This window comes from Streptomyces sp. CB02959, from assembly GCF_002803155.1.
GTDB lineage: Bacteria > Actinomycetota > Actinomycetes > Streptomycetales > Streptomycetaceae > Streptomyces.
In genome coordinates this window covers 115343-173013 of the sequence record NZ_NNBP01000012.1, presented here as the reverse complement: position 1 = coordinate 173013, position 57671 = coordinate 115343, and the positions used below count along the sequence as shown (strand labels likewise).

Genomic DNA, 57671 nt, shown 5'->3' with positions numbered 1-57671 from the left:
CCTCGGCGTTGGCGATGTGCTGCTGCATCAAGGAGTGGTTGAAGTCCTCGTTGCCCTCGTGGTTGCTCGCCATGGTGGTGAGCGCACCGCCGATCTCCTGGAGTTTGGCGGCGAGGTGGCCCATCGACTCGTACATGCCGTCGCGCAGGCCCTCGTAGACGACCCCGAACTTCGAGCCGATGTCGTCGTCACCCCACGGCGGGGTGCTGGTCCCCTCCAGATTGGTGAGGCCGTTCTTCAGTTTCTCCACGGCGGACTGGTAGCGCTCGCCGATGTCGGTGAAGCTGCTGCCGCCCGATTTCAGTGACGGTACGTCCGCCTGCAATCCGTCGCCGGCCATGCCCCATCCCCCGTTCAGAGCTCGTCACATACTGTCCGGCCGTGGCGAATTCTAGTCGCGCCGGTCGACGCCCCATCAAGACGTCTGCTGTCACAGAGTTGTCATCGTCCGGCCGCCGCCCGTACGGCGCGGCGGTCGGCTTCCGGGTGCCTCAGGCCGTTCCCGGGCGGTACCACTGCCGGTAGACGGCAATGGCGGACTCCGGGGGGAAGTTGGGCACGGTGGTCACGTCGCCGTTGCTCTTGGTGATCACGATGTTGGTGCCGCCCGGACTGGTGGGCGGTGCGGTGGGGTCCTCGGGGGCGGGCCAGCCGGCGTAGACGAGGTAACCCTCGTCGAACGCGTGGACGAGGAGCGAGACCGGGCCGCCCGGGGAGCCGACCGGCGGGAAGTAGGCGCGGCCGATCTCCAGGGCGTGCTCGGCGGAGGTCGGGACGACCTTGGGCGGGGCGCCGGCGCCGGGCTGCAGGCCCGGGACGGTGCTCGGCGGGTACGGCGGCGGCGTCGGCGGTTCGCCGGCGGCACCGGTCGGGGCGCCCGTGCTCCCGCCCGTGGCGCCGCCGGGGGCGGCGCCCGCGTTCCCGGCCGGGTCGCCGGCTGCGGAGTCCGTCATGGAGGTCCCTTCCGTGTCGCATCGCTGGTCATGCCGGCCGTCATGGCACGCCGTCATACAGGAGTCATGATCAAGTCAAGGCCGTGATGTTCCGGCCAACCTAGCCGACGCCGGGGAAGAGGGGACAGGCCATGTGCGCGTCCCGCGACCGCCGGTATCCGTGTTAGCCGGTTGTTAGTGGAGTGGCAGCCTTTCGATAGGGGTCCCGAGCAGAGTGGGTGGCGTACCGGGGGGCAACGACACCGACTGTCCTGGGGGGACTTGACATGAGCTCCAACACCACCGTCCGCACCGCTCGTCGCCGCACCCTGCGCATTGCCGCCGCGGCCCTGACCGCAGCCGCCGCGCTGTCCTTGACCGCCTGTTCGGGTTCGGACGCCGGCGGCGCGAAGGCCGCGGGCCAGGCGAGCACGGGCACCAGCGTGGCCGCCGCCGAGTCCAACGGCGCCGGCTCCGGCGCGAAGGCGGACACCAAGGCGGACACCAAGACCGACTCCAACGCCGGTGCCAAGGCGGGTACCGCGGGTGCGCAGTCGGGCGGTTCGCACGCCGGTTCGGCGAAGTCGTCGTCGCCGGTGCGTATCGACACGCTGGTGGACGGCAGCAAGGCGGAGATCTACGAGCTCGGTGACCAGCGTTACCGCGCCAAGATCATCAGTCGCGGTTCGGTGGTGGCGACGATGGAGACGTCGGGGGAGGAGATCGACGCCGGGCTCGACGCCAACGACATGTTCGTGGTGCTCACCATGGGCGGCGAGATCCATTCCTGGATGGGCGGTGGGCACCAGGGGCCGGGCACCTTCCAGGTCGCGGGCGGCTGGAAGGTCAAGGTCACGAAGGTCGGCGAGCTGCGGTACCGGGCGCAGATCATCGGCCATGACGGGGTGGCCGCCACGTTGGAGACGAAGGGGCACGACGTGGGGGTCGACGCCAACGGCGTGTACATCGTGCTCACCGCCGGCGGGCTGCTCAGCGCCCACCAGTAGCCGCCCGCCCGAGTACGCGGTGGAGCCGTCTCCGGCGGGGCGGCTCCACCGCCGTTTCGGCGGAAGGCGCGCGGGTGGCCGGGCGGTTCGTTCCGATCATTCCGAAGGCGCATTCCGGCGGTTCATTCCTGCGTTTCCCCCGGCGCGTCCTCCAGGGTGCGGAGGGCGAACCACAGCTCCATGCGGACGTCGGGGTCGTCCAGGTCGGTGTCCAGGAGGTGGGCGATACGGGCGATGCGTTGGCGGACGGTGTTGCGGTGGAGGCCGACGGCGACCGCCGTGCGGTCCCAACTGCCGTGCAGTGAAAGCCAGTTGCGGAGTGTGGTGCGCAGGTGCGGGGAGTCGGCGAGCGGGGCGAGGCGGGCCCGGGCGTGCTCCCGGGCGTCCGCGGGGTCGACGAGGGCGCCGAGGCCGTGCGGTCCGGCGGCATGGTGCCGCACCAGCCCGGTGCGGCGGGCGAGGGCGCGGCACAGGGCGGCCGCGGCGTGCCGGTCGGCGGCGGGCAGGTCGGCCACCGGCACCGGAGCGCTGACGCCCAGCGTCCAGCCGGGGAGCGCGGTGACCTCGCGGTCGCCGGGGACCAGCGCCCGTAGCCCGTCCGAGGTGGCGGCCGGGGCGACCAGGGGGGTCGCCAGGGCGGTGGCCAGGGTGGCCGGTGCGGCGGGGGTGTCGCGGCGGGGCGCGGCGTGCACGACGGTCCACCGGGGGTGGCCGAGGAGCGCGGCGACCTCGGCCGGGCGGGCGCCGACGAGGAGGTGGACCAGGGCCGCGGAGTGCGCGGTGGCGGCCGGGCCGGCGGCGGCGGACGGGCCGGTGATCAGGGAGAGAAGGACGGCGGCGACGCCCGCGATGGTGTGCGCGGGCGGATCGCCGGGCTCCGTGGCGACCACCAGGGCGAGCCCGCCGCCGGTGTCCTCGGGGCGGGCGGCGGCCGCCCGTTCCCGGTCCGCGGGCCCGGCGCCCGCCGGTCCCGTCAGGGCGTAGCCGGTCAGGTGGGTGCCCGGGAGGGTGTCCGCGGCCGAGGCGGGGCCGCCCGCGGTGACCACCCCGGCCAGGCGGACGGCCGCGGCCCGGCAGGCGGCGGAGGGGCGTGGGCCCGCCGAGCCGTGGGGGGTGCCGTCGGGGGCGAGCAGCGCGGCCCAGCCGTGCACGTGGCGGGCCAGCGCGCGCAGGACGGCGGCGGCCGGCTCCGGGCGGGCGGCGGCCGCGGACAGGGCGCGCTGGGCCGCGCCGATCCGGGTCAGTTCGCGGTGCCGGGCCTCGGTCACGGCCTGCCAGACGGCGCTCTCCACGGCCGTGAACGGCGTCTCCTCCGGGACCTCGACGAGCGCCAGCCCGTACCGGTCGCAGGCGTCCACCAGGGCCCGCGGGACGGTCCGGTGCACCGGTGCGATGCCGAACCCGAGGGCGGCGGCGCCGGCCGCGACGGTACGGGCGGCATAGCCGTCCAGATAGCCGTCGAGCGCGTCACCGTCCTTGGAGGCCACCGCCTCCGCCAGGTGGACGCCCGCGGTCAACAGCAGTTCGCCGCCCAGCAGATACGGCACCGGATCGGCCATCTCCGAGGTGTGCACCCAGTGGATCGGCACGCCCTCGCGGGGCCCGGCGAGCTGACGCAGGCCCAGGTCCGTACGGGCGAGCAGGTCCGCCAGGGGGACCGGCGGGGTGGACGGCGGGGGCAGTGGGCGCGGCATGTGCGAACCCTCCACGTAAGGGGCGGCGGAGTGGAGGAAACGTACACTTCAGCGCCGTCCGCGCGCCTCCTAGGGTCGACCCCCGAGACGGATCGCCCCCACCGCCCCGCTCGCCCCTCCCCTCACTCCCACCCCACAGCACCCCACCTCGCTCCCCCCGCTCTCCCCCTCTCCCCTCGGCGCAGCTGGAAGGGATGGCCCATGGCTGTCGACTACGCGGTGATCGTTCTCTATCTGGCCGGCATGCTCGCCATGGGGTGGTGGGGCATGCGGCGCGCCACGTCGAAGAGCGACTTCCTGGTCGCCGGGCGGCGGCTCGGCCCCGTGATGTACTCCGGGGCCATGGCCGCGATCGTGCTCGGCGGTGCCTCCACCATCGGCGGGGTCGGCCTCGGCTACCAGTACGGACTGTCCGGGGCGTGGATGGTCTTCACCATCGGCCTCGGACTGCTGGCGCTGAGCGTCTTCTTCTCGGCCCGGATCGCCCGGCTGAAGGTCTACACCGTCTCCGAGATGCTGGACCTGCGCTACGGCGGCGCCGCCGGGCTCATCTCCGGCGTGGTCATGTGGGCGTACACCCTGATGCTCGCGGTGACCTCGACCATCGCCTACGCGACCATCTTCGACGTCCTCTTCGGACTGGACCGCACCCCCGCGATCATCCTCGGCGGGGCGATCGTGGTGGCGTACTCGGCGCTCGGCGGCATGTGGTCGATCACCCTGACCGACATGGTGCAGTTCGTCGTGAAGACGATCGGCGTCCTGCTGCTCCTGCTGCCGCTCGCGATCGTCAAGGCGGGCGGCTTCGCCCAGTTGGCGGCCCGGCTGCCGGACGACTACTTCGCCCCGCTGGGCATCGGCGGCCGGACCGTCTTCACCTACGTCCTGATCTACTCGTTCGGGATGCTGATCGGGCAGGACATCTGGCAGCGGGTGTTCACCGCGCGCAGCGACCGGGTGGCGCGCCTGGGCGGCTCCGTGGCCGGTACGTACTGCCTGGTGTACGCGGTGGCGGGCGCGGCCATCGGCACCGCGGCGAAGGTCCTCTACCCCCATCTGGGCAGCCCGGACGACGCGTTCGCGACGATCGTGAAGGACGCGCTGCCGGTGGGGGTGCGCGGGCTGGTGCTGGCGGCGGCGCTGTCCGCGGTGATGTCGACGTCGTCGGGGGCGCTGATCGCCTGTGCCACGGTGGCCAACAACGACATCTGGGCGCGGGTGCGGCGCGGGACCCGGCGCCGGGCGGGGCAGCCGGAGGCGCCCGGCGGCCCGTCGTCCGAGGCGGCCGGGCCGCCCGACGAGGTGCGGGGGAACCGGCTGTTCATCCTGGTCATAGACGTCGCGGTGATCGTCGTCGCGATCGCGCTGAACAACGTCGTCGAGGCGCTCACCCTCGCCTACAACGTGCTGGTCGGCGGGTTGCTGGTGCCCATCCTCGGCGGACTGCTGTGGAAGCGCGGCAACGCCGCCGGGGCGCTGGCCTCGGTCGTGGTCGGCGGGCTGACCGTGGTCGGTCTGATGATCGCCCTCGGGGTCCTCGCCGACGAGCCCATCTACTACGGGCTGCTGGCCTCCCTCGTGGCCTACGTGGCGGTCAGTCTGGCCACCCGGCCCACGGACGCCGCGGTCCTGGCGGCCTGGCGGGAACGGCTGAGCCCGCTCCCCGCGGCCGTGGCGGGCGCCCCGGGCCCGTCCGGCGACTGACCCCGAGAGCCCCCAAGAGTCCCGAGAGCCGCCGACCGGCCCCGACGAGACGGAGAGAGCACCGCCATGAGCACCACCCCGACCCCCGCGCCCACCACGGCGGCCCGGCCGCCCCGCACCGGCGGCGACCTGGTGATCGAATCGCTCACCGCACTCGGCGCCGACACCGTCTTCGGCCTCCCCGGCCAGCACGCGCTCGGCCTGTTCGACGCGCTCCGCCGCGCGCCGGACGTGCGGTACGTGGGGCTGCGGGTCGAGAACAACGCGGGCTTCGCCGCCGACGCCTACGCCCGGACCACGCGCCGGGTCGCCCCGCTGCTGGTCTCCACCGGGCCCGGCGCGCTGCTGACGCTGCCCGCGCTCCAGGAGGCGGCCGCCGGTTCGGCCGCCGTCCTGGCCATCGGCAGCCAGGTGCCGGTGGCCGGGCTGGGCGGCGGCCGCCACGGCTATCTGCACGAACTCCCCGACCAGGCGGCCGCGTTCCGGGGGGTGGTCAAGTCCGTGCACACGGTGCGGACCGCGTCGCAGATCCCGTCCGCGGTGGCCGCGGCGTGGGAGTCGGCGCTCGGCGCCCCGCACGGCCCGGTGTGGCTGGAGATCCCGCAGGACGTGCTGCTGGCGCCGGTCGACGTCCCGCCGGTCGCCGAACTCGCCGTCTTTCCGAGGGAGTTGCCGCCGCGGCGCGAGCTGATCGAGGAGGCGGCCCGGCGGCTGGGGGCGGCCCGGCGGCCGGTGATCCTGGCCGGCGGGGGCGTCGTACGGGCCGGCGCGGAGGCGGAACTGCTGGCGCTGGCGGAGCGGTTGCGGGCGCCGGTGGCGACCACCTTCGGGGGCAAGGGCGCCTTCCCCTGGGAGCATCCGCTCTCCCTCCAGTCCTGGCTGGAGGACCGCCACACCACCGACTTCCTGGAGGACGCGGACACGCTCCTGGTGGTCGGTTCGGGGCTCGGCGAACTCTCCTCGAACTACCACACCTTCCGGCCGCGCGGCCGGGTCGTCCAGATCGAGGCGGACCTCGGCAAACTGGAGTCCAACCACGCCGGGCTGGGCCTCCACGCGGACGCCCGGACGGCGCTCGCCGCACTGCTGGCCGAGCTCCCCGGCAAGCTCCCCGAACCGCGCCCGGAACGGCGTCCCGACCAGCCGTCCCCTGACCAGCCGTCCCCCGACCAGCCGTCCCCCGACGAGCCGACCCCCGAGGCCGCCGTCGCCGCGCTGCTGGCCCGGGTCCGGGACCGGCTCGACGGCCAGGGGCTGGAGGCGGAGCGGCGGATCCTCGCCGCGGTCCGCGCGGCGCTGCCCGACGACGCGGTCAGCTGCTGGGACATGACGATCCTGGCGTACTGGGCCTGGTCGGCCTTCGACCCGCGGCGCACCAACGCGCTGCACTCCGCGCAGGGCGCCGGCGGCCTGGGCTACGGGTTCCCGGCGGCGCTGGGCGCGGCCGTCGCCGCCCCGGGCCGGCCGGTGCTGGCGGTCTCCGGCGACGGCGGCGCGATGTACTCGCTCGCCGAACTCGCCACCGCCCGCCAGTACGACCTGCCGGTGACCTGGCTCATCGTCGACGACGGCGGCTACGGCATCCTGCGGGAGTACATGACCGACGCGTTCGGCGCGACCAGCGCCGAGGCCACCGAGCTGACCCGGCCGGACTTCGTGGCGCTGGCCGGGGCGTTCGGGGTGCCGGCGGTCCGGACGGACCCGGAGCGGCTGGCCGCGGACCTGGCCGCGGCGCTGGCCGCCCCCGGCCCGTCGGTCGTCGTCCTCCCCGCCCGGTTGCGGATGTTCGCCCCCACGCACCTGACGGCGTGAGCGCGCCCGTTCACGCCCCGACGCGCCCCTGCACCAGCTGGGCCAGTGCGGCGTGCACCTCGTCGACCGACCGGTCGGGCTGGAACGACTGCCAGTCCAGCGCGGCGACCAGCACCATCCCCAGCAGCGCGGAGGCGGTCAGCGGGACGTCGAGTTCGCCGCTGAGCTCCCCGGTGCGCACGGCGTCCCGCAGCACCGACTCGACGACCGCCAGGGCGCGGCCCCGTACGGAGGTGAGGGTGGCGCGCCAGGTGCGGTTGGTGCGCCAGAGTTCGGCGACGTAGAGCTGGGTGAGGGCGGGGGAGCCGGCGATGAAGTCCAGGCCGGCGCGGATCATCGCGTCGAGGGCGTCGACCCGGGTGCCGCCGCGGGCGACGGTGTCGTCGGCGGCGGTGCGCAGGGAGGCGGCGAGCAGGTCGACGCCGTCCCGCAGGAGTTCCTCGTAGAGGACGTTCTTGCTGCTGAAGTTGTAGTAGACGGTGCCCTTGGCGACCCCCGCGCGCTCGGCGATCTCCTCGACCGTGGTGGCCGAGAAGCCCTGTTCGGCGATGAGGGTGACGGCGGCGTCGAAGAGCCGCCGCCGGGTCGGTGTACGGCGGGGGGCGGTGCCGGCGACGGCACCGCCCCCCTTGCCGGAGCGGGTGCTCACAGGCTGAGCTCCGGGTGCAGGTCCTTCATCCGCACGACCTGGCGGCTGCGGGCCGCGAGGGCGGTGAGGGCCAGCGCGCCGAGCGTGAACGCGGCGAGCACGATGCTGCCCTGCCAGACCACGTCCAGGTCGCCACCGGTGATCAGGCGGCGCAGACCGTCGACGACGTAACTCATCGGCAGGTACGGGTGGATCGCCGAGAAGAACGCCGGGCTGGTCTGCACCGGGTAGGTGCCGCCCGCCGAGGTCAGCTGGAGCATCAGGATGACCAGCGTCAGCACCCGGCCCGCCGGGCCGAAGAAGGCGCTCAGCAGCTGGATGACGGCGGTGAAGCAGGCGGTCGCCAGCATCAGGAACCCGATGGTGGCACCCGCGCGGGCCATCTCCAGGCCCAGCGCCCAGTGCAGCACGGCCATCAGGGCCAGCACCTGGACGACGCCGATGGCGAAGGCCGGCAGCCAGGAGCCGAGCGCGATCCGCCAGCCGGGCGCGCCCGCGGCCAGCGCCCGCTTGCCGAGCGGCGCCAGCAGCATGTACGCGACCATCGCGCCGACCCAGAGGGAGAGCGGGATGAAGTACGGGGCGAGGCCGGTGCCGTAGTTGGGCGCCTTGTGCATCGACTTGGCGGCCAGCTTGACCGGGTCGGACATCACGTCGGTCCGGTCGTCGCGGTCCTTCTTGTCGTAGTCGGGGATCTTGGCGACCCCGCTGTGCAGCCCGGTGGCCAGCTGGTTGGCGCCGTCCTTGAGCTTGTAGAGGCCGCCGCTGAGCTTCTCGGCGCCGTCGTGGGCGGTGCCGAGGCCGTTGTGGAGCTGTCCGGCACCGTCGGCGAGCTGGCCGGCGCCGTTGTGGAGCTGGCCGGCGCCGTTGGCGATGTCGCCGGCACCGTTGGCGAGGGTGCCGAGGCCGGTGGCGAACTGGCCCGCGCCCTGGGCGACCTTGTGGGCGCCGGCGTTGAGCTGGTTGAGCTTGGCGAGCTGGCCGTCCGCGTTCTTCACGATGTCCGGCACCTGGTCGGCGACCATCTGGGCGCCCTGGTGCACCTCGCGCAGCTTGGCCCGCAGCTGGCCGAAGTCCTTGTGGGCGATGTCGTTGTCGAGCTTCTCGGCCAGGTCGGCGCCGATCCGCGCACCGACCGCGTTGCCCTTCATGGTCGCGCAGTCGGGGTCGGTGTTGCCGCCCGTGCAGCGCTTCTCGTAGAGGGCCTCGTTGTCGTCGGCGGTCTTGCGCGCCTGGGCGGCGGCCCGGGCGGAGTTCCCCGGCAGGTTGGCCAGGAAGTCGTCGATGTCCTGGGTGGCGTCGGCGACGAACTGCGCGCCCTTGGCGATCTCCGTGCCGTGCTGCTTGATGAAGGGCAGGTCCTTGCGGGCGATGCCGTCGGCCATGTCGACGAGCTGCTGGGTGCCGTCCGCGACCTGGCTCGCGCCCTGGCTGAGCTGCTGGGCCTTGGAGGCGGCCTGGGCCGCGCCGTTGCTGAGGTCGCCCGCGCCCTTGTCCAGCTTGCCGGCGCCCTGGCTCAGGTCGCCGGCGCCCTTGCTGAGGTCGCCGGCGCCCTTGTTCAACTTGCCGAGCCCGTCGGCCAGTTCGCCCGTCTTCTCACGGGCGGTGCCCAGGCCGTCGTCGACCTTTCCGGCGCCGTCGGCAGCCTTGGCGGTCTCGTCGTGCAGGTCCGAGAACGACACGAAGATCTTGTCGAAGAAGGCCCGGGTGGACTTCGACGACGTCTTGGCGCGGATCTCCGAGAACACCGTCTTGGAGATCGAGCCGACGATGTAGTTGTTGGCGTCGTTGGTGCGGACCTGGAGGGCACCGGTCTGCGGGTCGGCACCGCCGCTGGAGGCGATCTTCTGGCTGAAGTCCTTCGGGACGGTCAGCGAGAGGTAGTAGTCGCCCTTCTCCAGGCCCTTGGCGGCGTCGGAGGCGCTGACCTCCTCCCAGTCGAAGGTCTTGCTGTCCTTGACGTTCCTGGCCAGGTCGGCGCCGGCGGTCAGCTTCTTGCCGTCGGAGGTGGCGCCCTGGTCCTCGTTGACCAGCGCGACCGGGATCTTGTCCAGCCGGCTGTACGGGTCCCAGAAGGAGCAGAGGTAGAGCGCTCCGTACAGCAGCGGGATGAGCATCAGGGCGACGAGGCCAAGGCGGGGGAGTTTCCCCCGGCCGAAGCGCCGGAGCTCAAGCGCGGCCAGTCTCGGCGAACGCATGCGCCGCTTCCTCCTCGTGGGTGTCGTGGGTGTCGTGGGCGGTGGGGGTGGCGGCGGCCGCGCCGGTGGAGACGACCAGGGCGTCCGCCGGGGCGTCGGAGGCGACCGCGACGACGGTGGTGCCGGCCAGCGCCACGTCCCGCAGCATCTGCCAGGCCGCGGCGCGCTCCTCCGCCGACAGCTTGAGGTCGAGGTCGTCGACGGCCAGCAGGCGCGGCTGGTGCATGACGGCGAGCGCCACCGACAGCCGCAGCGCCTCCAGGCGCTCCAGGTCGCGGACGCAGGTCCGCAGGCCCTTGGGCAGGGTGGCCGGGTCGAGTCCGGCGGCCGCCAGCGCGGCGTCGACCAGGGCCCGGGTGGCTTCCCTGCGGCGGCGGCCCCAGAGGAGCGGGGCGCCCCGGTGGCCCAGGAGGGCCTGTTCCTGGAGGTGTTCGGCGACGGTGAGGGCCGGTTCGAGGTCGGCGATGCCGGGCACGTGCGCGAGCGCGGTACGGGCGCGGACCGTTCCCATCCGCTTGGGCAGCGGGAAGCCGGCGACCGTGGCGTGGCCCTCGGCGATCCGCATCCGTCCGGTGAGCGCGAGCAGCAGGCAGGTGCGGCCGGAGCCCGACGGGCCCTGCACCGCGATCAGCGCCCCCGGCTCCGCGGTGAGGTCGACGCCTCTGAAGGCCCAGCCGCGCGGGCCCTTCACTCCGATGCCCCGGGCGTTGATGGCCGCCCCCTGGCGGGTGGTCTCCACAACCCCTCCTTTTGATCTGACTGGTCAGTCTAAAAGTGTGCCGTACGAGGCCCGTATTGACCAATCGGGGGCCTGCGGAGGGCCGGAAACCGATGGTCGCGGCCGGAATTCGGTGGATCGTGCATTCAACGGTGACGCGGCGATCTTCGGCCCGTAGCGTGCGCAGACGTTGGACAGAGCCGAGGCTGGGTCCGTGCCTCGGAGCGCGGTACCGGCCGCGCGGGGACGGAGCAGCGATGGACCACACCGAGCGGACGCCACGACAGGGCGCCCGGAACGACGACGGGCGGCGCCCTGGGCCCACCGCCCACCCCGGCGGGCCCCGCCGCACACGCGGACCACTCGCCGCCCTGATCGCCGGCACCCTGCTCGCCGCCCTGGCCCCGGCCGCGGCCCCGGCCGCCGCCGCGGACCCCGCGCCCGCGCCGGACGCCGCCCAGCGCTCCTGCACCGCCGACGGCTGGGCCCCCACCGCCACCGCCATCGACCCCCAGGACAGCCACCACGCCTACGTCGGCAACGGCTACCTCGGCCAACGCGTCCCGCCCAACGGCATGGGCTACGCCGCCCCCGGCGGCACCACCGGCTGGCCCCTGAAGACCCCCGAGTACGACGGCTCCTTCGTCTCCGGCCTCTACGCCAAGGGCCCGGCGAACCTCCAGGGCCGCCAGGCGATAGCCGCCCTCCCCACCTGGACCACCCTCGACGTCACCACCGGCGGCCCGCACCCCGACACGTTCTCCTCCGCCACCGCCCCGGGCCGCATCAGCAACTACCGCCAGACCCTCTCCCTGCGCTGCGGCTTCGTCCGCACCTCGCTGACCTGGACCGCCGCCGACGGCCGGGCCACCGACCTGGTCTACGACGTGCTCGCCGACCGGGCCGACGCGCACACCGCCGCGGTCCGCCTGCGGATGACGCCCCACTGGAGCGGCGCGACGACCGTCACCGACACCCTCGACGGCCGCGGCGCCCGCCGCCTGAGCCCCGCCGCCCCGGCCCCGGGCGACCGCGCCGACCACTCCGGCACGGTCACCGTCGGCTTCCGCACCGACGGCACCGGCACCGAGGGCGCCGTCGCCTCCACCCTGCGCGCCGGCCCCGGCGTCCCGGGCGCCCGCGCGACGACGCCCCGCCCCGGCGCCACCACGGCCGAGGCCCTCAGCGCCCACCGGCGACTGACCTTCCCGGTCCGCCCCGGCCGCACCTACGAGCTGACCAAGTACGTCGGCGTGGACACCGCACTCACCTCCCGCACCCCGCGCGCCGCCGCCGAGACCGCCTCCCGGCGGGCCGCCGACTCCGGCTGGGCCGCCCTGTCCGCCCGGCACCGCGCCGCCTGGCAGCAGCTGTGGCGCAGCGACATCGAGGTGGCCGGGCGGCCCGAGCTCCAGTCGTGGGTCCGCTCCGCGCAGTACGGACTCCTGGCCGCGACCCGCCCCGGCAGCGCCAACAGCATCGGCCCCACCGGCCTGACCAGCGACAACTACGCCGGCGAGATCTTCTGGGACGCCGAGACCTGGATGTACCCGGGCCTGCTGGCCACCCACCCCGACCTCGCCCGGTCGATCGTCGACTACCGCTACCGCACCCGGGACGCCGCCCGCGCCAACGCCCGCCGCCTCGGCTACCAGGGGCTCTTCTACTCCTGGACCAGCGGCGGCACCGGCGACCTGTGGACCGAGTGCCACAGCTGGGACCCGCCGCACTGCAAGACCCAGAACCACCTCATGGGCGACATCTCGCTGGCCGCCTGGCAGTACTACCTCGCCACCAAGGACACCGCCTGGCTGAAGTCCCGCGGCTGGCCCGTCCTTGCGGGCATCGCCGACTTCTGGGCCTCCCGCGCCACCCGCAACCCCGACGGCAGCTACTCGATCAAGAACGTCGCCGGCCCGGACGAGTACAGCAACGGCGTGAACGACGCGGTCTTCACCAACGCCGGCGCCGCCACCGCCCTGCGCAACGCCACCCGCGCCGCCACTCTCCTGGGCGAACCGGCCCCCGCCGCCTGGAAGACCGTCGCCGACAAGCTGCGGATCCCCTACGACAGCACCAAGAAGGTCTTCGAGCAGTACGCCGGGTACAAGGGGACGACCATCAAGCAGGCCGACACGGTGCTCCTGATGTACCCCCTGCAATGGCCGATGACCCGGCAGCAGGCCGCCGCCACCCTCGACTACTACGCGGCCCGCACCGACCCCGACGGCCCGGCCATGACCGACTCGGTGCACGCCGTCGACGCCGCCGCCCTCGGCGAGCCGGGCTGCGTCACCTACACCTACCTCCAGCGCGCCATCAGGCCGTTCGTCCGCGGGCCGTTCGCGGAGTTCTCCGAGGCCCGCGGCGAGAAGGCCGGCGCCGGCGACCCGCACGCCGGCCGCCCCGCCCAGGACTTCCTCACCGGCAAGGGCGGCTTCCTCCAGGTCTTCACCCACGGCCTGACCGGCCTGCGGATGACCGAGGACCGGGTGCGCCTGGACCCGACGCTGCCGCCGCAGCTGTCCGCCGGCGTCACCCTGCGCGGCCTGCACTGGCAGGGCCGCACCTTCGACGTCGCGCTCGGCGCCCACCAGACCACCGTCCGGCTCACCGCCGGCCCCGCCCTGCCGCTCGCCACCCCCGAGGGCGACAAGCTGGTCAGCCGCGGCGTCCCGGCCGTCCTCAAGACCCGCCGCCCCGACCTCGCCGCGACCACCAACGTCGCCCGGTGCGCCACCGCCACCGCCACCTCCGAGGAACCCGGCCTCTACGCCGGCGCCGCGGTCGACGGCAACGCCACCACCGCCTGGGTCCCGGACGCCGCCGACGGCACCCTCACCGTCGACCTGGGCCGCACCGTCACCGTCGGCCCGATCACCCCGCACTGGACCGCCACCCGCCCGGCGTCGTACGTCGTGCAGGTCTCGCGGGACGGCCGGCACTGGACCGGCACCGGCTACGCGGGCCGCAGCCCGGCCCGTTACGTCCGCGTGACGGTGCACGGCGACACCCGGCCCGGTCCCGGCGGCAAGCCCGCCCCCCGTCCGGGCCTCGCCGAGCTGGAGGTGACCCCGGCGCGCTGACCCCGACCCGGACGCCGCGGCCGGTTTCCTCCCGACGTTTTGTTACGGCGGGATGAAATCGGCCGCGTCCGGTGTTGGCCCGGTGCGGTAGACGACGCATGGGAGGCATCGGGTGGCGGGGACGGACACGGCACGACAGGGCTGGGCACGGCGACTGATCGGCGACTGCTGGCAGTACCGCAGGGACGTGCTGCTGGCGCTCGGCGCCTCGCTCGCCGGGATGGCCGTCACGGCGCTTGTCCCGCTCATCCCCAAGCTGATCATCGACGACGTGATCGTCCGGCACGACCGGGCCCTCGCCCCCTGGGCGACCCTCCTGATCGTCGCCGCCGTCGTGGTCTACGCCTTCACCTACCTCCGCCGCTTCTACGGCGGCCGGCTCGCCCTGGACGTCCAGCACGACCTGCGCACCCGGATGTTCGACGCGATAGCCCGGCTCGACGGGCGACGGCAGGACGAGCTGAGCACCGGCCAGGTCGTCGGCCGCGCCACCAGCGACCTCCAGCTCATCCAGAGCCTGCTGTTCATGCTCCCGATGATGATCGGGAACGTCCTCCTCTTCGCCGTCTCGCTGGCCGTGATGGCGTTCCTCTCCCCGCTGCTGACAGTCGTCGCGCTGGCCGTCGCGCCGGCCCTGTGGTTCATCGCCCGCCGCAGCCGCACCCGCCTGTTCCCCGCCACCTGGTACGCGCAGGGCCAGGCCGCCGCGGTCGCCTCCGTCGTGGACGGCGCGGTCTCCGGCGTCCGGGTCGTCAAGGGCTTCGGACAGGAGGAGCAGGAGACCGGCAAGCTCCGCGAGGTCAGCCGCCGCCTGTTCGCCGGTCGGCTGCGCACGGTCCGCCTCAACGCCCGCTACACCCCCGCCCTGCAGGCCGTCCCGGCGCTCGGCCAGGTCGCGATGCTGGCGCTCGGCGGCTGGATGGCCACCCAGGGCCACATCACCCTCGGCACCTTCGTCGCCTTCTCCACCTACCTCGCGCAGCTGGTCGGCCCGGTCCGGATGCTGGCCATGATGCTCACCGTCGGCCAGCAGGCCCGCGCCGGCGTGGAGCGGGTCTACGAACTCATCGACACCGAGCCGACCATAGAGGAGCACCCGGACGCCCACGCGCTGCCCGCCGGCGCCCCGGCGACCGTCGTCTTCGACCGCGTCACCTTCGGCTACGGCCCCCACCACGCACCGGCCGGCGACGAGGACGGCCACGACGGCCACGACGGGCAGGACGGGCAGGACGGGCAGGACGGTGCCGGCACCGGCGGCGCGCCCGCCGTCCGCTCCGTCCGCCCCGCCCGCCCCGTCCGCCCCGTCCGCCGCGTCCTCGACGAGTTCTCCCTCCGCATCGAAGCCGGCGAGACGGTCGCCGTCATCGGCGCCTCCGGCAGCGGCAAGTCCACCGTCTCCCTGCTGCTGCCCCGCTTCTACGACGTCACCGGCGGCCGCGTCCTGGTCGGCGGCCACGACGTCCGCGACCTCACCCTGGAATCGCTGCGCGCCGCCATCGGCCTGGTCCCCGAGAGCAGCTTCCTGTTCTCCGACTCCCTACGCGACAACATCGCCTACGGACACCCCGAGGCCACCGACGAGCAGATCCGCGCCGCCGCCCGCGCCGCCCAGGCCGAAGGCTTCATCGAGGAGCTGCCCCACGGCTACGACACCAAGGTCGGCGAACAGGGCCTGACCCTCTCCGGCGGCCAACGGCAGCGCATAGCCCTGGCCCGCGCCATCCTCACCGACCCCCGGCTGCTCGTCCTCGACGACGCCACCTCCGCGGTCGACGCCCGGGTCGAGCACGAGATCCACGAGGCGCTGCGCGGCGTCATGGCCGGCCGCACCACCCTGCTGATCGCCCACCGTGCCTCCACCCTGGCGCTCGCCGACCGGGTCGCGGTCCTCGACGGCGGCCGGCTCGCCGACATCGGCACCCAGGAGGAGCTGGCCGAACGCTGCGCCCTGTACCGCCAGCTGCTGACCGACCCGGAAGAGCTGGGCGGCGTCCCGCACGACCCCGCCGGCGCGGCGGCGGGTTGGGACCTGTCCCGCTCGAACGGAGCCGAGAGCTCGGGGAGCTTCGACGGCGAGTACGCGGCGTCCGGGACGACCGGCCTGCTGGAGCCCGCCGCCGACCGCGACCGGACGCACCCCGACGGCACCCCCCGCCGCCCCGGCGCCCTGGTCGACGCCGACCCGGAGGAGCCCGCCGACCCCACCGCCGCCGCGGCCGCCACCGGCGGCATCACCCCCGAGCTGTGGGTCCGCCGCGAGGAGGAGGCCGAGGCGGGCGCCGCCGGCACCGCCCCCCGCGCGGCCACCGCCGCCGGCCCCGGCATCGCCGCCGCGGTGGCCGGCAGCCCGGCCACCCCCGAACTCCTCGCGCAGGTCGCCGCGCTGCCCCCGGCCGACGACACCCCCGGCATCGACGAGGCCGCCGCGGTCCGCCCCGAGCGCTCCTACGGCCTGCGCCGGCTGCTGCACGGCTTCGGCGGGCCGCTCGCCCTGGCCCTCCTCCTGGTCGCCGTGGACGCGGTCGCCTCGCTGCTGCTGCCGGTCCTCATCCGGCAGGGCATCGACGACGGCGTCCGACGCGGCATCCTGGCCGGCGTCTGGACCGCCGCCGGGCTCGCCCTGGCGGTGGTGGCCGCCCAGTGGGTCGCCCAGATCGGCGCCAACCGCATGACCGGCCGCACCGGCGAACGGGTCCTGTACTCCCTCCGCCTGAAGATCTTCGCCCAGCTCCAGCGCCTCGGCCTCGACTACTACGAGCGCGAGCTGACCGGCAAGATCATGACGCGGATGACGACCGACGTCGACGCCCTGTCCACGTTCCTCCAGACCGGCCTGGTCACCGCCGTCGTCTCGGTCCTCACCTTCTTCGGCATCCTGCTCGCCCTGCTCGCCCTCGACGTCCAGCTGGCCCTGGTCGTCTTCGCCACCCTCCCCCCGCTGGTCCTCGCCACCTACGTCTTCCGCAAGCGCAGCGTCAAGGCGTACGAACTCGCCCGCGAGCGGATCAGCACCGTCAACGGCGACCTCCAGGAGAACGTCGCCGGGCTGCGGATAGTCCAGGCGTTCCGCCGCGAGGGACACGGCGCCGAGCGGTACGCCGCGCACAGCGACGCCTACCGCCGGGCCCGGGTGCGCGGCCAGTTCCTGATATCCGTCTACTTCCCGTTCGTCCAGCTGCTGTCGTCCGTGGCGTCCGCCCTGGTCCTGATCGTCGGCGCCGACCGGGTCGGCGGCCACACCCTCACCGCCGGCGCCCTGGTCGCCTACCTCCTCTACATCGACCTGTTCTTCGCCCCCGTCCAGCAGCTCTCCCAGGTCTTCGACGGCTACCAGCAGGCGTCCGTCTCGCTCGGCCGGATCGGCGAACTCCTCGCCCAGCCCACCTCCACCCCGGCCGCCGAGCACCCCCGCGAGGTCCCCGCGCTGCGCGGCGACCTCACCTTCGACGGCGTCCACTTCCACTACGGCGACCACGACGAGCAGGCCCTGGCCGACATCGACCTCACCATCCCCGCCGGCCAGACCGTCGCCTTCGTCGGCGAGACCGGCGCCGGCAAGTCCACCCTCGTCAAGCTCGTCGCCCGCTTCTACGACCCGACCGCGGGCGCGGTCCGCATCGACGGCACCGACCTGCGCGAACTGGACCTGACCGGCTACCGCCGCCGGCTCGGCGTCGTCCCCCAGGAGTCCTACCTCTTCGCCGGCACGGTCCGCGACGCCATCGCCTACGGCCGCCCGGAGGCCACCGACGCCGAGGTGGAGGCCGCCGCCCGGGCGGTCGGCGCACACGGCATGATCGCCACCCTCGACGGCGGCTACCTCCACGAGATCGCCGAGCGCGGCCGCAACCTCTCCGCCGGCCAGCGCCAACTCCTCGCCCTGGCCCGCGCCGAACTCACCGACCCGGACGTGCTGCTGCTCGACGAGGCCACCGCCGCCCTGGACCTGGCCACCGAAGCCGTCGTCAACCAAGCCACCGACCGCCTCACCGGCCGCCGCACCACCCTCGTCGTGGCCCACCGGCTCACCACCGCCGCCCGCGCCGACCGGGTGGTGGTGCTCGACCACGGCCGGATCATCGAGGACGGCACCCACGCCCAACTGCTCGCCCGCGGCGGCCGCTACGCGGAACTCTGGCGGACCTTCACCGGCGAGGAGGAGACCCTCACGGTGTCCTAGGGTGTGTCCGCGATCGGTGCGGTCACCCCGCCGCGGTGACGGCGGTCTTCCTGCGGGCGCGGTACGCGGCGGCCTTGAGCTTGTTGCCGCAGGACTCCATGCCGCACCACTGGCGCCGGCTGCCGCGCGAGCGGTCGACGTAGACGCGGGTGCACTCGGGGTTGCCGCACTCCTTGAGCAGGGGGACGTCCGGGCCGCTCAGCAGTTCCACCGCGTGCCGGGCGACGGCGGACAGCGCTTCGCGCTGCGTCGCCGCCGTCCAGCGGCCGGAGTGGGTCAGCTGCGGTGCCGCGGGAGCCCTGCGGGCCGCGTCGTTGACCGCGGCCAGCGCCTCGTCGTCGAAGTCCGCGCCGCGGCGCCGGGCCGTGATCAGCCGGTAGACGGCCTCCCGTACCGCCGTCGCCCGCTCCACGTCGGCCTGCCGGGCGGGCGAGACGGCGTCGACGAGGCCGGACTCCACGTACCAGGCGTCGAGCCGGTCCGGTGTCGCGAACATCTCGAACCGCGCCGTGCGGCGGGCCCGGAGCGTGGCCGCGAAGTCCAGGGCCGGATTGCCGCACACAAAGACATGATCCAGGTTCACGTCACCATCTTGACGGGTGACTATGGCGCTCGCAAGGATCGCCGGCCAGGCCCGCCGGGCGCTCCTTCCGCGGCGTTCAGATGGATCTCCCGGCCCGGCCAGCGCCGCCGCAGCCAGCGGTCGTGGCTGGCCAGCACGATCGCGCCGGGACCCGTGCCCAGCGCGGACTCCAACTCGTCGCACAGGCGCGGGGAGAGATGGTTCGTCGGCTCGTCGAGCAGCAGCAGCGCCGGCGGGCGGGCCATCAGGAGCGCCAGGGCGAGCCGGCGGCGCTGCCCGACCGACAGGTGCCCCACCGGTTTGCCGAGGTCCGCCTCGTGCAGCAGCCCCAGCATGCCCAGCGGGACCGCGTCGGCCCGCTCGGCGCCGAGGACGCTCTCGTAGGTCTCCCGGGCGGTACGGTCCGGGAGGTCGAAGACGGTGTCCTGGGACAGCATCCCCACGGTGAGGCCCTGCCGTCGCCGTACCTCCCCGCCGGCTTCGAGGCGCCCGGCGAGTACCGCCAGCAGCGTCGACTTGCCCGCCCCGTTGCCGCCGGTGACCAGCAGCCGCTCGGCCGACGACACATCGAGGCGGTCGACGGCGAGCCGGCCCGGCACCCGCACCCGGCGCAGGGAGACGAGGGTGCCCTCCGCGGACGGCCGGGCCAGCGGGGTGTGCCGCAGCCGCAGCACCTGCGGCGGCGCCGCGACCTGGTCGCGTTCGAGCTCCTGGAGTCGGCGGGTGGCGCTGCGCACCCGCCGGGAGATCTGGTTCTGTACGCGCCCGGAGCGGTGGCCGTAGCCCATCTTCTCGTTGTCGCGCCGTTCCCGGCCCGGTGCGACCAGCTGCGCCGTGACCTCCGCCGAGCGGCGCAGCGCCGCCAACTCCTGCTGCTCCTCGGCGTGCCGCCGCAGCCAGCGCTCCCGCTCGACGCGCTTCTCCACCAGGTAGGCGCGGTAGTTGCCGCCGTAGCGGACCGGGCCGTCCACCGCCGGGTCGAGGTCGACGACGTCGGTGCAGACGGCGTCGAGGAAGGCCCGGTCGTGGCTGGCCGCCACGACGACCCCGGGCAGGCCGCGCAGCTGCTCCTCCAGGAAGGCGGCGGCGCCGTCGTCGAGGTGGTTGGTCGGCTCGTCCAGCAGCAGTGCGGACGGCCTGCGCACCAGCAGCGCGGCCAGCGCGAGGCGGCCGCGCTGGCCGCCGGAGAGGGAGCCGAGGGGCCGCTCGTGCGGCAGCGCGCCGAGGCCGATCCCGTCCAGCACGAGCGCGGCGCGCCGGTCGGCGTCCCACACCTCGCGCTGCTGGGCGGCTTCGAGGTGCCGCGCGTAGGCGTCGAGCAGGTCCGGGTGGCCGGGGGTGTCCTCGGGGGTGCGGGCCAGGTCCTGGGCGAGGCGGTCGATCTCCGCGAGGGTCTCGCGGGCCTCGCGCAGGGCGTCGTCCAGGACGTCGGCGATCGTCGCCCCGGCGTCGAACGGCATCTCCTGGTGCAGGTAGCCGAGGTCGGGCGGGCGCAGGACGCTGCCCGAGTCGGGCTCGTCGGCACCGGCGAGGATGCGCAGCAGCGTCGTCTTGCCGACGCCGTTCTCGCCGATCAGCCCGATCCGGTGGCCGGGCGAGGCGGTGAGGCCGACTCCGTCGAGGACCCGGCGGGTGCCGAGGGTGCGGACGATGTCGTGTGCGAGCAGGGCGGGGTGGGGCATGGTGATCCGTCCGACGTGGTCGTTTCTGGGCCCACCGGGTGCGGTACCTCGGGCGTGGGCACGGGCGGCACGTCGGCGGCTCAGGAGTGCGGCGCCCCCGTCTCCGTCAGCTCGCCGTCGGCGACCCGCAGCCACCGGTCGACGCCGATCCGCGCGAGGAACCGCTCGTCGTGGCTGACCACCACGAACGCGCCGCGGTAGCACGCCAGGGCGCTCTCCAGCTGGCCCGCGCCGACCAGGTCGAGGTTGTTCGTCGGCTCGTCCAGCAGCAGCAGCTGCGGGGCCGGTTCGGCGCACAGCACGCAGGCGAGGGTGGCGCGCAGCCGTTCGCCGCCGGAGAGGACGCGCACCGGCAGGTGCGCGCGGGGGCCGCGGAACAGGAACCGCGCGAGCAGGTTCATCCGCTCCGCCTCCGGCCGCCGCGGGGCGAACACCGCGAAGTTCTCGGCCACGGTGCGGTCGGGGTCGAGCAGGTCCAGGCGCTGCGACAGGACGGCGATCCGCCCGTCGGCCCGCTTGATGTCCCCGCTCTCCAGGGCGAGTTCGCCGGAGGTCATCCGCAGCAGGGTGGTCTTGCCCGCGCCGTTGGGGCCGGTGAGCGCGATGCGTTCGGGCCCGCGGATCGTGAGGTCGACGCCGTCCCCCGCGAACAGGTTCCGCTCGCCGCGTCGGATCTGCATCCGCTCGCCCAGAACGACGGTGCGTCCGGCGGGGACGTCGGTGTCGGGCAGTTCCAGGACGAGCCGCTGCTCGTCCCGCACGGCGCGCCCCGCCTCGTCGAGCCGGGCCTGTGCCTCGTTCACGCGGGTGGCGTGCATCTGGCCCGCCCGGCCGGCGGACTCCTGGGCGCCGCGCTTCATGTTCCCGGCGAAGATGCGCGGCAGTCCGGCGTTCTTGAGGTTGCGGGCGGCGTTGCTCGCGCGCCGCTCGGCCCGTTCGCGGGCCTGCTGCATCTCGCGCTTCTCCCGCTTCAGCTCCTGTTCGGCGTTGCGTACGTTCTTCTCCGCGACCTCCTGCTCGGCCCGTACGGCCTCCTGGTACTGGGTGAAGTTGCCGCCGTACAGCCGCAGTTCACCGCGGTCGAGTTCGGCGATGCGTTCCATGCGGTCCAGCAGGGCCCGGTCGTGGCTGACGAGCAGCAGGCTGCCGTTCCAGTCCGAGAGCACGTCGTAGAGCCGGTGGCGGGCTTCGAGGTCGAGGTTGTTTGTCGGTTCGTCCAGCAGCAGCACGTCGGGGCGCTTGAGCAGCTGCGCCGCCAGGCCGAGGCTGACGATCTGGCCGCCGCTGAGGGTGCCCAGGGTCCGGTCGAGGGCGAGGTGGCCGAGGCCGAGCCGGTCGAGCTGGGCGCGGGTGCGCTCCTCGATGTCCCAGTCGTCGCCGATGGTCGTGAAGTGCTCCTCGCCCACGTCACCGGACTCGACGGCGTCGATGGCGCGGATCACCGCGTCGACGCCGAGCACCTCGGCCACCGTCGGTTCACCGGTCAGGGGGAGGGTCTGCGGGAGGTAGCCGATCGTGCCGTTCACGGTCAACGCGCCTGCCGTGGGGCGGAGTTCACCGGCGATCAGCTTCAGCAGGGTGCTCTTGCCGGAGCCGTTGGGTGCCACCAGGCCGGTATGGCCGGCGCCGACGGTGAAGGACAGGCCCGCGAAGACCGGGGTGTCGTCGGGCCAGGAGAAGGTCAGCTGGGAGCAGATGAGGGAAGCGTCGGACATGGGATGACCTCGTGGGGAAATGAGGGCAGAGCGCTCCCCCGGGGAAGCCGCGATACGGAAACCGCCGTGCGAAGGGCACTGCACCTGAGACAGGAAAAAGGGGACGACGAGGTGACCACAGCGGCGGCACTGCGAAGGTGCGCCTGCCGGTGGTCGATCAGATCCGGGTCTCACCCGGAGATGTCGTCGTCACCCGCCATGTCTGGACTCCTCTACGAAGGATCACTGCCGCGGCCACCGTACCAGGCACCGCGCGGCCGTCCGAAAGGTTTTTTCCGCCGCCCCTCCGCCGCCCCTCCGCCGCCGCGCGGCGGCGGAGGGCGCGCTTCAGAGCACCAGGTCCCACGCCAGGCAGGCGAGGAGGTTCCCCGCCCCGGGGGTGCCGGTGTCGCGCTCCGGGTCCCTCGGCGAGGCCGCCTTCATCTCGACCATGTCCTCGTAGGCGATCCGCTCGGGCAGTGCGCCGAACCGCGCCCGGCGCACCACCGAGTCGCCGTCCTGTGTGCCGTGGTCCTGCATCGTCAGCCTCCTGTTCGCTCGCTTGCCCCGTACCCGGCCCGGCGCTCCCGCCGGGCCGGACGCTTCGGTGTGCACCCGTGTCCGCCGGGCGGTCGACGGCCCGTCAGAGGCGGCCGGCGTCGATGACGGCGCGGGCGAACGCCTCGGGTGCCTCCTGGGGCAGGTTGTGGCCGATGCCCTTCAGGGTCCGGTGGTCGTACGGGCCCGCGAACCTGTCCCGGTACGCCGATCCGTCGCCCGGAGCCGTGAACGGGTCGCGCTCGGCGTCGAGCGTCACCGTCGGCACGGTGACGACCGGCCGGGTGGCGAGCCGCTTCTCGTACGGCTCGTAGCGCCGTTCGCCCTCGGCGAGGCTCAGTCGCCAGCGGTAGTTGTGGATCACGACGGCGGCGTAGTCCGGGTTGTCGAAGGCGGCGGCCGTGCGCGCGAAGGTGGCGTCGTCGAAGTGCCACGTCGGGGAGACGGTGTCCCAGACCAGCCGGGTCAGGTCGTGCCGCTTGGCCTCGTCCTCCATGGCGATCCGGCCCCGCTCCGTGGCGAAGTAGTACTGGTACCACCAGGCGTGCTCGGTCGCCGGGGCCAGCGGCTGGAGGTTCGCTTCGAGGTTGACGACGAGGTAACCGCCCACCGACACCAGGGCCTTGCAGCGTTCGGGCCACAGCGCCGCGATGATGTCCGCGGTCCGGGCTCCCCAGTCGAATCCGGCGAGCACCGCCTTCTCCAGCCCCAGCGCGTCCATCAGGGCGATGATGTCGAGGGCGAGGGCCGACTGCTGCCCGTTCCTGAAGGTCCGGGGGGAGACGAAGCGCGTCGTGCCGTGGCCGCGCAGATAGGGAACGATCACCCGGTGCCCCTCGGCCGCCAGGAGCGGCGCGACCTCGGCGAAGCTGTGGATGTCGTACGGCCAGCCGTGCAGGCAGATGACCGGCGGCCCGTGCGCCGGCCCGACCTCGGCGTAGCCGACCTCCAGCAGACCGGCCCGCACGGTCTTGAGCGGGGGGAACCCGCCGCTCCCGCGGGGGCCGGCGGCGGTCGCGGCGGCCGCGCCGGCCGGCCGGCGCGGTGCGGCCGAGGCGTGCGCCGGCCCCGACGCCCCCACCAGTGTCGCGGCGACCGCGCCGCCGGCACCCAGGCCGAGCGCCCTGCCGAACGTACGCCTGTTGATCATGTGAAGCCCTCCGTGCGTCTCGAAGTGCCGGCCTGCGACCGATCCGTGCCTCGCGGGAGATCCCAAGTGCGCCCGGGGCCCGATGGCCGCCGGGGTGCGCCAGACGACTGTGGCACAGCATCCGTCACCGGTCAAACAGGTGACGCGCGCCAACTCTGCGCACATCAGGGGCGCTTGGCGGCCGGATCCGTCCGAAAAAGATGCGCCTCCCCCTTGCGCTCCCCCGTGGCGGGACGGCACTCTGTCGAGGCAGAAAGAACGGTCATTCTCTTTTGATGATCTCCCCGAACGGAGCCCGCTGATGATCGACCGCCGCACTCTGATCCGTAACGGAGGCGCAGCCGCCGCCGGTGCCCTCGGCGTGACCGCCCTCGTCCCGACGGCCGCGACCGCGGCACCCACCGGCGACGGGCCCCGGGACGCTCACCACCACTGCCCCGCGGACCACACCGGCCCCACGGGAGCCGTGGACCCCTCGGACCCGACCTCCGGAGTCACCCGGACCGTGCTCCAGCGCCACCCCTCTCCCGCCCAGGGCTGGGACACCGTCCAGACCCTGGTGCAGATCCCCAAGGGCAAGGAGTCCGGCAGGCACAGCCACCCCGGGGTGGAGGTCGGATACCTCGTCCGCGGCGACGTCCTGATGCTGTTCGACGACGGCCGAGTCCTCCGGCTGCGCACCGGCGACCCCTTCTTCATCCCGACCGGCGCCATCCACAACGCCCGCAACGTCGGCGAGGAGACCACGATGATGCTGTCCACCTACGTCGTCGACGAGACCAAGCCTCTGGTCACCACCTACGAGCACGGGCCCGCGGCGTCCCGCCCCTGACCTCCCGGGGCCGACCGCCCCTTCCCTACCCTGGTGCCCATGACCACGGGAGCCACCGAGAGAACCCATCCCAGAGAGCGCCTCCTGGACACCGCTGGGCGGCTGTTCTACGCGCAGGGCATCCAGGCCGTGGGCGTGGAGCAGCTGGTCACCGAGGCGGGGGTCACCAGGGCGACCTTCTACCGCCACTTCGCCAGCAAGGACGGACTGGTCGTCGCCTACCTGGAAGCCCGCGGAGCGGGGGTGGAGGACACCGTGGCGGCCATCCTCGCCGCCCATCGGGGCCGCGACGCCCTGCTCGCCCTCATGGACATGATCGGCGACACCCTCTGCCGGCCGGGGTTCCGCGGCTGCGGCTTCCTCAACGCCGCCGCCGAGTACCCCGACCCCGCGCACCCGGTACGCGTCCGCATCGCCGAGCACCGCCGCTGGTTCCACGGCGTACTGCGCACCGTGGTGGGCGACGCCGGGCACCCCGACCCCGAGCGCGCGGCCCGGACCCTGGTCCTGCTGCGGGACGGAGCGATGGTGGGCGGCTCCCTCGACGACCCCCGCGCCATCAGGGCGACCCTGCGCGAGGCCGCGGAGAACCTTCTGACGGCATGACCGCGACCCCGCCCGCCCGACGACGCGTCACCCCGCCGCGGGCGGCGCCCCAATGGGGGCTGGTGGCGCCCCCGCCGCGCGGATAGGTTCGGCCCGACCTTCGACAACCCAAGGGGAGGGCCCATGCGCAAGGGCAAGAGATGGCTGCTGGCGCTCGCCGTACTCATAAGTGCGGCGAGCGTCAGCGCACCGGCAGGGGCGGCCACCGCCGCCGGACCGGACGGCACGGACATCAAGGACCGGATCCTCGCGATCCCCGGAATGCGCCTGATCGAGGAGAAGCCGGTCGACGGCTACCGCTACTTCGTCCTCACCTACACCCAGCCGGTCGACCACCGGCACCCGGAGAAGGGCACCTTCCAGCAGCGGCTGACCCTGCTCCACAAGTCGGTGGACCGCCCGACGGTGTTCTTCACCTCCGGCTACAACGTCAGCACCACACCGTCCCGCAGCGAACCCACGAAGATCATCGACGGTAACCAGGTCTCCCTGGAATACCGCTACTTCACCCCGTCCCGCCCGGCACCCGCCGACTGGAAGAAGCTGGACATCCAGCAGGCCGCCACCGACCAGCACCGCATCTTCCAGGCCCTGCACGCCCTGTACCCCAAGAACTGGATCGCCACCGGCGGCAGCAAGGGCGGCATGACGGCCACCTACTACCGCCGCTTCTTCCCGCAGGACATGAACGGCACCGTCGCCTACGTCGCACCCAACAACACCGACCGCGACGACACCGCCGCCTACGACCGCTTCTTCGCCACCGTCGGCACCCCCGAGTGCCGCGCCGCCGTCGGCAAGGTCGAGCGCGAGGCGCTGCTCCGCCGCGACGAGATGGTGAACCGCTACGAGAAGTGGGCCGGCGAGCACCAGCGCACCTTCAACCTCATCGGCAACGCCGACCGGGCCTACGAAGTCCTCGTCACCGACCTGGTCTTCGGCTTCTGGCAGTACCAGCCCGCCACGACCGCCTGCGCCGAGTTGCCCGCGCCCACCGCCTCCACGGACGCCCTGTGGACCTGGATCGACAAGGTCGGCGGCTTCGACTCCTACACCGACCAGGGCATGGAGAAGTACCAGCCGTACTACTACCAGGCCGGCACCCAGCTCGGTGAGCCCAAGTACCACTACCCCAACCTGCGCGGCCTGCTGCGCTACCCGGGCATCAACAACTCCCGCAGCTTCGTGCCCCGCGAGATCCCCATGCGGTTCGACCGGCGCGCCATGCCGGACGTCGACCGCTGGGTGCGGCACCACGCCACCCGCATGATGTTCGTCAACGGGCAGTTCGACCCGTGGAGCGCCAAGCACTTCGAACTCGGCCGCGGCGCCCGGGACTCGTACCTCTTCACCGTCCCCGGCGGCAACCACGGCGCCAACATCGCCACGCTCAAGGACACCGACCGCACCAAGGCCACCGCCGAACTCCTCACCTGGGCCGGCCTCCCGGTGCCCGCCAACGGCCGGGCCACCGCCCAGGCACCGGCGAACAGCACCCTCGACCGGCCGGAACTCTCCCCGCACATGACCCTGCGGCCGTAGACCCGCACCGCACCGCGCCCCGGTGCGCCGGGTGCGTGCCCTCCGTCGGACGGAGGGCACGCACCCGCCCGCTCAGTACCGCAGCCCGTGCCCGATCTGGTACAGCGCGGTCCGCGGCGCGTCCGCGCGCATTATCGCCACCGGCAGCCGGCCCACCGGATCCCGCCGCCCGGCGATCACCCGGGCCGCCGCCCGCAACTCCACATCCGTCCACGAATAGCTCGCCAACGCCGCCGCCACCCCGTCCAACAGGGCGATGTCGTACGGATTGCGGACCGCCAGCTGCACCACCGGCTTCCCCGTGGCCAGCAGCTCCCGGACGAGCGCGCGCTGCGCCGACGACGCGGTGACGTCGTACGTCGCCACCACCACCGCGTCCCGCTCCGCCAGCGCCGCCCGGGCCCGCGCGATCAGCCCCGGGGACGGCGCCATCCCGGTGGACAGCGCGGTGGCCGTGAAGCCCGACCGGGTCAGCTCCTCGGCCAGGACCTCGGTCGGCGGGCCGCCGGTGCCGGACGGCGCGGCCGGATCCACCCCCACCACCAGCAGCCGGCCGGTCCGCCGCCGGGACAGCGGCAGCACCCCGCCCTCATTGCGCAGCAGCGTGGTGGTGCGGTCCGCGATCCGGTCCGCGGCGGCGCGGTGCGCCCGCACCCCCACCACCCGGTCCACCCGCTCCCGGGAGGTGTACGGATCGGCGAACAGCCCCCGGCGCTCCTTCAGCAGCAGGATCCGCAGCAGCTTGGCGTCGACCTCCCGCTCGCTCAGCTCCCCGTCCCGCAGCGCCCGGACCACCGCGGCGTGCGCGACGGACAGGTCCGGCGGGTTCAGCAACTGGTCCACCCCGGCCTTCAGCGCCAGCACCGGCACCCGGTCGTCCCCGTACTTCACCCGGACGCCCTCCATGCCCAGCGAATCGGTCACCACCACCCCGTCGTAGCCCAGCCGCTGCCGCAGGATGCCGGTGACGATCGGATGCGAGAGGGTCGCCGGATCGCCACTGGGGTCGAGGGCCGGTACCACGATGTGCGCCGTCATCACCGAGTCGATACCGGCGGCGATCGCGGCCTTGAAGGGCGGCGCGTCCAGCCGCTCCCACTCCTGGGCGGAGTGGTGGATGTACGGCAGCCCGACGTGGCTGTCGGTGTCGGTGTCGCCGTGCCCGGGGAAGTGCTTGGCGCAGGCCGCCACCCCCGCGCCCTGGTAGCCGCGCACCTGAGCCGCGACCATACGGGCCACGGCCTGCGGGTCGGCCCCGAAGGACCGCACCCCGATGACCGGGTTGGCGGGGTTGACGTTGACGTCCGCGTCCGGCGCGTAGTCCTGCCGGACGCCCATCGCGAACAGCTCCTGGCCGGAGATCCGCCCCGCCGTGCGGGCATCCTCGACGGAACCGCCGGCGCCCAGCGCCATCGCACCGGGCAGCAGCGTCGCCGGCGCCCCGATCCGGGCCACTATCCCGTGCTCCTGGTCCGTGGAGATCAGCACCGGGACGGGGACGCGGAGGGCGGCGGCGGCCTCCTGGATGCCGTTGGACAGGTCGGCGACCTGGTGCGGGTCGCGGGTGTTGTGCGCCCAGCCGAAGTAGATGATGCCGCCGACCTGGTACTCGGCGATCAGCTCGGCGGCGTTGGAGACGCCGATCTCCTTGCGGTTGGCCGCGGCGTCGGCCGGGTCCGGGTCGGTCGCGGAGTGCCCGTACACCCGCATCACGAAGAGCTGGCCGGCCTTCTCCTCCGGCGACATCCGGGCGATCAGCCGCCGCAGCCGGTCCAGGGTGGCGCGCGGGGGCGAGGGGACGGGGGACGGGGCGGGGGCGGCGTGCGCCTCGCCGAGGCCCAGGGCGGCGGCCGCGGCCGCCGCGGCGGCGGTGGTCAGGACGGTACGTCTGGAGTGCATCTGCGCTCCTTCCGGGGGGCTTCCTCGAACATGTGAAGGAAACTTCCAAGGAGACACGGATAGCCGGAAAATTCCTGCCGGTCAATGACGGGGAACCGCGGCGCCGCCCAGGGATTGCGGCCCGGGGCGGGGTGTGGTGGGGGAGTGCGCCAGGGGGGCGCGGCAGGGTCGCGGGGGCCCCGCCGCGGGTTGCTGCGGGGGCGCTGCGGGGACGCCGCTGGGGGTGTCGTGGGGGCGTCGTGTGGGCGTCGGAGGGACGTGGCGGGGACGCTGCGGGGACGTCCCTGGGACGTGGCGCGGGCGCCCCGGGACGAGCCGGACGTCCCCGGGACGAGCCGGACGTCCCCGGGACGTGGCGGGGACGTCGCCGGGCGCGTGGCGGGAACGTCCGCCGGGCGCGCGGTCGTGCTCAGGCGTCGTCCGGACTCCGGCCCGCACCCCCGTCGAGCAGCCGCGCCAGATGCGCCCGGCCCTCCGCCAGCAGCCCCGGCAGCCCCGCCGCCCCCGGATACCACCGCTTCTCGTACTCCCAGCACCACCACCCGCCGGCCCCCGGCCCGAGCGCCGCCACCACCTCCGGCAGCGGCAGCACCCCCGCCCCCAACGGAAGCGGCGTCAGATCCTGCGCCGACGCCACGTCCTTGACCTGCACATACCCCGGATGCCCGGCCAGCGCGGCCCGGGTCGCGGCGGGCGCCTCCCCGCCCAGCCAGCTGTGCAGCACATCCCACACCGCGCCCACCCACGGATCGTCGACGGCCGCCAGGATCCGGGCCACCGCCGCGCCGGTGCGGTGCGAGTCGTGGGTCTCCAACACCACCCGCACCCCGCGCTCCGCGGCCAGCGGCGCCACCGCCGCCAGCCGCCGGACCGCGTCCGCCTCCGCGCGCTCGACCGGACGGCCACCGCCCCCGGGGAAGACCCGGACGTACCCGGCCCCCAAGTCGCCCGCCAGCAACACCAGTTCGGCCAGCTCGTGGGCGAGCGCCGCCTCCGCCGCCGGGCCCGCGCACTCGGCCGCGACCCTCGCGTACCCGGCCACGGTCAGGATCTCCACGCCCGCGTCCGCGAACCGCCCGCGCACCGCCGCCCGCTCCCGCAGCCCCAGCAGCGGATGCACCGGCTCCTCGGGGTGCGCCCGCAGCTCCACCCCCTGATAGCCGCACGCCGCGGCCAGCCGCACCACCTCGGCCACCGGCATCCCCGGCACCCCGAGCGTCGAGAACGCCGGCCGCACCCCCACCGGGGCACCGTCCACACCCATCCCGCCTCCCGCCATTCCTGACGCCACCATCCCTGATGCTCCGTCAGCCGCCAGACCTGCCCGACCCGATCCCGCCCGAAACCGCACCCCCGCCACCCCCGGCGGCGGCCGCCTCGGACCGCACCGGACCGGTCGACTCGCGCACCAGCAGCTCCGCCGGCAGCGTCGCCACCCCACCCGGCGGCGCCACCGCCCGCCCCAGCGCCAGCCGCCCGGCCCGCGCCCCGGCCTCCCGCAGCGGCAGCCGCACCGTGGTCAGCGCGGGCGCCGCGTCCACACTGAACGGCAGATCGTCGAAACCGGCCACCGAGACGTCCTCGGGTATCCGCAGCCCCCGGTCGCGCAGCGCCGCGCACACCCCGAGCGCGGCGGTGTCGTTGGCCGCCACCACGGCCGTCAGCCGCGGCTCCCGACGCAGGAGCTCCAGGGCCGCGTCATAGCCCGAGGCGCGGTCGTAGGCCCCGGGGACGGTGCGCGCCGGCACGTCCGCGATGCCGTGCGCGGCGAGCGCGTCCCGGTGGCCGGCCAGCCGCTCGGCCGTGGTGGTGCGCCCGGCCGGGCCCGCCACACAGCCGATCCGCCGGTGCCCCAGCGCCAGCAGGTGCGCCGTCAACCGCCGGGCGCCGCCGCGGTTGTCGAACGCCAGGGTGACGGGCGGCGCGGCGGCCCGGCCCCGGCCCGCCGCCGCTGCCGCCTCCGGATCCTGCGGAGGCCGCCCGCACAGCACCACCCTGGTGCCCGCCTCCGTCAGTCGCGCCACTTTTGCGGCGAGGGCTCGGGCGTGCCCGGGGTCCTCCGGGGCGCCGCCGGTCAGCACCACCGCGGCGGCCCGCTGCCGCTGGAGATGGGTGAGGTGGTCCAGCTCGCGCTGCGGGGAGCCGCCCGTGCTGCACACCACGGCCAGCTTCTCGCCCCCGGGCCCGGCGCCGCCGCCCAGCTCCCCCTGGACGGCGGCCGCCAGCACCCCGAAGAACGGGTCCGCGAGGTCGTTCACCAGGATGCCGACCAGGTCCGAACCGGCGCCGGCCAGCGCGCTCGCCGGGCCGTCCACGACGTACTCCAACTCCGCGACCGCGCGCAGCACCCGGCCGCGGGTGCCCTCGGTCACCGGGTAGCTGCCGCTGAGCACGCGCGAGACGGTCGCCGGCGACACCCCCGCACGCGCCGCCACATCCGCCAGCGTCACCGCCATCACGCCCTCCCGCATGCCTCAACGACCACCGGCCGCACCCTTGTTGGCGACCTGCCGAGCAGGCTAGCGTCCCCTCTTGGAGAAAGCGCTTACTGTCCACAGGTACCCCATCCGCGCACCACTCCCTCCCACCCCGCACGCACTCCACCCGTCGAGTGCGCAGAGAGGCCGGGCCGTGACACGTAGGACCGTACGCATCGCCATGAACGGCGTGACCGGGCGCATGGGCCACCACCAGCACCTGGTCCGCTCCCTCCTCGCTCTGCGTGAACAGGGCGGACTCCCCTTGGACGACGGCACGGTGATCTGGCCGGAACCGGTGCTCGTCGGCCGTTCCGCGCCGCGGGTCCGGGCGCTGGCCGAGCGGTACGGCCTCGACTGGAGCCCCGACCTCGACGCCGTCCTTGCCGACGACTCCATCGAGATCTACTTCGACGCCCAGGTCACCGCCGCCCGCGAACCAGCAGTCAAGAAAGCGATTGCTGCCGGAAAGCACCTCTACGTGGAGAAGCCCACCGCCGCCGGTCTCACCGGAGCCCTGGACCTTGCCCACCGCGCCCAGCAGGCCGGCGTCAAGCACGGTGTCGTCCAGGACAAGCTCTTCCTCCCCGGCCTGCGCAAACTCCGCCGCCTCCTGGACGGCGGCTTCTTCGGCCGGGTCCTGTCCGTACGGGGCGAGTTCGGCTACTGGGTCTTCGAAGGCGACTGGCAGCCGGCCCAGCGCCCCTCCTGGAACTACCGCGCCGAGGACGGCGGCGGCATCGCCGCCGACATGTTCCCGCACTGGGAGTACGTGCTCCACGAGCTGTTCGGGCCGGTCCGCGCCGTCCAGGCCCGGGTCACCACCCACCTCCCGCGCCGCTGGGACGAGTCCGGCACCCCGTACGAGGCGACCGCCGACGACGCCGCCTACGCCCTCTTCGAACTCGACGACGGCGTCCTCGCCCAGATCAACTCCTCCTGGGCGGTCCGGGTGCACCGCGACGAACTGCTGGAGTTCCAGGTCGACGGCACCGAGGGCTCGGCCGTCGCCGGACTGCGCCGCTGCCGCGTCCAGCACCGCGCCACCACCCCCAAACCCGTCTGGAACCCCGACCTGCCGTCCACCGAGCCGTTCCGCGACCAGTGGCAGGAGGTTCCCGACAACGCCGGGTTCGACAACGCCTTCAAGGCCCAGTGGGAGCTCTTCCTCCGGCACGTGGTGGCCGACGGGCCGTGGCACTGGGACCTCTGGGCGGGCGCCCGCGGCGTCCGACTCGCCGAACTGGGCCTGCGCTCCTCTGTCGAGGGCCGCCGGCTCCCCGTACCGGAGCTGCCCCGGTGACCGCCCCGGAACCCGCCGCCCCCACCGGGACACCCCCGCCTCTGCGCTCCCGTAGGGTCTTCGCCGCCGCCCATGTGGTCGCCGACCCGCACGCCGACACCACCCCGGACGGCCCGGCCGCCCTCGACTGGGACGCCACCCTCGCCTTCCGCCGCCACCTCTGGGCGCACGGGCTGGGCGTGGCCGAGGCGATGGACACCGCGCAGCGCGGTATGGGCCTGGACTGGGCCGGGGCCGCCGAACTCATCCGCCGCTCGGCCGCCGAGGCCCGCGCGGTCGGCGGCCGCCTCGCCTGCGGCACCGGAACCGACCAACTCCCTTCGTTCGGCGCCTCGCTGGCCGACGTCCGGGCCGCCTACGAGGAGCAACTCGCGGTAGCCGAGGACGCCGGCGCCCAGCCCGTCCTGATGGCCTCCCGCCAGCTCGCCGCGCTCGGTACCGGCCCCGACGCCTACCGGGACCTCTACGGGCACCTGCTGCGCCAGACCACCCGCCCGGTGATCCTGCACTGGCTCGGCCCGGCGTTCGACCCGGCCCTGGCCGGCTACTGGGGCAGCCCGGACCTCGACACCGCCACGGAGACGCTGCTCGGCATCGTCGCCGACCACCCCCGTGCGGTGGACGGCGTCAAGATCTCCCTCCTGGACGCCGACCGGGAAGTAGGGCTGCGCCGCCGCCTCCCTGCGGGCGTGCGCTGCTACACGGGCGACGACTTCCACTACCCCGAGCTGATCGCCGGCGACGCCCACGGCTTCAGCGACGCCCTGCTGGGCGTCTTCGACCCGCTCGCCCCGCTGGCCGCCGAGGCCGTCCGCCGCCTGGACGACGGCGACCCGGCCGGTTTCCGCGCGGTCCTCGACCCGACCGTCCCGCTGGCCCGCCACCTCTTCCAGGCCCCCACCCGCTACTACAAGACCGGCGTGGTCCTGCTCGCCTGGCTGGCCGGGCACCAGTCCCACTTCACCATGGCGGGCGGCCTGCAGTCCGCCCGCTCCGTCCCGCACCTGCGCCGCGCCCACGAACTCGGCGCCGCACTGGGCCTGTTCCCCGACCCGGACCTGGCCGCCGCCAGGATGCGCGCCTTCCTGGCCGTCCACGGCGCCGAGGAGGCGAGCGGCACATGACGGACGCCGCGGCGCGGACCCTCCTCTCCCGCCTGAGCCTCAATCAGGAGACCATCCGGCAGTGGTCGCTGCCGGAACTGGCCGACGGCTGCGCCCGGGCGGGCCTGCGGGGCGTCGGCCTGTGGCGGGCACCGGTGCGCGCCTACGGGGCGACCGCCGCGGCCCGCCTCGTACGGGACGCCGGGCTCACCGTCACCAGCCTGTGCCGGGGCGGCTTCTTCACCGCGGAGGACCCCGCGGAGCGCAGGGCCGCCCGGGCGGACAACCGGGCCGCCGTCGAGGAGGCCGCGGAGCTCGGCACCGACACCCTGGTCCTGGTCTCCGGCGGACTGCCGCCCGGCAGCCGGGACCTCACCGGCGCCCGGGAGCGGGTCGCCGACGCGCTCGCCGAACTGGCCCCGTACGCCGCCGAGCGGGGCGTACGGCTGGCCCTGGAACCGCTGCACCCGATGTACGCGGCGGACCGGTGCGTCGTCTCCACCCTCGCCCAGGCCCTCGATCTGGCGGAGCGCTTCCCCGCCGGCCAGGTGGGCGTGGTGGTGGACACCTACCACCTGTGGTGGGACGACACGGTCGGCGCCCAACTCGCCCGACTCGCGCGCCTCGCCCGACCCTCCCGGACCGGCGGCGAGGCCGGCCCCACCGGTGCGGAGGCCCCGCCCTCCCGGATCGCCGCCTTCCAGCTCGCCGACTGGATCACGCCGCTCCCCGAGGGCGTCCTCCTGGGGCGCGGGCAGCTGGGCGACGGCGCGGTGGACCTGCGCTGGTTCCGCGAACGCGTCGACGCGGCCGGCTACCGGGGCCCCATCGAGGTGGAGATCTTCAACCCCGCCCTGTGGTCCCGCAACGGCACCGAGGTCCTCGCCGAGGTCGTCACCCGCTTCGTCGCCCATGTCACCTGACCCACCGCGGCCATGCCACCCGACCTGCCGCACGGGGGCGGGGGAGCGCCCCGGTGCCCCGCCCCGCTGTCACCCCCCGGCGGTACCGTCGAGGCATGCTCAACGCAGCCGTGGTGGAAGGGGTCCTGGAGCGGATCACCTACGCCAACGAGGAGAACGGTTACACCGTCGCCCGGGTCGACACGGGCCGCGGTTCCGGTGAGCTGCTGACCGTCGTCGGCGCGCTCCTGGGGGCGCAGCCGGGGGAGTCGCTCCGGTTGGAGGGCCGCTGGGGCTCCCACCCCCAGTACGGCAAGCAGTTCACGGTGGAGAACTACACCACCGTCCTGCCGGCCACCGTCCAGGGCATCCGCCGCTATCTGGGCTCGGGTCTCATCAAGGGCATCGGCCCCCGGATCGCGGACCGCATCACCGAGCACTTCGGCATCGACACCCTCGACGTGATCGAGCAGGCCCCCGAGCGCCTGATCGAGGTGCCCGGCCTGGGCCCCAAGCGCACCAAGCTGATCGGTGCCGCCTGGGAGGAGCAGAAGGCGATCAAGGAGGTGATGGTCTTCCTCCAGGGCGTCGGCGTGTCCACCTCCATCGCCGTGCGGATCTACAAGAAGTACGGCGACGCGTCGATCTCCGTGGTGCGGAACGAGCCCTACCGCCTGGCCGCCGACGTGTGGGGCATCGGCTTCCTGACCGCCGACCGGATCGCCCAGTCGGTGGGCATCCCGCACGACAGCCCGGAGCGGGTCAAGTCCGGCCTCCAGTACGCGCTGTCGCAGTCCACGGACCAGGGCCACTGCTTCCTGCCGGAGGAGCAACTGATCGCGGACGCGGTGAAGTTGCTCCAGGTGGACACCGGCCTGGTCATCGACTGCCTGGCCGAGTTGGCCGAGGACCCGGAGGGCGTGGTCCGCGAGAAGGTGCCCGGCCCGGAGGACGGCACGCCGGTCACCGCGGTGTACCTGGTGCCGTTCCACCGCGCCGAACTCTCCCTGGCCGGGCGGCTGACCAGGCTGCTGCGCACGGACGAGGACCGGATGCCCGTGTTCCAGGGCGTGGACTGGGACAAGGCGCTGGCGTGGCTGGCGCGGCGTACGGGGGCGGAGCTGGCGCCCGAGCAGCAGGCGGCGGTCCGGCTGGCGCTGACCAGCAAGGTCGCGGTGCTCACGGGCGGGCCGGGCTGCGGCAAGTCGTTCACGGTCCGCTCGGTGGTCGAGCTGGCCCGCGCCAAGCAGGCCACGGTGGTCCTGGCGGCGCCCACGGGCCGGGCGGCCAAGCGGCTGGCGGAGCTGACGGGGGCGGATGCCTCCACGGTGCACCGCCTGCTGGAGCTCAAGCCGGGCGGCGACGCCGCCTATGACGCGGATCGCCCGCTGGACGCCGATCTGGTGGTGGTCGACGAGGCGTCGATGCTCGATCTGCTGCTGGCGAACAAGCTCGTCAAGGCGGTACCGCCGGGCGCCCACCTGCTGCTGGTCGGGGACGTGGACCAGCTGCCGTCGGTGGGTGCCGGCGAGGTGCTGCGCGATCTGCTGGCCGGGGCCGGGGCCGGGGGAGGGGCCGGGGGCGGCACGCCGGCCGGGGGCGGTGGCCGGAGGACGGGCGGCCCGGTGCCGGCCGTCCGGCTGACGAAGATCTTCCGCCAGGCCCAGCAGTCCGGCGTGGTCACCAACGCGCACCGCATCAACTCCGGCGTCCCCCCGCTGACCAGCGGTCTCGCGGATTTCTTCCTGTTCCCCGAGGAGGACGCGGAGGAGGCCGCCCGGCTGACGGTCGACGTGGTGGCGCGCCGGATCCCGGCGAAGTTCGGCCTCGATCCGCGCCGGGACGTCCAGGTGCTGGCCCCGATGCACCGCGGCCCGGCCGGTGCGGGGGCGCTGAACGGCCTGCTCCAGCAGGCGGTGACCCCGGCCCGTCCCGACCTTCCGGAGCGCCGCTTCGGCGGCCGGGTCTTCCGCGTCGGCGACAAGGTCACCCAGATCAGGAACAACTACGAGAAGGGCTCTAACGGCGTCTTCAACGGAACGGTGGGGGTGGTCACGGGCCTGGACACCGTCGAGCAGCGGCTGACGGTCCGCACGGACGAGGACGAGGAGGTTCCGTACGACTTCGACGAACTGGACGAACTCGCCCATGCCTATGCGGTGACGATCCACCGCTCCCAGGGGAGCGAGTATCCGGCAGTGGTGATTCCGGTCACCACCAGCGCCTGGATGATGCTCCAGCGCAATTTGCTCTATACGGCCGTGACGCGGGCGAAGCGCCTGGTGGTGCTGGTGGGGTCCCGGAAAGCCCTCGGGCAGGCCGTGCGGACGGTATCCGCCGGTCGGAGGCACACCGCGCTGGATCACCGGCTCGCCGGAGCGCGGTGAGGTCGCCCCTCTTTCGTAATCGGGGCGAACGGGAGCAGGATGGACTCCGACGCGGCACTGAGTGCCGCGATAAGGCCCTATGGCCGACCCCGAGTGCACATCCAAGGTCCAAATGGGGGAAGGTATAGGCAGTCAGGGCACCTCGAAGAAGAGGCACAACGTCGGTGAGGGATGACGTGAGCGACAACTCTGTAGTACTGCGTTACGGGGACGGCGAATACAGCTACCCGGTCGTCGACAGCTCGGTCGGCGACAAGGGCTTCGACATCTCGAAGCTGCGCGCCCAGACCGGTCTGGTGACCCTGGATTCCGGTTACGGCAACACCGCGGCATATAAATCCGCGATCACCTATCTCGACGGTGAAAAGGGCATCCTTCGTTATCGCGGTTACCCGATCGAGCAGCTCGCCGAGCGCAGCACGTTCGTGGAGACCGCCTACCTCCTGATCAATGGTGAGCTGCCCACCGTCGACGAGCTGGCGGCCTTCAAGCAGGACATCACGTACCACACCCTGCTCCACGAGGACGTCAAGCGCTTCTACGACGGCTTCCCCCGGGACGCCCACCCGATGGCCATGCTGTCCTCCGTGGTCAGCGCGCTGTCGACGTTCTACCAGGACAGCCACAACCCGTTCGACGAGCGGCAGCGGCACATCTCCACGATCCGCCTGCTGGCCAAGCTCCCGACCATCGCGGCCTACGCCTACAAGAAGTCGGTCGGCCACCCGGTCGTCTACCCGAGCAACGACCTCGGGTACGTGGAGAACTTCCTGCGGATGACCTTCTCGGTCCCCGCCGCCGAGTACGACCTGGACCCGGTCGTGGTCAGCGCGCTCGACAAGCTGCTGATCCTGCACGCGGACCACGAGCAGAACTGCTCGACCTCCACCGTGCGCCTGGTCGGCTCCTCGCAGGCGAACCTCTTCGCCTCGATCTCGGCGGGCATCAACGCCCTCTGGGGCCCGCTGCACGGCGGCGCCAACCAGTCGGTGCTGGAGATGCTGGAGGGCATCCGGGACGCCGGCGGCGACGTCGACACCTTCATCCGCAAGGTGAAGAACAAGGAAGACGGCGTGAAGCTCATGGGCTTCGGGCACCGCGTCTACAAGAACTTCGACCCCCGGGCGAAGATCATCAAGGCGGCGGCGCACGACGTCCTCTCGGCGCTGGGCAAGGACGACGAGCTCCTCGACATCGCCCTGAAGCTGGAAGAGCACGCGCTGGCCGACGACTACTTCGTCGAGCGCAAGCTCTACCCGAACGTCGACTTCTACACCGGCCTGATCTACCGGGCGATGGGCTTCCCGACCGAGATGTTCACCGTGCTCTTCGCGCTCGGCCGGCTCCCCGGCTGGATCGCCCAGTGGCACGAGATGATCAAGGAGCCCGGTTCCCGCATCGGCCGTCCGCGGCAGATCTACACCGGTGTCGTCGAGCGCGACTTCGTGCCCGTCCAGGAGCGCTGAACCCGGTCCCCGCGTAGCGGTTGGACCGATGCCGACTGCTACATACGGGTGATCGATAATCGCGTAAACGCGGCGCCCGCCGGTCTCCGGCCGGCGTCGCACGGCAAGCGCGCAAAAAGAAAGCGCCCCGCCTCCGGATCCCCCCACGGGTCCAGAGTGCGGGGCGCTTCCCGTGTCCCGGTGCGGATTCCCCCCACGGGATCCGTCCGGGCGTTCCGGGTTGCACCGCGCTCTGCCGGGACGCGCACATACGGGAGGGCCGCTCAAAGCTCCCCGGGCGCGTCGCCCCGGCCAACGCAGAGCCGGACATGGTCCCCAAGACCCTGCACGGCTGTCGCAGTGCAAGCCCCGCCGGGGTGCCTGCACTGCCCGGTTAGACTCGCGACCCCCCTCGATGGTTACGTTCCGAAGAGTGTGATCTGAGTCTCATGCCATATAGGGGCGAATCTGGTCAAGGACTTCCTTTTGTAGATCGGCGCCCCAAGGTATGGGTGTTGTGCGAGTTGTAAGGGCCGTGTGAATTTCTGTGACCGCGCCCTGGGGTTGTGACCGTTCGTCGCTGATCGTCCTGCTCTGCGGCGATTACCGTCGGTGTCCGATTGGATGGCTGATCGGGTAGTTGGCCGCATGGTCGTTTCGCCCATACGCGCGAGGCGCAGGCCGCCCCGCCGCCGGCGGGCACGTCCTGCGCCTCGTGAGGGAGCGCGGGAGGGGTCAGGCCTGACCCGCGAGCTCGTACCCCGCCTCGTCGACCGCCGCGCGCACCGCGGCCTCGTCCAGCGGCGCCTCCGAGGTGACGGTCACCAGACCGGTCGCCGCGACCGCCTGCACCGAGCTCACCCCGGCGATCTCGCCGATCTCGGACGACACCGCGCCCTCGCAGTGGCCGCAGGTCATGCCGGTGACCTTGTAGGTGGTGGTCACCGTGCCGACCTGGACGGCGGTGCCGCCGCCGGTGTGGCAGGAGCCTTCGGGGGTGCAGCAGGAGCCGTTCTCAGCCATGGGATTCTCCTCGTGGTGCCGTGTGCGCCGACATGCGCCGGTACGGGCGATGTGGCCGTTGCGCCCAGTGTGGTGCCCAAGTGGCGTGAGGGGGCGCGGTGGCGGCCGGCGTCGTCCTTCCGACTTTCACAACTGTATACCCCCTAGGGGTATAGGGCCAACCCCGGACGCCCCCGGCCGCACGCGTTGCCACCCGCCCCGCCACGCGTCAGCCTGGGGATACGTACTCGGGGTGCGGATCCGAGGAGGCGGCCGGATGGACGGCACACTCGCCCTCTACGGCCTGCTGGCGCTGACCACCCTGCCGCCACTGGTCCCCAACTCCGCGCTGCTGGTCTCCATCGGAGTCCTCGCCTCCGAAGGGCGCGTCTCCCTCCTCCTCGTCCTGGTGGTCGTCGCCGGCAGCGCCTTCCTCGGCGACGTGCTGATGTACCTCGCCGCACGCCGGTTCGGCGGCCTCGTCCGCGCCTGGATGCTGCGCCGGCCGCGCCGCCGGGCGGCACTCGAATGGACCGCCCGGCGGATCCGGCGCTACGGCGTCCCCTTCGTGATCGCCGTACGGTTCCTGCCCAGCGGCCGGATCGTCGGCCCCCTGGCCTCCGGGGTGCTGCGCTACCCGCTGCGCAAGTACCTGATCGGCGCCGGCCTCGCCGAGTCCCTGTGGGCCGCGTACTCCGTCGGCCTCGGCTTCCTCGGCAGCGCCGCCGCCGGAAACCGCCTCTACGCCGCCGGTATCGGCATCGGCGTCTCCGCCCTCGTCGCCGCCTTCGGCACCGCCGTCCAGTGGGGCACCCGCCGCCGCGTCCTGCGCGCCCGGATCGCCCTCCGGCCCCCCGGCGAACTCCCGTGCGCCGACCACGAAGAGGGCGATGACCAGACGTCGTCCACAGCGGCGGTGTGACTGTCAGTGGTCGCACATAACGTTGAGGACATGACGACGGAACGCACAACCGAAGCGCCCACAGCCGCCCCCGGCGTGCGGATCGAGCCGTGGACGGCAGCCGACCTCGCCCTGCTGCACAAGGCCAACGCCCCCGAGATGACCCGGCACTTGGGCGGCCCCGAAACGGAGGAGCAACTCATCCGCCGGCACCGCAGATACCTCGCGGCCGACGGGCCCGGCCGGATGTACCGCATCCTGCTGCTGCCGCAGCGCGAGGCCGTGGGCACGATCGGCTTCTGGGAGACGCAGTGGCAGGGAGCGGCGGTGTACGAGACCGGCTGGGGCGTGCTCCCCGGATTCCAGGGCCGCGGCATCGCGGCGACCGCGGTGCGGCAGGTCCTCGCGGCGGCCGCCGCCGAAGGCCGGCACCGCGTCATCCACGCCTTCCCCTCCGTGGCCAACGCCGCGTCGAACGCGGTATGCCGCAAAGCCGGCTTCACCCTGATCGGGGCATGCGAGATCGAATACCCCAAGGGCCACCTCATACAGGCCCATGAGTGGCGGGCGACGCTGCCGGAGCCGACGACCGGCGACGACGGCGCGGCCGGAGCCGGCCGGCCCGGGACGACGTACTGACGGTGCCGGACGGCGGGCCCGACGGTGACGGACCACCGGCGGGCAGCCGCCGAGGCCGGCACCGGCACGGCGGACGGCACCATGCCCCACGCCGCCCCCGGACCGGCCGCCGACTGCTCCGTCACGAGACGGGCGCCGGTCACGCGCCGGGTGCCGCCCCGTTGCCCGCGGCCGCCCGGACGTCCGCGACGGCCACCGGCCGACCGGTCCGCCGAGAGCGGTCGCACGCCTCCGCGACGTACAGCGCCTCCAACGCCTCGGCGGGGTTGCAGGGATTGGGCGTACGGCCCGCGGCCACCTCGACGAAGACCCCCAGCTCGGTGACGTACGCGTCGTGGAACCGCTCCATGAACGTGGCGTACGGGGCGTCCGCCCGCCGCCAGGACAGCTCGGCCTCGGCCGACGGCATCGGCGCCCGGTCGTCCAGACCGACGAAGCGGGCGCCGACGGAGCCGCACACCTCCAGCCGCACGTCGTGGCCCGCGCCGTTGTAGCGGGTCGCGGTGACCGTGGCCAGGGTGTCGTCGTCGAAGCGCAGCAGTGCGGCGCAGGTGTCCACGTCGTCGCCGTCGGCGAAGAAGTCCGCGCCGCGGTTGGCGCCCTGGGCGTAGACCGAGACCACCTCGCGGCCGGTCAGCCAGCGCATGATGTCGAAGTCGTGGATGCTGCAGTCCCGGAACAGCCCGCCGGAGGTGGGGATGAAGGCCGCGGGCGGCGGTGACTGGTCGCTGGTGCAGGCCCGCAGGGTGTGCAGCCAGCCCAGCTCGCCGGAGCGCAGCGCCGCACGTGCCGCCCGGTAGCCGGCGTCGAACCGCCGCTGGAAGCCGATCTGCACGGGCACGGTGCCGGCCTCGGCGCGTTCCACGACGGCGCGGGTGCCCGGCACGTCCAGCGCCACCGGCTTCTCGCAGAACACCGGTACACCGGCGTCCAGGGCCTGATGGATCAACGCGGCGTGCGCACTGGTCGCGGCGGTGATCACCACGCCGTCCACGCCTTCCGCGTACAGCGCCGCGATGCTGTCGGCGGCCCGTACGCCCAGGGTGTCGGCGAGCGCGGCGGCCCGCGCCGGGTCCGCGTCGGCGACCACGAGGCCGGTGACGCCGGGGACGTTCTGCAGGGTCGCGGCGTGGAACGTGCCAATACGCCCGGTACCGATGAGACCGATCTTCATGGGGTTCCTTTCGGGGGCGGAGGGGGTGGAGGGGGTGGCGGCGGGAGGAGGGTGGGGGAAAGGGGAGCGGAAGGTCGCGGGGGGTGAGGTGGGCGCGATGCGTGGTGCGAGCCGCCGGCGATAGTTCCCGGCAATATTGGAACGGTCCAAACGCGGTGTCCTCGGCACCTTGCATGTCCGTATGTCCGGATGTCAATCCCCGCGGACGGTCAACTCCCGTGCTGTGGCGTGCGGGAGGCGAAAGGAAGGGGTTGCGTGCTATGGCCTGTGATGGCGTCCGTTGGTGGCCTATGGCGGGCCGTAAGTGGGCACGTTGACGCCGACCTGCGCCGATGGAAGGATTTCCATTCATGGAACGGTCCAACACCCCGCCGGGCGAGCCCCCCGCGGCGGCCCCCGGCACGGACCGGCCTCCGACGATCCGCGGTGTCGCCGAGCGTGCCGGCGTCTCCAAATCGCTGGTCTCGCTCGTCCTCCAGGGCTCGCCCCGGGTCAGCGACGCCAAGCGGCAGGCCGTGCTGGCCGCCATCGACGAGCTGGGCTACCGGCCCAACGCCGCCGCCCGCAGCCTCGTCGCCCGCCGCACGCACACCGTGGGCGTCCTGCTGAACGACATGCGCAACCCCTGGTTCGTCGACGTCCTGGACGGCCTCAACTCCCTGCTGCACGCGCACGGCCTGCGGATGTTGATGGCCGATGGCCGCCTGGACCGGCGGGCCGGCCAGGAGTTCGCCCGTACCTTCCAGGAACTCCGGGTCGACGGCCTGGTCGTGGTCGGCACGCTTCCGGACACCGCGGGGCTCGCCGAGGTCGCCGAGCGGTTGCCGACCGTCATCGCGGGCAACCACGAACCCCGGCTGCCGCGGGCCGACATCGTCGCCAACGACGACGAACACGGCGCCCGCCTCGCCACCGAGCACCTCATCGGCCTCGGACACCGCCGGATCGCCCACATCGCCGGCCGGGGGCCGGTCGGTGAACTGCGCCGGCGCGGTTTCGAGGCCGCGATGCGCGACCACGGGCTGGCCGCGCACGCCCTGGTGGAGAGCGGCGACGGTACGGAGGAGGGCGGCTACCGCGCCGCCGTGCGGTTGCTGGGTCCGGCCCGAGGCGGCCACCGCCCCACTGCCGTCTTCGCGTTCAACGACCTCGCCGCCATCGGCGCGCTGTCCGCCGCCCGGGAGCTGGGGCTCGACGTGCCCGCCGACCTCTCCCTCGTCGGCTACGACAACACCTACCTCGCCCGCATCCGCCACCTCTGGCTGAACTCGGTCAACAACGCCAGCCACGAGGTCGGCCGCCGAGCCGCCCGCTGCCTGCTGGACCGGATGGCACACCCCGACGCACCCGCCGACCACCAACTCGTCACCCCGGAACTGGAGATCAGAGGCTCCACGGCACCGCCTCCGGAGGGAACCGGGGCGGCGCCGTAACGGAAGGGGTGTGTCGGCGCGGCTCGGCGTCAGCGTCAGCGCCGTCCCGTTCGGTCAGCCGGGTCCGCCGCACCAGGGGCGTCGGGAGCCGGGAGGCGAACGGCTCGGGTGCCGGGCGGTCACTGTCGCCCGCGTTGGCCCGGGCGCCGCGCCACCCAGGCTCTGACGGTGTCCGCGAACCAGTACGGTTTACCGGCCTCCACCAGATCGGGCTCCGGCAGCAAACCGTGCTTGCGATAGGAGCGCACGGTGTCCGGCTGCACCTGGATGTGGGCGGCGATTTCCTTGTACGACCAGAGCTTTCGGTCGGTCATCTCTGCGCACCTCCTTGGCGCCGCACACAGGGTCGGCCCGGCGAGCCGGCAGGGGCAGCGTACGGCGGGGTGATCGCTCACCCTGTGCCCGGACAACGACGGTGAGTGATCATCGGCGAGGGGCTGTCGAGAGGCTGTGACGGAAGACCCGCGCAATGGTGACAGCCGTAACAGGGGAAGGACGGATGTGACGCCGATGGGACGCGCCGGACAGTCCGCCGAACGCCCCGAGCGTCGGGGGCGGGTGTACGGGGGTGGCCGACGCGGATCAGATTCAGGGATTGCGGAACAGGGCCCCGAGGTCAGGCATCGTGAACCAGGTGCTGCCGGTCAGGGCGTTGCCGACGGTGGTGCGATGGTGGCGAAGCCCGTCTCGCGCGTTGCCTGCCGGTCCGGTGGCGGGTGGACTGCGCATGGTGATGCTGCCGGCGATGGTGCCGATGCCTCTGCTGGGTACGGCTTCGGGTCGGCTCACGAGCAGGTTCGGACCATGGCGAACCAGCGCTTCGGGGCTGCTCGTCGCCGTTGTCGGCTTCCTCGGCATGGCGCTGAGCCTCGACGGCCCGAACTACCCGGTCCTGTTGGGCTCCCTGGTCGTGTGGGGCGGCGGAATCGGCGTCCTCGCGCCGGGGATCGTCACGGCAGGGATGCGCGCTGTCCCCGGCTCGCCCGGGGCTGCATCGGGGGCCGGCAACACCTCCCGCCAGGCAGGCGGAGCGATGGGCGTGGCCCTCTTCGGCGTCATCGCCGGACCACCGGCAGCGTCGTCGTTCGCCCACCAGGCGGGAATCCTTATGTGGGTATGCGCGACTGTGTTCCTCCTCGCCGCGGTGGTCTGCTTCCTACCGGCGGATTCGCCGGGAGAGCGGCAGGCGTGACTCGCCGTAACAGCCCGCCCCTGCGACTAGGAATACAGCGCTCGCCAGGTCTTCTTGTCGACCTTGCCGTTGGCGGGCAGATGGTGCTCGGTCTGGAGCTTCGTCACCGCGGTCCGGGTCTTCGCCCCGAAGGAGCCGGTCACGTCCTTCCAGGTCAGGTAGTGACGGTTCGCCAGGAGGCACTGCACCTGCTTGACCCGGTCGCCGTGCTGGCCGTAGACGGTGAGGGCGTTCCCGCCGTAGAACGCGCAGGCGGCCAGTGTGGCGGACCGGGTGGAGCCGTCCCGCCCGGCCGTCGCGGCGGCCGTTGCCGGGCCGGTGAGCAGCCCGGCGGTGACCAGCCCGGCGGCCGCCGCGAGGACGCCCGCGCGCCGGACGGCCCGGCCGACGCCCCAGGCGGTCCCCGCTCCCGATCCCGCCGCCGCGGCCACTGCCGTTCCCGTTCCCGTTCCCGTTCCCGTTCCCGTTCCTGTTTCCGTTCCCGAGATTGCTTCCGCGGTGGTTTCGAAGCTCGCGCCGTCGGCTTGCCCGCCGAGTTCTTCGTCGAGCCTTTCGGCGACCTTCTCGTCGGCTTTCACGGATTCCATTGCTTCCCCCCGTTGGACGCGTTGGATGTGAGCGCACTCGTTTGCACGACGGGAAGCCGGCGGGCGGTTCCAGGAGTCGCGGCGATTGGCCTGAAGTGTCCGCTGAACCGCCGGTTCCGTTCGATTCATCCCTCCGTGGCGGTCCCCGGGGCGGACTCGGTCGCGGCCTTCCGGAGCTCCTGCTCCAGGTCCTCCAGCGCCAGCCCCTTCGTCTCCGGCGCGTACCGCTTGCAGAAGACCAGCGAGAGTATGCACATCGCGCTGAACAGCCAGAACGTGACGCCGGCACCGACCGCGTCAAGCAGCAACGGGAAGACCAGCGCGATCCCGAAGTTGACCACCCACATCACGAACACCGCCGCGCCCATGGCCAGCCCGCGCACCTTCAGCGGGAACATTTCGGCGAGCAGCAACCAGACACCGGTGTTGAGGGTCGCCTGCATGAAGCCCATGTAGAGGACCATCAGGCCGAGGACCAGATAGCTGACGCCGGTGGAGTGCGGCAGGTGGAACGCCGCGCCCAGCAGGGCCAGCGCCACCGTCATCCCGGACAGTCCCCAGAGGAGCATGGGGCGCCGGCCCACCCGGTCGATCAGGGACATGCCGATCGCGGTGGCGATGACCGAGATGGCGCCGATCGCGATGGTGGCGGTGATCGCCGCATTGGTGCCCAGACCGGTCGTCGCAAGGATCTTGGGGGCGAAGTAGATGACCGCGTTGACCCCGGTGATCTGCTGGACGATCGCCAGCCCGATACCGACCAGCAGCAGCCTTCGCACCCAGGGCAGTTGCAGTTCCTGCCAGGCGCCGCGCTGCGCGTCGACCTCCAGGTGGCGGGCCTGCTGGATGCGGGCGAGCTCGTCCGGGACGTCGGCGGCGGCCAGCGTACGGCGCAGCACCGCGGCAGCCTCGTCCGGCCGCCCCCGGCTGATGTACCAGCGCGGGGTGTCGGGCAGGAAGAGGACGCCGAGGAACAGCGCCACCGCGGGCAGCGCGGCCAGTCCCAGCATCCAGCGCCACGCCTCCCAGTGGGCCAGTACGGCGTTGACGAGGTACGCCAGCAGCTGACCGCTGACGATCATCAGGGAGTTGAACGAGACCAGCCGGCCGCGGATGTGCGAGGGCGCGATCTCGGAGAGGTAGAGCGGGGTGATGACGGAGGCGCTGCCCACGGCGAGGCCCAGTACGAAGCGCGCGACGATCATGAACGCCACGGTCGGCGCCAGCGCGACCGCCACCGCCCCGCCGATGAACACCGCACCCGCCCACAACAGCGAGTTGCGCCGTCCCAGTGCGTCGGCCATCCGCCCGCCGGCCAGCGAGCCGAAGGCCGCGCCGATCAGCAGCGCGCTGGTGATGACGCCCTCACTGAGGGAGGTGAGGCCGAAGTGCCCCTCCATGAAGGGGAGCGCGCCCGAGACCACTCCCGTGTCGTAGCCGAACAGGGCACCGCCGAGCGCGGCGATGGCGGCGATGGCCACGATGAAGCGCTTGGCGGTTAGGCTCCGGGGCGGGGCCTCGGGGCGGCCGTCGGCCTGCCCCTGCTCCGGCTCCCGGTCCGGCTTCCGCTCCTGGCCGTGGCTGTCGCCGTGGTCGGGGTTGCGCTCACCGGGGGACGCGGACCGACTGGACCGACTGGTCGGAGCTGCCATCGTCAACTCCCGTTCGCCGTGGCGCCGGGCGCCGGCAATCCGAGGGCCGCGCCCACCACCGGCGGCTCGGGAGTCGTTCCTGAAATCGCTGGCCCGTAGGGCATGCGGGGACCGTGCGCGGTACACATGGTGCGGCCTTTCGGTGGTGTGATCTCTCATGGGGTCGGGTCGACAGCGCAAAGACGCAAAGGGCCGACGACTCACGGATTTGCTGACCTGGTGCAAGCGGGACCGGCCCGTGGGCATGAGAAACGACCACGACCCAAGGCCGGTCGGACGACGCTCACCAGCCGCAGGCAACGTTCAACTGCGACTCTTCAGCAGTTCGCCTGTTCGCCTGTTCGTTGATTAATTCGTTCGCCGATTCGGTAATTCGCCGAATCGCCGGTTCACCGATAGAGAGCCGGCCGCTCGATCAACTCGACCGCGACCCGCTCCCCGGTGGCCTGTGCCAGGACGCCCGCCTCGCACACCGCGGCCGCCGCATAGCCGTCCCAGCAGCTGGGGCCCTCGACCTCGCCGCGCCGGGTGGCGTCCACCCAGCGCTGCACCTGCCGGTCGTACGCGTCCTCGAAACGTTCCACGAAGCCGGGGGGGATGGTGCCGCCCCAGCGGCCGGCGGTGTTGACGAACAGCCCGTGGTCGTCGCCGATCCGGGCGGTGCCGCCCTCGCAGACCGCCTCGCAGCCGACCTGGTAGCCGAAGCCGCAGTTGACGAAGAGTTCGGTGTCCACGACCTGGCCGCCCGCCGTCTCGAACAGGATCAGCTGCGGGTCGCTCAGCCCCTTCGGCGCGTTGCCGGTCGGTGCCGGCCGCAGGACCCGTACGGCCGTGATCTCCTCGCCGAGCAGCCAGCGGGTCACGTCGATCTCGTGCACCACCGAGTCGTTGATCATCATCGCGTTGGTGAAGCCGGGCGGGGTGTCGGCGTTGCGGTGCTTGTTGTGCAGCATCAGCGGTCGGCCGTAAGTCCCCTCGTCGAGCAGGGACTTGAGGGAGCGGTAGCCGGCGTCGTAGCGGCGCATGAAGCCCACCTGGACGCGGCGGTGGCCGAGCTTCTGTTCGGCTTCCAGGATCCGCAGCGCGGAGGCGGCGTCCGGGGTCAGCGGCTTTTCGCACAGCACCGGCAGGTCGCGGGCGAAGGCGTCGAGCAGTGCCGCCTCATGGGCCGGGCCCGGCGAGGCGATCAGTACGGCGTCCACTCCGGGGTCGTCCATGGCGGCGGCCGGATCGGTGTAGGCGGTGGCGCCCTCGATGCCCTTGGCGAACCGCTCCGCCCGGTCGGCGTCGATGTCGGCCACCGCCGCCACCCTGGCCCCGCTGATCACGTCATTGATGCGCCGCACGTGGTCGGCCCCCATGCGCCCGGTCCCGATGACCGCAACGCCCAGCGTCCCCCGCGTCCCCTGAGTCCCCATCGGCTCACTCGATCCGTTCGATTCCTTCGATCCCGCCACGCCCGCCTCGCTCATCTCGCGCATCTCTCCCATCGCGCCCGTCTCGCCCATGTCGTCCCTCAAGTCCTTCGTCTCGCTGTCGTCGACGCGCGCTGTCCCTTGCGCGCGCAGTAGCTGGCGTACGCCGTCCCTGACGTGCGCCGTCCCCGGCGCAAGCCGTTCCTCCGCGCGCAGGCCCGCACGCCGCCCACGCACCGAGAATCACTCACGCCCCGCAGGACCGCAGGAAGCGGCGCGTCCGCTGGGCGATCGGGAACGGCTGGTCGGGCGGGCACGGGTACATGTCCTGCTCGACGATGGCGAAGAGGTCGACGTTCAGCTCCTGGGCGGCTTCCAGGACGGGCGGCAGCGCCGGGACGCCCAGCGGCGGCTCGCACATCACGCCCTGTTGGACGGCCGGGCCGAACGGAGTGCCCTTGGCGACGACGTCGCTGAGGATGTCCGGGTCCACCTGCTTGAGGTGGAGGTAGCCGATCCGTTCGCCGTAGGTGCGGATCAGCTTGACGCTGTCACCGCCGCAGTAGGCGTAGTGGCCGGTGTCCAGGCAGAGGTTGACCAGGTCGGAGTCGGTGACGTCGAGGAAGCGTTCGACGTGCTCCTCGGTGTCGATGTGGGTGTCGGCGTGCGGGTGGACGACGATGTCCAGCCCGAACTCGTCGCGGACCCGCTTGCCCAGGCGCTCCATGCCGGTGGTCAGGTGCTTCCACTGCTCGACGGTCAGCTCGGGCGGCTCGATGATCTCGGCGGTCTTGTCGTCCCGCCAGAAGGAGGGGATGACGACGAGGTGCCGGGCACCCATCGCCTGGGTGAGGGTGGCGACCTCGGAGACGTGCGCCCAGGTCTTGTCCCATACGGACGGGCCGTGGTGCATCGAGGTGAAGATGGTGCCGGCCGAGACCTTGAGGCCGCGGCGGTCGGTCTCCTCGCGCAGGGCGGCGGGGTCGGTGGGCAGGTAGCCGTACGGGCCGAGTTCGATCCACTCGTAGCCGGCTTCGGCGACCTCGTCCAGGAAGCGCCGCCAGGGGACCTGCTGCGCGTCGTCGGGGAACCAGACGCCCCAGGAGTCCGGGGCGGAACCGATGCGGAGGCGGTCCAGAACGGGCGAGGCGGCACGGGGTGCGGACATGCTGCGGCTCTCCTCTCGCCGGTCGGCGGTGACCGGGAGGCGCTGGGGTGGGTTGTGGGGCACAGCCTCTCTGCCGCCCTGGGGAGTGTCAAGACTTCGTCCTGACATAAGGACGTAATGACTTGGGGGTGGAGTGGCGGGGCGCAGGGGTGGTGGGGGAGGGGTGGGGGAGGTGCGAGTGGCGGGCGGGATTGATGGCCGAGGTGGAGTGGTTGAGGTCATAATGTAAGGACAAACTGTTGACAGGGTTTGTGTGTGCCCGTTAGACCTTTGGTCGGAGCTGGAACCGGCAGGGAGAGCCGGTTCCGATCGACCGACCCGCCGTGCCGGCCTCCGCCAAGCTCTCGGTTTCGCTTGAGCAGGGGGAGACCCACCGTCGCGCCGGGCGACCCGAAGGGGCGTCTATGACCGAGCCGTACGACCTGATCACCATGGGGCGCATCGGGGTGGACATCTACCCGTTGCAGACCGGGGTGTCGCTCGCCCAGGTGGAGACCTTCGGGAAGTTCCTCGGTGGGTCCGCCGCCAATGTGGCGGTGGCGGCCGCCCGGCTGGGGCGGCGCACCGCCGTCATCAGCCGCACCGGGCGGGACCCGTTCGGGGAGTACCTCCACCAGGCGCTGCGCGACTTCGGGGTCGATGACCGCTGGGTGACCCCGGTGGCGGGCCTTCCCACGCCGGTGACGTTCTGCGAGATCTTCCCGCCGGACGACTTCCCGCTCTACTTCTACCGTCGCCCCAAGGCCCCCGACCTGGTCATCCACCCCGAGGAACTGGACCTGGAGGCGATCCGCGCGGCCCGGATCTTCTGGGTCACCGGCACCGGGCTGTGCGAGGAGCCGAGCCGCGGCGCCACACTGGCCGCACTGCGGGCCCGCGACCGCAAGGGCACCACCGTCTTCGACCTGGACTGGCGGCCGATGTTCTGGGGCGGCCAGGGCGGTGCCTCCGGGGACGGCGGGGCGACCGGTGCGGCCGCGATGGCCGCCGCCCGGCCGTACTACGAGGCCGCGCTGCGGCACGCGACGGTGGCGGTCGGCAACATCGACGAGGCCGAGGTCGCCACCGGCCTGCGGGACCCGAAAGCCTGCGCCGAGGCGCTGCTCGACATGGGCGTGGAACTGGCCGTCATCAAACAGGGGCCGAAGGGCGTGCTCGCCGTCCACCGGGACGGCCGCTCCGCCGAGGTGCCGCCCACCCCCGTCGAGGTGGTCAACGGGCTCGGCGCCGGGGACGCGTTCGGCGGGTCGTTGTGCCACGGGCTGCTGGCCGGGCGGGAGTTGGCGCCGATGATGCATCACGCCAATGCCGCCGGGGCGATCGTCGCCTCCCGGCTGGCGTGTTCGTCCGCGATGCCGACGGCCGAAGAGGTCGAGGAGTTCCTCGCGGGGCGGTGAGCGGACTCCCCGTGGGCCCGCCCGCCTCCGCTCCGCCTCTGCCCCGCTTCCGCCCCACCCCACTCGTGTCCTCCAGAAGGTGAGTTGAGTCTTGACTCCTCGGATCAGTGACCTCCCGGCGCTGCGGGCCCGGCATCCCGAAGCCGTCGCGGAGGCCGCCGCCCGCCGCGCCCGTCGCCCGCTGCTCGGCGACAGCGGCCGGCTGATGATCGTCGCCGCCGACCATCCGGCCCGGGGCGCGCTCGCCGTCGGCGACCGCCAACTGGCCATGGCCAACCGCCTGGACCTGCTCGAACGGCTGGTCCTGGCGCTGTCCCGGCCCGGTGTCGACGGAGTGCTGGCCACCGCCGACATCCTGGAGGACCTGCTGCTGCTCGGCGCCCTCGAAGGCAAGGTCGTCATGGGCTCCATGAACCGCGGCGGGATCGCGGGCGCCGCCTTCGAGATGGACGACCGGTTCACCGGCCACCGCCCCCAGGACATCGCCCGACTCCGCTTCGACGCGGGCAAGCTGCTGCTGCGCATCGACTACGAGGACCCCGGTTCGCTGACCACTCTGGAGGCCACCGCCCGCGCCATCGACGCGATGGCGGAACGCGGACTCCCCACGTTCGTCGAACCGTTCCTCTCCCGGCGGATAGACGGCGCGGTCCGCAACGACCTCAGCCCGGAAGCCGTCACCCGTTCCGTCGCCATCGCCTCCGGCCTCGGCGGTACGTCCGCCTACACCTGGTTGAAGCTGCCGGTCACCGACGACCCCGACGCGATGGCCCGGGTCTGCGAGACCTCCACCCTGCCCGTCGTCCTCCTCGGTGGCGACGTCGGCGGGACGGTGCGGGAGCAGGAAGCCGCCTACGAGAAGTGGCGCAAGGCGCTCCGGCTGCCGACCGTGCACGGCCTGGTCGTCGGCCGCTCGCTCCTCTATCCGGCGGACGGCGATGTGGCGGCCGCGGTCGACACCGCCGTGGGGCTGCTCTAGGGCCGGTCCGACGAGCCAGGGCCGCATCGGCCCCGGGCCCGTCCGGTGAATCGCGGCCGGACGGCCGGACGGCCGGACGGCCGGGCAGGCTCTGACGCGGGTGCGGCGCCGCCGGGACCAGCGGTCCGAGCGGTCCGAACCGGGCGTCACGCCGCCGGAGAACCTCACTGTCAGTGGCGAGTAGGAGACTTGCAGTCATGAGCGCCGAATCCGCAGACACCCACACCTCCCGCGGGCACGACACACCGCACGACGGGATCGACGAGTCCACCATCCCCACCCCCACCCCCACCTCTGGCCCCACCTCCGCCTTCCACCTCGCGGCGGGCCGTGCCGCCGACGGTCCGTACGCCCTCGACATCTCGCCGGAGAAGGCCGGCTGGGGCTACTCCTCCCTGCGGATCCTCGACCTGCCACCGGGCGGCGACCACTCCTTCGCGACCGGCGACAGCGAATGGATCGTGCTGCCGCTCTCCGGTGGCTGCACGGTCCGGACCGACGGACCCGGCGGCGGGACGTTCGAACTGACCGGTCGGGAGAGCGTGTTCAGCGGGGTGACGGACTTCGCGTACGTACCGCGGGACGCGCAGGTCCGGATCGGCAGTCCGGGCGGCGGGCGGTTCGCGCTCACCGGGGCGCGCTGCACACGCCGGCTGCCCGCCCGTTACGGTGCCGCGTCCGACGTGCCCGTGGAGCTGCGCGGCACCGGCACCTGCTCACGGCAGGTCAACAACTTCGGCGCGGCCGGCGTGTTCGACTGCGACCGGCTGATCGCGGTGGAAGTGCTCACCCCCGGGGGCAACTGGTCGTCGTATCCGCCGCACAAGCACGACGAGTGCCGCCCCGGCGAGGAGTCCGAGCTCGAAGAGATCTACTACTTCGAGATCGCGGCCGCCCACGGGACGGCGGGGCTGGGCTACCAGCGGGTGACACCCTCCGGGCGCGGGCGCGGTACGGACGTCCTCGCCGAGGTCCGCACGGGGGACGCGGTGCTGATCCCGGACGGGTGGCACGGCCCGTCCATCGCCGCCCCCGGGCACGACATGTACTACCTCAACGTCATGGCGGGGCCGGGCGAGCAGCGCCAGTGGCTGATCTGCGACCACCCCGACCACGGCTGGATCCGCACGACCTGGCCGCAGCAGCCGGTCGATCCCCGACTCCCTCTGTACGAAGCACCGGCAGGAGATCCGCGATGACCGCCCCGACCAACGATCCGACGGCCGACCACCCGACGAGCGGCGATCCGACGGGCAAGGCGGCCGACGCCTCCCCGCGCGTCCCCGCGCACGCCCCCACGAGCGGGGCGGCGAACGCCGCGACCGGCACCCGCCGGCTGACCGTGGCACAGGCCCTGGTGGAGTTCCTCGCCCACCAGTACACCGAGCGGGACGGCCGCCGCCACCGCCTGATCACCGCCTGCTGGGGCATCTTCGGACACGGCAACGTCGCCGGAATCGGGCAGGCGCTGCTGGAGTCCGGCGGCGCGGCGGCCCGGGGGACGGCCGACGGCCCGCCGAAACTCCCGTACTTCCAGGGGCGCAACGAACAGGCCATGGTGCACGCCGCGGTGGGCTACGCCCGGCAGTGCGACCGGCTCTCCGCGCAGGCCGTGACCACCTCCATCGGGCCGGGGGCCACCAACCTCGTCACGGGCGCCGCGCTCGCCACCGTCAACCGCCTCCCCGTGCTGCTGCTGCCCGGCGACGTGTTCGCCACCCGGCCCGCCGATCCCGTCCTCCAGCAGCTCGAAGTGCCCTTTGCGGGCGATGTGTCGGTCAATGACGCGCTGCGCCCCGTCTCCCGCTACTTCGACCGGGTCACCCGGCCCGAAGCGCTGATTCCGGCCGCCCTCCAGGCGATGCGGGTGCTCGCCGACCCGGTCGAGACCGGCGCCGTCACCCTCGCGCTGCCGCAGGACGTGCAGGCCGAGGCGTACGACTGGCCGGTGGAGTTCTTCGCCGACCGGGTGTGGCGGGTCCCCCGGCCCGCGCCCGACGCCGACGCCCTGGCGGACGCGGTGCGGGCCGTCCGGGAGGCCCGCCGGCCGCTGATCGTCGCGGGCGGCGGCGTCCACCACAGCGAGGCCGAGGAGGCGCTGCGGGCCTTCGTCGAGGCCACCGGCATCCCGGTCGCCGCCACCCAGGCGGGCAAGGGATCGCTGCGCCACGACCACCCGGCGGACGTCGGCGGCATCGGCCACACCGGCACCGCCACCGCCGACGGGCTGGCCCGGCGGGCCGACCTGGTGATCGGTGTCGGCACCCGCTACACCGACTTCACCACCGCCTCCGCCACCCTCTTCGCCGAGCCCGGGGTCCGCTTCGTCAACCTCAACATCGCCGCGTTCGACTCCCACAAGCTCGGCGCCCTCGCCCTGGTCGCCGACGCCCGCGCCGGACTCGACGCGCTCCGCGAGGCCCTCACCGGCCACCGCGTGGACGCCGCCTACGAGACCGGGTACGCCGCGGCCAAGGCGGACTGGGAGCGGCGGGTGGACGCCGCGTACGAGGCCGCCGACCCCCTCGCGCAGCCGTCGCAGACCCAGGTCCTCGGGGCGCTGGACGCACTCGTCGACGATTCCGACGTCATCCTCAACGCGGCCGGTTCGCTCCCCGGTGACCTGCACAAACTCTGGCGCGCCCGGTCCCGCCGGCAGTACCACCTCGAATACGGCTACTCCTGCATGGGCTATGAGATCCCGGCCGCGATCGGGGTCAAGATGGCCGCTCCCGACCGCCCGGTGTGGGCACTCGTCGGCGACGGTACATATCTGATGAACCCCACAGAAATCGTCACCGCCGTCCAGGAGGGCATCAACATCACCCTCGTCCTCATCCAGAACCACGGCTATGCCTCCATCGGCGGCCTCTCCCAGGAGACCGGCGGCGAGCGCTTCGGCACCGACTACCGCTTCCGCGCCGCGGACGGCACGTACACCGGCGAGCCGCTGCCCGTCGATCTCGCCGCCAACGCCGCCTCACTGGGCATGCGGGTACTGCGCGCCACGACCGTCGCCGAACTGCGCACCGCCCTCGCCGCGGCACGTGACGCAAAAGCGCCCACATGTGTCTACGTGGAGACCAAAACGACTGACACTGTGCCGGGCGCGCCGCCGGCCCAGGCCTGGTGGGATGTACCCGTTGCCGAGACCGCGACGCGTCCGGCGGCGGTCGCCGCCCGCAAGGCGTACGACGAGCACGCCGCCGCCCGCCGCCGCCACCTCTGACATCCGCTCTGCCGCACTGTACGAAAGGCCCCTCGCATGAAGACCATCAACCACTGGATCGGCGGGAAGCCCGTGGAGGGCGTCTCCGGCAACTTCGGGCCGGTCTACAACCCTGCCACCGGTGCCCAGGAGAAGCAGGTCGCCTTCGCCTCCGTCGAGGAGGTCGACGCCGCGGTCAGCGCCGCCAAGGACGCGTACCGCAGCTGGGGCACCAGCTCGCTGGCCGCGCGCACCTCGGTGCTCTTCAAGTACCGCGCGCTGGTGGACGCGCACCGCGACGAGCTGGCCCGGCTGATCACCGCCGAGCACGGCAAGGTGCACTCCGACGCGCTCGGCGAGGTCGCCCGCGGCCTGGAGATCATCGAGCTGGCCTGCGGCATCCCGGAGAAGCTCAAGGGCGAGCTGTCCACCCAGGTGTCGACGCGGGTGGACGTGGCCTCGATCCGCCAGTCGCTGGGCGTGGTCGCCGGCATCACGCCGTTCAACTTCCCCGCGATGGTCCCGATGTGGATGTTCCCGATCGCCATCGCCTGCGGCAACACCTTCGTCCTGAAGCCGAGCGAGAAGGTGCCCAGCGCCGCGTTCAAGCTCGCCGAGCTGGCCGCCGAGGCGGGCCTGCCCGACGGCGTGCTGAACATCGTCAACGGCGACAAGGTGGCCGTCGACGCCCTCCTCGCGCACCCGGACGTCGCCGCCGTCTCCTTCGTGGGCTCCACCCCCATCGCCCGGTACATCCACACCACCGGCACCACCAACGGCAAGCGCGTCCAGGCGCTGGGCGGCGCCAAGAACCACATGCTGGTCCTCCCGGACGCCGACCTCGACCTGGCCGCCGACTCCGCGATCAACGCCGCGTACGGCTCGGCCGGCGAGCGCTGCATGGCGATCTCCGTGGTCGTCGCCGTCGGCGACACCGCCGACCCGCTGATCGGCAAGATCAAGGAACGCGCCGACAAGCTGCGCATCGGCCCCGGCGACGACCCGGCCTCCGAGATGGGCCCGCTGATCACCAAGGCGCACCGCGACAAGGTCGCCTCGTACGTCACCGGTGCCGCCGCCCAGGGCGCCGACGTCGTCATCGACGGCACCGGCTACACCGTCGAGGGCTACGAGGACGGCCACTGGGTCGGCGTCTCGCTGCTCGACAACGTCACGCCGGAGATGGACGCCTACCGCGACGAGATCTTCGGCCCGGTGCTCTCCGTCGTCCGCGTCGACACCTACGAGCAGGCCATCGAGCTGATGAACTCCTCGCCGTGGGGCAACGGCACCGCGATCTTCACCCGGGACGGCGGCGCGGCCCGCCGCTTCCAGCTGGAGGTCGAGGCCGGCATGGTCGGCGTGAACGTGCCGATCCCGGTCCCGGTGGGTTACCACTCCTTCGGCGGCTGGAAGGACTCGCTCTTCGGCGACCACCACATCTACGGCAACGACGGCGTGCACTTCTACACCCGCGGCAAGGTCGTCACCACCCGCTGGCCCGACCCGGCCGACGGCGGCATCAACCTGGGCTTCCCCAGCAACCACTGACCGGAACCCAGGATCCCGGCCGGCGGACGCGCCCCCCTCACGGGCGCTTCCGCCCGGACTCCCTGCCGGACCCCCGCCGGCAGGGAGTCCGCATGCCCGCCGCCACCGGTGCCGCAGGCCGCCGTCCACCGCCGCGGCCCGGTGGCGGCAACGGGCCCCGGTCCGGGGGCAGACCCCGCGGCCGGGCATTGCTACGGTGCTGGTCGCGCCGCGGAAGGCATCGCCGCGCGGCACCGACACCACGGGGGATCACATGGCACAAGGCAACGCGCTGGCCAAGGGCGCGCGGATCACCGCGGGCATACTCTGCCTGCTGTTCTTCTTCTGGACGGCGTACTGGCTCGTCGTCGACCTCGGCGCGTTCGGCATCGTCGGCGTCTGGGACAGCTGGACCGGCAGCCGCCCGCCGGGCACCAACGCGGTCACCGACCCCGTCCAACTGGGCTTCTGCCTGCTCCAACTGACCGCCGCCATCGCCGCGTTCGCGGGCCGCCGCTCGGCCGGCGGGCTGCTGGCCGTCGCCACCACCGTCACCTTCGCCACCGCCCTCCAGGCCCTGATCAGCGTCGGCAACCACACCAGCGACGACCGCTGGTTCCGCAACGCCGAGACCGGCACCGCCACTTTCGACGGGGTCTTCCTCAGCAGCCTGCCGCTGTTCCTGCTGACCCTGGTCGCCGGCATCGTGCTGCTGGCCGGGATGCGGTCCTGGCCGCGCCCGGCCCCCAGCGGGCCGCCCGCCCGCCCGGCAAAGGCCGCCGGCGTGATCGGCGGACTGACGCTCGGCGCCATGGCCCTGGGCTACGTCGTCTACCAGCTCTACATCCTGGTGCAGTACGGCACGGGATCCTTCACCATGCTCTACCTCGGCAAGGGCGCGCTGACCTCGCTGCTGGCGCTCGCCCCCGGCTGGTACGCGGTGGTGTTCCTCCTGCTGACCGCGATCGCCGGGATCAACAGCCTGGCGCGCGGCTGCGCGGCCCGCGGCCTCGGCCTCGGCCTGGCCGTCGCACTGCTGCCCAACGCCGTGCTGACGGTCGTGTCGTTCCTCGACTCCGGCACGTTCCTGGACCTGAGCAAGGACATGCCGGGCCTGAGCATCATCATCTACGCCCAGCTGGCGCTCGACCTGCTCGGGTCGCTGGCGCTGGGCGCCCTGATGGTCCGCGGCGAGCCGGTCGCGCCCACCTGGCAGCCGCCGTCCCCGGCACTGGCCTTCGCCGCCCC

44 protein-coding genes (2 of these 44 running past the window's edge) are annotated in these 57671 nt (G+C 73.1%); 23 read left to right on the top strand and 21 right to left on the bottom strand.

Annotation, left to right across the window (positions count from 1 at the left end):
• A protein-coding gene (locus CG747_RS20750; protein ID WP_100603274.1) for a hypothetical protein crosses the window boundary here: on the bottom strand, window positions 1-340 show its 5' portion. 50 nt of this gene lie to the left of the window's left edge; only the first 340 of its 390 coding nucleotides appear in the window; the start codon lies at window positions 338-340; its stop codon lies beyond the left edge, outside the window.
• A gap of 151 nt (window positions 341-491) precedes the next feature.
• Window positions 492-953, bottom strand: coding sequence for a hypothetical protein (locus CG747_RS49600; protein WP_257980572.1), 462 nt, complete (start codon window positions 951-953; stop codon window positions 492-494).
• A gap of 266 nt (window positions 954-1219) precedes the next feature.
• On the opposite strand from CG747_RS49600, the gene CG747_RS20740 reads away from it, so the two are divergent.
• Entirely contained in the window at window positions 1220-1939 is a 720-nt protein-coding gene (locus CG747_RS20740) for a hypothetical protein (RefSeq protein WP_100603273.1), read from the top strand.
• Window positions 1940-2061: 122 nt separating this feature from the next.
• On the opposite strand, the gene CG747_RS20735 is transcribed toward CG747_RS20740, so the two are convergent.
• Window positions 2062-3633, bottom strand: a complete 1572-nt coding sequence (locus CG747_RS20735) for a PucR family transcriptional regulator (RefSeq protein ID WP_100603272.1) — start codon at window positions 3631-3633, stop codon at window positions 2062-2064.
• Between the two features lie 201 nt (window positions 3634-3834).
• Between CG747_RS20735 and CG747_RS20730 the strand changes: the two genes are divergently transcribed.
• A complete protein-coding gene (locus tag CG747_RS20730; RefSeq protein ID WP_100603271.1) occupies window positions 3835-5337 on the top strand; it encodes a sodium:solute symporter in 1503 nt (500 codons plus the stop codon).
• A 66-nt stretch (window positions 5338-5403) separates the two neighbouring features.
• Complete coding sequence (locus CG747_RS20725; RefSeq protein ID WP_100603270.1) at window positions 5404-7149, top strand: thiamine pyrophosphate-binding protein; 1746 nt, start codon at window positions 5404-5406, stop codon at window positions 7147-7149.
• Between the two features lie 10 nt (window positions 7150-7159).
• Here CG747_RS20725 and CG747_RS20720 read toward each other — a convergent pair whose 3' ends face one another.
• From CG747_RS20720 to CG747_RS20710, 3 genes are read right to left on the bottom strand one after another with little or no spacing between them, the layout of a single operon-like run.
• A complete protein-coding gene (locus CG747_RS20720; RefSeq protein WP_100603269.1) occupies window positions 7160-7798 on the bottom strand; it encodes a TetR/AcrR family transcriptional regulator in 639 nt (212 codons plus the stop codon).
• Window positions 7795-9996 (bottom strand): YhgE/Pip domain-containing protein, encoded by a 2202-nt coding sequence (locus tag CG747_RS20715; protein ID WP_100603268.1) that lies wholly within the window; start codon window positions 9994-9996, stop codon window positions 7795-7797. The genes CG747_RS20720 and CG747_RS20715 overlap by 4 nt, the downstream gene beginning before the upstream one ends.
• A complete protein-coding gene (locus CG747_RS20710; protein WP_100603267.1) occupies window positions 9968-10735 on the bottom strand; it encodes an ATP-binding cassette domain-containing protein in 768 nt (255 codons plus the stop codon). Before CG747_RS20710 ends, CG747_RS20715 begins: the two co-directional genes overlap by 29 nt.
• 236 nt (window positions 10736-10971) lie before the next feature.
• Between CG747_RS20710 and CG747_RS20705 the strand changes: the two genes are divergently transcribed.
• Both CG747_RS20705 and CG747_RS20700 read left to right on the top strand, forming a co-directional pair.
• The gene (locus CG747_RS20705) at window positions 10972-13800 is read left to right on the top strand and encodes a discoidin domain-containing protein (protein WP_100603266.1); all 2829 of its coding nucleotides are present in this window, start codon (window positions 10972-10974) and stop codon (window positions 13798-13800) included.
• A gap of 112 nt (window positions 13801-13912) precedes the next feature.
• Complete coding sequence (locus CG747_RS20700; protein WP_100603265.1) at window positions 13913-17983, top strand: ABC transporter ATP-binding protein; 4071 nt, start codon at window positions 13913-13915, stop codon at window positions 17981-17983.
• Between the two features lie 22 nt (window positions 17984-18005).
• Here CG747_RS20700 and CG747_RS20695 read toward each other — a convergent pair whose 3' ends face one another.
• The 5 genes from CG747_RS20695 to CG747_RS20675 all read right to left on the bottom strand — a co-directional run bounded on the left by CG747_RS20695 (window position 18006) and on the right by CG747_RS20675 (window position 23650).
• The gene (locus CG747_RS20695) at window positions 18006-18566 is read right to left on the bottom strand and encodes an ABATE domain-containing protein (RefSeq protein WP_100603264.1); all 561 of its coding nucleotides are present in this window, start codon (window positions 18564-18566) and stop codon (window positions 18006-18008) included.
• Window positions 18567-18586: 20 nt separating this feature from the next.
• Window positions 18587-20248 carry an ABC-F family ATP-binding cassette domain-containing protein gene (locus CG747_RS20690; protein WP_100603263.1) on the bottom strand — a complete coding sequence of 554 codons (1662 nt, stop codon included), beginning with the start codon at window positions 20246-20248 and terminating at the stop codon, window positions 18587-18589.
• A gap of 80 nt (window positions 20249-20328) precedes the next feature.
• Window positions 20329-21963, bottom strand: coding sequence for an ABC-F family ATP-binding cassette domain-containing protein (locus tag CG747_RS20685; RefSeq protein WP_100603262.1), 1635 nt, complete (start codon window positions 21961-21963; stop codon window positions 20329-20331).
• A gap of 327 nt (window positions 21964-22290) precedes the next feature.
• Window positions 22291-22482 (bottom strand): hypothetical protein, encoded by a 192-nt coding sequence (locus tag CG747_RS20680; RefSeq protein ID WP_100603261.1) that lies wholly within the window; start codon window positions 22480-22482, stop codon window positions 22291-22293.
• Between the two features lie 103 nt (window positions 22483-22585).
• A complete protein-coding gene (locus tag CG747_RS20675) occupies window positions 22586-23650 on the bottom strand; it encodes an alpha/beta fold hydrolase (protein WP_100603260.1) in 1065 nt (354 codons plus the stop codon).
• A gap of 301 nt (window positions 23651-23951) precedes the next feature.
• On the opposite strand from CG747_RS20675, the gene CG747_RS20670 reads away from it, so the two are divergent.
• The 3 genes from CG747_RS20670 (at window position 23952) to CG747_RS20660 (ending at window position 26630) form a co-directional block, all read left to right on the top strand.
• Window positions 23952-24482, top strand: a complete 531-nt coding sequence (locus CG747_RS20670; RefSeq protein ID WP_100603259.1) for a cupin domain-containing protein — start codon at window positions 23952-23954, stop codon at window positions 24480-24482.
• 39 nt (window positions 24483-24521) lie between these two features.
• A complete protein-coding gene (locus tag CG747_RS20665; RefSeq protein ID WP_100603258.1) occupies window positions 24522-25088 on the top strand; it encodes a TetR/AcrR family transcriptional regulator in 567 nt (188 codons plus the stop codon).
• Window positions 25089-25211: 123 nt separating this feature from the next.
• On the top strand, window positions 25212-26630 hold the full coding sequence (locus tag CG747_RS20660; protein WP_100603257.1) for a S28 family serine protease: 1419 nt from the start codon (window positions 25212-25214) through the stop codon (window positions 26628-26630).
• A gap of 72 nt (window positions 26631-26702) precedes the next feature.
• On the opposite strand, the gene CG747_RS20655 is transcribed toward CG747_RS20660, so the two are convergent.
• From CG747_RS20655 to CG747_RS20645, 3 genes are all read right to left on the bottom strand, one after another.
• Window positions 26703-28529, bottom strand: a complete 1827-nt coding sequence (locus tag CG747_RS20655; RefSeq protein WP_100603256.1) for a glycoside hydrolase family 3 protein — start codon at window positions 28527-28529, stop codon at window positions 26703-26705.
• Window positions 28530-28938: 409 nt separating this feature from the next.
• Window positions 28939-29766, bottom strand: a complete 828-nt coding sequence (locus tag CG747_RS20650; RefSeq protein WP_100603364.1) for a sugar phosphate isomerase/epimerase — start codon at window positions 29764-29766, stop codon at window positions 28939-28941.
• Between the two features lie 70 nt (window positions 29767-29836).
• A complete protein-coding gene (locus CG747_RS20645) occupies window positions 29837-30985 on the bottom strand; it encodes a LacI family DNA-binding transcriptional regulator (RefSeq protein ID WP_100603255.1) in 1149 nt (382 codons plus the stop codon).
• A gap of 175 nt (window positions 30986-31160) precedes the next feature.
• Here CG747_RS20645 and CG747_RS20640 point away from each other — a divergent pair, with 175 nt between their 5' ends.
• The 5 genes from CG747_RS20640 to CG747_RS20620 all read left to right on the top strand — a co-directional run bounded on the left by CG747_RS20640 (window position 31161) and on the right by CG747_RS20620 (window position 38167).
• On the top strand, window positions 31161-32309 hold the full coding sequence (locus CG747_RS20640; RefSeq protein WP_100603254.1) for a Gfo/Idh/MocA family protein: 1149 nt from the start codon (window positions 31161-31163) through the stop codon (window positions 32307-32309).
• A complete protein-coding gene (locus tag CG747_RS20635) occupies window positions 32306-33433 on the top strand; it encodes a dihydrodipicolinate synthase family protein (protein ID WP_100603253.1) in 1128 nt (375 codons plus the stop codon). Before CG747_RS20640 ends, CG747_RS20635 begins: the two co-directional genes overlap by 4 nt.
• Window positions 33430-34335 (top strand): sugar phosphate isomerase/epimerase, encoded by a 906-nt coding sequence (locus CG747_RS20630; protein WP_100603252.1) that lies wholly within the window; start codon window positions 33430-33432, stop codon window positions 34333-34335. Before CG747_RS20635 ends, CG747_RS20630 begins: the two co-directional genes overlap by 4 nt.
• A 95-nt stretch (window positions 34336-34430) precedes the next feature.
• On the top strand, window positions 34431-36701 hold the full coding sequence (locus CG747_RS20625) for an AAA family ATPase (protein ID WP_100603251.1): 2271 nt from the start codon (window positions 34431-34433) through the stop codon (window positions 36699-36701).
• Window positions 36702-36877: 176 nt separating this feature from the next.
• Window positions 36878-38167: a citrate synthase gene (locus CG747_RS20620; RefSeq protein ID WP_100603250.1), complete on the top strand. Its 1290-nt coding sequence runs from the start codon at window positions 36878-36880 to the stop codon at window positions 38165-38167.
• A gap of 714 nt (window positions 38168-38881) precedes the next feature.
• Here CG747_RS20620 and CG747_RS20615 read toward each other — a convergent pair.
• Window positions 38882-39169, bottom strand: a complete 288-nt coding sequence (locus tag CG747_RS20615) for a heavy-metal-associated domain-containing protein (protein ID WP_100603249.1) — start codon at window positions 39167-39169, stop codon at window positions 38882-38884.
• A 256-nt stretch (window positions 39170-39425) separates the two neighbouring features.
• Here CG747_RS20615 and CG747_RS20610 point away from each other — a divergent pair, with 256 nt between their 5' ends.
• Together CG747_RS20610 and CG747_RS20605 are read left to right on the top strand one after the other, a co-directional pair.
• The gene (locus CG747_RS20610) at window positions 39426-40070 is read left to right on the top strand and encodes a DedA family protein (RefSeq protein ID WP_100603248.1); all 645 of its coding nucleotides are present in this window, start codon (window positions 39426-39428) and stop codon (window positions 40068-40070) included.
• Window positions 40071-40100: 30 nt separating this feature from the next.
• Window positions 40101-40688, top strand: a complete 588-nt coding sequence (locus tag CG747_RS20605) for a GNAT family N-acetyltransferase (protein ID WP_100603247.1) — start codon at window positions 40101-40103, stop codon at window positions 40686-40688.
• Between the two features lie 139 nt (window positions 40689-40827).
• On the opposite strand, the gene CG747_RS20600 is transcribed toward CG747_RS20605, so the two are convergent.
• Window positions 40828-41862 carry a Gfo/Idh/MocA family oxidoreductase gene (locus tag CG747_RS20600; RefSeq protein WP_100603246.1) on the bottom strand — a complete coding sequence of 345 codons (1035 nt, stop codon included), beginning with the start codon at window positions 41860-41862 and terminating at the stop codon, window positions 40828-40830.
• A 350-nt stretch (window positions 41863-42212) separates the two neighbouring features.
• Here CG747_RS20600 and CG747_RS20595 point away from each other — a divergent pair, with 350 nt between their 5' ends.
• Complete coding sequence (locus CG747_RS20595) at window positions 42213-43295, top strand: LacI family DNA-binding transcriptional regulator (RefSeq protein ID WP_100603245.1); 1083 nt, start codon at window positions 42213-42215, stop codon at window positions 43293-43295.
• Window positions 43296-43414: 119 nt separating this feature from the next.
• Here the strand turns inward: CG747_RS20595 and CG747_RS20590 are convergent, their stop codons facing one another.
• Window positions 43415-43609 (bottom strand): AlpA family transcriptional regulator, encoded by a 195-nt coding sequence (locus CG747_RS20590; RefSeq protein WP_100603244.1) that lies wholly within the window; start codon window positions 43607-43609, stop codon window positions 43415-43417.
• Window positions 43610-43920: 311 nt separating this feature from the next.
• Here CG747_RS20590 and CG747_RS20585 point away from each other — a divergent pair, with 311 nt between their 5' ends.
• On the top strand, window positions 43921-44487 hold the full coding sequence (locus CG747_RS20585; RefSeq protein WP_146022113.1) for an MFS transporter: 567 nt from the start codon (window positions 43921-43923) through the stop codon (window positions 44485-44487).
• 26 nt (window positions 44488-44513) lie between these two features.
• Here the strand turns inward: CG747_RS20585 and CG747_RS49595 are convergent, their stop codons facing one another.
• From CG747_RS49595 to CG747_RS20560, 4 genes are all read right to left on the bottom strand, one after another.
• Complete coding sequence (locus CG747_RS49595) at window positions 44514-45074, bottom strand: peptidoglycan-binding protein (protein ID WP_257980570.1); 561 nt, start codon at window positions 45072-45074, stop codon at window positions 44514-44516.
• A 125-nt stretch (window positions 45075-45199) separates the two neighbouring features.
• Window positions 45200-46726: a sugar porter family MFS transporter gene (locus tag CG747_RS20570; protein WP_100603241.1), complete on the bottom strand. Its 1527-nt coding sequence runs from the start codon at window positions 46724-46726 to the stop codon at window positions 45200-45202.
• 389 nt (window positions 46727-47115) lie between these two features.
• Window positions 47116-48144, bottom strand: a complete 1029-nt coding sequence (locus tag CG747_RS20565; protein ID WP_180985632.1) for a Gfo/Idh/MocA family protein — start codon at window positions 48142-48144, stop codon at window positions 47116-47118.
• A gap of 244 nt (window positions 48145-48388) precedes the next feature.
• Window positions 48389-49309 (bottom strand): sugar phosphate isomerase/epimerase, encoded by a 921-nt coding sequence (locus CG747_RS20560; protein ID WP_100603240.1) that lies wholly within the window; start codon window positions 49307-49309, stop codon window positions 48389-48391.
• 404 nt (window positions 49310-49713) lie between these two features.
• On the opposite strand from CG747_RS20560, the gene iolC reads away from it, so the two are divergent.
• The 6 genes from iolC to CG747_RS20530 form a co-directional block, all read left to right on the top strand.
• Window positions 49714-50706: a 5-dehydro-2-deoxygluconokinase gene (iolC, locus tag CG747_RS20555; RefSeq protein ID WP_100603239.1), complete on the top strand. Its 993-nt coding sequence runs from the start codon at window positions 49714-49716 to the stop codon at window positions 50704-50706.
• 91 nt (window positions 50707-50797) lie between these two features.
• Window positions 50798-51685, top strand: coding sequence for a deoxyribose-phosphate aldolase (locus CG747_RS20550; protein ID WP_100603238.1), 888 nt, complete (start codon window positions 50798-50800; stop codon window positions 51683-51685).
• A gap of 197 nt (window positions 51686-51882) precedes the next feature.
• The gene (iolB, locus tag CG747_RS20545) at window positions 51883-52884 is read left to right on the top strand and encodes a 5-deoxy-glucuronate isomerase (RefSeq protein ID WP_257980567.1); all 1002 of its coding nucleotides are present in this window, start codon (window positions 51883-51885) and stop codon (window positions 52882-52884) included.
• On the top strand, window positions 52881-54914 hold the full coding sequence (gene iolD / locus CG747_RS20540) for a 3D-(3,5/4)-trihydroxycyclohexane-1,2-dione acylhydrolase (decyclizing) (RefSeq protein WP_257980566.1): 2034 nt from the start codon (window positions 52881-52883) through the stop codon (window positions 54912-54914). The genes iolB and iolD overlap by 4 nt, the downstream gene beginning before the upstream one ends.
• A 36-nt stretch (window positions 54915-54950) precedes the next feature.
• Window positions 54951-56444: a CoA-acylating methylmalonate-semialdehyde dehydrogenase gene (locus tag CG747_RS20535; RefSeq protein WP_100603237.1), complete on the top strand. Its 1494-nt coding sequence runs from the start codon at window positions 54951-54953 to the stop codon at window positions 56442-56444.
• Window positions 56445-56697: 253 nt separating this feature from the next.
• Window positions 56698-57671, top strand: the 5' portion of a protein-coding gene (locus CG747_RS20530; protein WP_100603359.1) for a hypothetical protein. The gene runs 169 nt beyond the window's last position; the window shows 974 of its 1143 coding nt (coding positions 1-974); it begins with the start codon at window positions 56698-56700; its stop codon lies beyond the right edge, outside the window.

Coding starts and splice junctions, on each gene's coding strand:
- CG747_RS49600 (WP_257980572.1), bottom strand. CDS start 953: ATGACGGACTCCGCAGCCGGCGACCCGGCCGGGAACGCGGGCGCCGCC.
- CG747_RS20740 (WP_100603273.1), top strand. CDS start 1,220: ATGAGCTCCAACACCACCGTCCGCACCGCTCGTCGCCGCACCCTGCGC.
- CG747_RS20735 (WP_100603272.1), bottom strand. CDS start 3,633: ATGCCGCGCCCACTGCCCCCGCCGTCCACCCCGCCGGTCCCCCTGGCG.
- CG747_RS20730 (WP_100603271.1), top strand. CDS start 3,835: ATGGCTGTCGACTACGCGGTGATCGTTCTCTATCTGGCCGGCATGCTC.
- CG747_RS20725 (WP_100603270.1), top strand. CDS start 5,404: ATGAGCACCACCCCGACCCCCGCGCCCACCACGGCGGCCCGGCCGCCC.
- CG747_RS20715 (WP_100603268.1), bottom strand. CDS start 9,996: ATGCGTTCGCCGAGACTGGCCGCGCTTGAGCTCCGGCGCTTCGGCCGG.
- CG747_RS20705 (WP_100603266.1), top strand. CDS start 10,972: ATGGACCACACCGAGCGGACGCCACGACAGGGCGCCCGGAACGACGAC.
- CG747_RS20690 (WP_100603263.1), bottom strand. CDS start 20,248: ATGCCCCACCCCGCCCTGCTCGCACACGACATCGTCCGCACCCTCGGC.
- CG747_RS20685 (WP_100603262.1), bottom strand. CDS start 21,963: ATGTCCGACGCTTCCCTCATCTGCTCCCAGCTGACCTTCTCCTGGCCC.
- CG747_RS20680 (WP_100603261.1), bottom strand. CDS start 22,482: ATGCAGGACCACGGCACACAGGACGGCGACTCGGTGGTGCGCCGGGCG.
- CG747_RS20675 (WP_100603260.1), bottom strand. CDS start 23,650: ATGATCAACAGGCGTACGTTCGGCAGGGCGCTCGGCCTGGGTGCCGGC.
- CG747_RS20670 (WP_100603259.1), top strand. CDS start 23,952: ATGATCGACCGCCGCACTCTGATCCGTAACGGAGGCGCAGCCGCCGCC.
- CG747_RS20665 (WP_100603258.1), top strand. CDS start 24,522: ATGACCACGGGAGCCACCGAGAGAACCCATCCCAGAGAGCGCCTCCTG.
- CG747_RS20660 (WP_100603257.1), top strand. CDS start 25,212: ATGCGCAAGGGCAAGAGATGGCTGCTGGCGCTCGCCGTACTCATAAGT.
- CG747_RS20655 (WP_100603256.1), bottom strand. CDS start 28,529: ATGCACTCCAGACGTACCGTCCTGACCACCGCCGCCGCGGCGGCCGCG.
- CG747_RS20645 (WP_100603255.1), bottom strand. CDS start 30,985: ATGGCGGTGACGCTGGCGGATGTGGCGGCGCGTGCGGGGGTGTCGCCG.
- CG747_RS20630 (WP_100603252.1), top strand. CDS start 33,430: ATGACGGACGCCGCGGCGCGGACCCTCCTCTCCCGCCTGAGCCTCAAT.
- CG747_RS20625 (WP_100603251.1), top strand. CDS start 34,431: ATGCTCAACGCAGCCGTGGTGGAAGGGGTCCTGGAGCGGATCACCTAC.
- CG747_RS20615 (WP_100603249.1), bottom strand. CDS start 39,169: ATGGCTGAGAACGGCTCCTGCTGCACCCCCGAAGGCTCCTGCCACACC.
- CG747_RS20610 (WP_100603248.1), top strand. CDS start 39,426: ATGGACGGCACACTCGCCCTCTACGGCCTGCTGGCGCTGACCACCCTG.
- CG747_RS20605 (WP_100603247.1), top strand. CDS start 40,101: ATGACGACGGAACGCACAACCGAAGCGCCCACAGCCGCCCCCGGCGTG.
- CG747_RS20600 (WP_100603246.1), bottom strand. CDS start 41,862: ATGAAGATCGGTCTCATCGGTACCGGGCGTATTGGCACGTTCCACGCC.
- CG747_RS20595 (WP_100603245.1), top strand. CDS start 42,213: ATGGAACGGTCCAACACCCCGCCGGGCGAGCCCCCCGCGGCGGCCCCC.
- CG747_RS20590 (WP_100603244.1), bottom strand. CDS start 43,609: ATGACCGACCGAAAGCTCTGGTCGTACAAGGAAATCGCCGCCCACATC.
- CG747_RS49595 (WP_257980570.1), bottom strand. CDS start 45,074: ATGGAATCCGTGAAAGCCGACGAGAAGGTCGCCGAAAGGCTCGACGAA.
- CG747_RS20570 (WP_100603241.1), bottom strand. CDS start 46,726: ATGGCAGCTCCGACCAGTCGGTCCAGTCGGTCCGCGTCCCCCGGTGAG.
- CG747_RS20565 (WP_180985632.1), bottom strand. CDS start 48,144: ATGGGGACTCAGGGGACGCGGGGGACGCTGGGCGTTGCGGTCATCGGG.
- CG747_RS20560 (WP_100603240.1), bottom strand. CDS start 49,309: ATGTCCGCACCCCGTGCCGCCTCGCCCGTTCTGGACCGCCTCCGCATC.
- iolC (WP_100603239.1), top strand. CDS start 49,714: ATGACCGAGCCGTACGACCTGATCACCATGGGGCGCATCGGGGTGGAC.
- iolB (WP_257980567.1), top strand. CDS start 51,883: ATGAGCGCCGAATCCGCAGACACCCACACCTCCCGCGGGCACGACACA.
- iolD (WP_257980566.1), top strand. CDS start 52,881: ATGACCGCCCCGACCAACGATCCGACGGCCGACCACCCGACGAGCGGC.
- CG747_RS20535 (WP_100603237.1), top strand. CDS start 54,951: ATGAAGACCATCAACCACTGGATCGGCGGGAAGCCCGTGGAGGGCGTC.